The sequence below is a fragment of the Xanthomonas sp. DAR33341 genome (genome assembly GCF_003992815.1).
Classification (GTDB): Bacteria; Pseudomonadota; Gammaproteobacteria; order Xanthomonadales; family Xanthomonadaceae; genus Xanthomonas; species Xanthomonas cissicola.
The window spans coordinates 1-55,578 of sequence record NZ_QEYV01000040.1 but is presented as its reverse complement, the minus strand read 5'-3'; the positions used below and the strand labels follow the sequence as shown (position 1 = coordinate 55,578).

The window sequence follows — 55,578 nt, the reverse complement described above, 5'->3', positions numbered from 1 at the left end:
CCATGCCTTCCGAACCTGCGGTCGGGTAGCGGCAATGCGCGATGCCGACGCGGCCTTCCAGCACCGCCATCTTCTTTTCGTCGAAGACGTCGCGCACCAGGCCGTTGGCCTTCTGCACGCGCAGGCGCGTGCCATCTGCGGTGGCGATGCCTGCGGCGTCCTGCCCACGATGCTGCAGGACGGTCAGGCCGTCATACAGCTGCCCGGCGACGTTCTGGTTGCCGACAATACCGACGATGCCACACATGGTGCGCGTTCTCCGCTTCGGCTTGCGCCGTTACTGTGAAGGTGGCCGTGCCTGGCCTTGGGATTCGACCCGAGCCGGGTCGCTTTCTCCGCCGCGAACCTGCGCCGGATCGATGTTGGCCGGCATCGCCTGCGTCGGATCGCGTCCGTCGCCAGCCGTCTTGCCGGGTTTGCCAAGCGCACGGGTGATGGTGTCGCTCAGCCCGGAACCGCCAAGTGCCTTGCCCAGGTCCGTATTATCGCCTGCCGAGGGCAACTTCCCCAACTCCGTGGGCAAGTTGCCCAGTTCCATTGATGGCATCTCCATCGACGGCATCCGCCAGGCCGGCAGTTGCGCCCGCATCCAGCCGGCGCCCGGCTGCAGCATGGGCAGCAGCACCGACTGGCGCCATGCCGGCTCGCGCGGCAGTGGCGTGAAGCCCATCAACAGCACCAGCACGCTGGCCAGAAACGCGCCGCGCACCACGCCCAGGCCGAACCCAAGCATGCGGTCGGTACCGCCGAGCTTGACCGCATCCACGCCCGCGCGGATCACCATGCCAATCACTGCCACGGTGATCAGCACACCGACGAACACCATGGCGTAGCCGCCGAACGATTCGGTCGCAGACGGGTGTTTGCCATCGGCCAGCCAGCGCGCGGCCGCGCCGCCGAACATGAAGGTTGCCCAGCCGGCCAACAACCACGACAACGTGCCCACCACGATGGCGACAAAGCCACGCAGCAAGCCCAACAGGGCCGACACCAGAATGATCACGCCCAGCACCATATCGATCATTGGCAACCTCTCCGCGTGGCGCGCGCGCCGTGAGTGCAATTGGGCTCGGTCGTCATTGCCCTCCCCTCCATGGGTGCGAGGCGTTCGAAAATCCAGCAGCTGCAGGCGCGCAGTGCAGGCAGTCAACAGCCACGTGGCGGTCCGCCGGCAGTGCAGTGTACGAGCGGCTGCCACGTGCGCGGCGGCCGCGTTTGCTTACGGCCGGCATGGCGGTTACGGATGCGGACGCACCATGCCGGAGATACCGACCTTGGCTGCCACCTGCGCGCGCAACTGTTCGGCATCGGCGCGATTGGCAACCGGGCCAACACGCACACGATTGAGTGCGCCCTTGTCGGTCCGCACCTGCTCGACGAAGGCGCTGAAGCCGGCGGCGCGCACGCGGTCGCGCAAGGCGTCGGCATCTTCGGCACGACCGAACGCGCCCAGCTGCACTGCAAACCCGACCGCGCTGGCCGCAGGCGCCACAGGCGCGGTGACCACAGGCTTGGCGGGTTCAGGCTTGGTGACCTCAGGCTTGGTGGGCGCGGGCTTGGCCACTTCGGCCGGCTTGGGCGCGGCGGCCACCGCTTTGGCGGGTTCCGGCGGCAGGCTCTCGGTCTTGGTCGGTGCGGTGGTGCTGGCGGCGGCGACGCTGCTGCTCGGCTTGGGGGCCGGCGCGGGCGCAGGGGTGCTGGCCACAGGCGATGGTGCGGCGGCGTTGGCGTCCAACGTCACCACCTGGGCGTTGACGTCGCTGCGCACCTTCACTGCCTGCAGGCGGGCCGATTCGGCCTGGGCCTGGTCGGCATACGGCCCCACGCGCACGCGCCAGGCCGGGCGGCCGCTGATCTGGGTCTTTTCGCTGAAGCCGGGCAACTGCGCCTGCTTGAGCCGCGCAATCACCGCATCGGCGTCGGCGCTGGTGGCATACGCACCGAAATTCACCGCGTAGTTGCCGGCAGCCACTTCCGGAGCCGAGGGCGTGCTGGACGGGGCGGCCAGATCGGCGGCGTCGGGGTTGTTCTGCACCGGCGCCGGCGCGCCGGCCATGCCTAACGCGCCACCGGCCGGCGCATTGCCCGGGGTGACCAGCGGCAATTCGCGGGTTTCGAACTCGCCATTGGCGGGCGCTGCGGGCGCCTCGAGCGGCACATCGGCCACACCGCTCGACGGCGCGGGGCCCTTGACCAGCATCGGCAGGAAGATCACGGCAAGCGCCACCAGAACGATGGCGCCAATCAGTCGCTGTTTCAGAGCAGTATCCACGGAAGAGACGAGAGGCGGCGTGGCGGGGTGCCGCGGCGATTATAAGGCCGGCGCCACCCCGACGACCTCAGCGGGCTGAACGAAGTGCGCCAAGCGCGTCGGCCACGGTGTGAAACGAGCCGAAGACCAGCACGCGGTCGCCGGGGCTGGCCGCGTCCAGGACCGCACGCACCGCACTGGCAACATCGCGATGACACAGCGCCTGCGCGGCGGCACTGCCTTGCAGGCGGGCCTGCAACGCCTGCGCCGATTGGCCGCGAGCGCCTTCCAGCCCCGCCAGCGCCCAGCGGTCGATCTGCGCAGCGACTGCCTCCACCACGCCCAACACATCCTTGTCGGCCAATGCAGCGTAGATCGCATAGGTGCTGCCGGCATGCGCCTGCGCATCGAGCGCGGCAGCCAGCGCCCGCGCGGCCTGCGGGTTATGGCCGACATCCAGCAATACCTGCACGCCATCGACCTCAAGCCGCTGCAGTCGTCCGGCCACTTGCGCGTTACCGATGCCTTGCGCCCAGGCCGCGTCGGGCACTTCCACCGGCAATGCCTGCAATGCGGCGATCGCGGCAGCGGCGTTGGCCAGCTGCACCGGCGCGTGCAGTGCCGGCATCGGCAATTCCAGCGTCACCGCCACATCGCGCCAGTGCCAGTGCGGCGCATCGGATTGCGGGCTCTCGGCGTGCTGTGTGTCGATCGGCTCGAAGAAATAATCGCTGCCGGCACGGATGGCATTGGCGCCCAGCTGGTAGGCGCGACGCAGCACGCTGGACGGCGGGTCGATCTCGCCCAGCACCACCGGCTTCCAGGCGCGGATGATGCCGGCCTTCTCGGCGCCGATGGCCTCGCGGTCGTCGCCCAGCCAATCGGTGTGGTCGAGATCGACAGTGGTAATCACCGCCACATCCGAATCGACGATGTTGACCGCATCCAGACGCCCGCCCAGGCCGATTTCCAGCACCGCCAACTCCAGCGCCGACTGCTGAAACAACCACAGCGCCGCCAGCGTACCGAACTCGAAATAGGTCAACGCGGTGTCGCCGCGTGCTGCTTCGACCGCCGCAAACGCGTCGACCAGCTGCGCGTCGCTGGCCTCTTGGCCATCGATGCGCACGCGTTCGTTGTAGCGCAGCAGGTGCGGTGAGGTGTAGGCCCCCACCTTCCAGCCGGCGGCACGCCCGATCGCCTCGATGAAGGCCACCGTCGAGCCCTTTCCATTGGTCCCGCCTACGACGATGACGTGCTTGGCCGGCGCGGCGATCTGCAACCGCACCGCAACCTCGCGCACGCGCTCCAGGCCCATGGCAATAGCGCTGGGATGCTGCTGCTCGATATAGGCGAGCCAGGCGGAGAGGGAGTCGGTTGCGTTCATGGGGAGGGCTGCGCAGAGAGGGGCACATTATCGCCATTTGCGCTTGCGCGTCGCACGCCACGTCGGTGCTCTCGCAATTGCTTGGCCAGACCGAAGCAGCCCGGTTCACCGCGGCCCGCATGGAAACGGTGCAGGAAGGAAATCGGAGAACGCCCCAGGCACCAGCAAATCAACCGCACCTGCAAAAAGCGTGTATGCGACAACGTTTCGCCATTGGAAACTGCAACTGCATGGCGCGCCATTGGGTGATCCAGCGCCTTGCCTCGCCTTAAAGCGCCCGATGCTTTGCCTCACCAAAGAACGGTGTGTGGTGCGCGCAGTCGTTGAGGCGCACCACTTCGAGATGCTCGACGTCATCGCCTTCGAGCAGGTTCAGCGTGGTCGGGGCCTGGCGGAAGCTCCATAGCCTGGACAACGGCAGGCCCAGGATCTTGCACAGGATCACGCGATTGACCGCATCGTGCGCAACCACCAGCAAGGTGTCGTGGGCGCCCAGCCCATCGGCGGCGCGCATCAGGCCGCGCCAGCTGCGATCGAGCACCTGACGCAGCGATTCGCCACCCGGCATCAACACGGTATCGGGCTCTTCGCGCCAGGCGCGCAGACGTGCGGGATCCTTGTCGTTGATCTCGCTGGCCAGCAGGCCCTCCCACTCGCCGTGCGCAATTTCCTGCAGGTCGGCATCGGTCTGCAGCAGCGCTTGACGCGAAGCGCCCAACGCGGCCTTGGCAGTAGCCTGCGCGCGCGACAACGGCGATGCCACCGCGCGGTCGATCTGCAGCGAGTGCAGCCGTTCGCCCAATGCGCGCGCCTGGCCTTCGCCGACCGGCGAGAGCGGAATATCGATCTGGCCCTGGTAACGGCCTTCGGCGTTCCACGGCGTCTCGCCGTGACGAGCAAGCAGGATGCGCATGCGCTGGGGGGTTCCTTGGGGGAGGGGCCCGCTCGCCACCGCGAAACGGGACCGCATGATAACCCCTGGCGCCTGCGCGCCGGCCGCCCCGCGTCAGCGCACGCCGAGTTCCTTCAACCTGTGGCGCCGGAGCGACCTCGGTCATGATCCAACGCAGATAGCGGCCGTCCACGGCGATCATGCGGGTCATTGCCGGGTCGAAGATCAGTTGCTGCTCACCGACTCCCAATTTCCGTCGAACGCCAGGCCGACCAGCTTGCCCTGCGCGTCCATCACCGGCGAACCGGAGTTGCCATCGCGGCCTTTGCCGGCGCCGTGACGTCGGTAATCGCACCGAGCACGTAGATGCGCGCACTGGGACCTGCGCTGAGCTCGTCGGCAGGGCGTACGGCGTTGAACCCGTCCTTGATCAGGTTCTTTTGCGCGGTGGAGTTGAGCTGGATCGCGCCATAAGCACAGTGGTGGTTGGTGACGACCAGACCCTGCGGCGAGACGAAGCTGGCGGTGCAACCACCCAAGGCGACCACGGCGCCCATCGGATCGCCAGTCAGGTCGGCCAGTTACCGAGGCGAAAGCCGCAAGCCTGCTTGCTGGAGCGGCCCGGCGATCTCGGGCAGTTGTTGTGGAACCCACATCCCCTCGCCGGCCTGTGCAGATGAAGCGACGGCCAGCGTGGCCAGCACGGAAACAGCGAACAGGTTCGGACGCATCGACAGCCCCACGGGTTATTTCGTTACAGTGTAACGCCAACACCTACTGGCAAACCCATGACCGATGGCAGAGTCGGCACGCGTCCGCTCCACACGCACTCGCGCACGTTTGCCGCGCAGCAGGCGTTGGCGGATTCGCCTGCTGCGTACCGCGGCCGAGCGCTGGCCTAGACGCGGCCGAATGCGGGATCGCTGCGGCTAGGCCTGCCGGTTTCCAGATGCCCGGCCAGACGGCGGCGGAAGGCGCTGCCCGGTTGTTCCACCACCAGGTCGTACCAGTGATCGCTGGCGGCAAGCGCCAGGCGAATGGTCTCGCGCTGACCTGCGGCCAACGACAAAGTGCGCGCACTTGGGTCTGCGTAGTCCAGCGCACGCAGCTGCACGGTGCAGGCGCGCTGCCCGGCATTGCCGATTTCCAGCACCAAGGCGTCGCCCTCCTGTCGCGCCTCCACCCATGGCGCGGCCGATGGCGCAGAGGCGCGCGGCACCTGCCCGGCGAACTCGCGCAAGAAGCCATTGGGCCCGTGCACGCGCAAGGCGTATGCACCCTCGTGCGTGGCCCCAATCGGCGCATCGTCCAGTTGCGTGCCGGGCAGCACCGTGTAATACCAGGGGCCGCCGCCGGCCGCGCTGTTGTAGACGTTGAACGCCGCAGCCGCCGCGCCGCTGTTGACGAACTGCAACTGCACGGCGGCACCCTCTTGCACGCGTGCATGCACCTGCAAGGCATATGGCAATGCGCGCGCCGGCCGTTGCCCCGGTTCCTGCCGTGGCATCGTTGCCGCAGCAGGCGCAGACGGTAGCGGTTTATCGCGCACGGCAGCGGTACGTGCGCGATAGTCGTCGACCGACGGCAATGCGCTCAACGCCGAATCGTCCGGCTTGCGGAAGTCGAACACGCTGGTGAGATCGCCACTGACCGCACGCCGCCACGGGCTGATGTTGGGCTCGGCCACGCCGAAGCGGCGTTCCAGCAAACGCAGCACCGAGGTGTGATCGAACACCTGCGAGTTGACCCAGCCACCACGCGTCCACGGCGAGATCACCAACATCGGCACGCGAATGCCCAGGCCGATCGGCACGCCATCGTAAACCTCGCCACGCGTGTCGACATTGCTGCGCCCCATGCGTGCGTCCAATGCCGGCAACGGCGCGGGCACGTGATCGAAGAAGCCGTCGTTCTCGTCGTAATTGATGATCAGCGCCGTCTTGGCCCACACCTCGGGATTGGCGGTGAGCGCATCGATCAGACGCGCCACCAGGGACTCGCCATAGGCAGGCGGCGCTTCGGGGTGTTCGCAATACGCAGTGGGCGGAATGACCCACGACACCTGCGGCAGGCGATTGGCCCGCACATCGGCAGCGATCGCGGCGACCAGATGCTCGGCCTGGGTGGTGGCGGCATTGCCCGCGGTGGAACCGGGCACGCATGCACGTGCACGCAGGTAACGTTCGTCGTCGGTGCGTAGATCGCGATAGTGCGAGAAATACGCCAGCGAGTTGCAGCCGAAGTTGTCGTATTCCTGATACACGCGCCAGTCCACGCCGGCAGCCTGCAAACGCTGCGCGTACGTGGTCCACTGCAGCGCTGCGTAGCCGGGCTTGTCGCGCGCCATGTCGGCGGTCCAGTTGCCATCGTCGGCATTGGTGACCGACTGCGCGCCGACGTTGCCCACGCTTGGGCCGCTGGTACCGGTGAACAGATACATGCGGTTGGGATTGGTCGGCCCGTGCAGCGAGCAGTAATAGCCGTCGCAGATGGTGAACGCGTCGGCAAGCGCGTGGTAGTACGGGATGTCGTGACGCTGGAAATATCCCATCGTCAATTCCCCCTTGTACGGCACCCACGCATCGTATTCGGCCCAGCGTGCCGGGTCCTGCCCGTGACTAGCCTTCCAGGAATGATCCAGACTCTTGATCAAGGGCGCGCAGGTATTTTGCGAATCGAACGCGAATGGCAGCACGCGTCGTCCGTCGGGCGTGGGCTGACTCCATACCGCATGGCCGTCGCGCAGTTGCAGCGCGCGCGGATCGCCAAAGCCGCGCACGCCGCGTAGCGCACCGAAATAATGATCGAACGAGCGGTTTTCCTGCATCAGGATCACCACATGTTCGAGATCGCGCAACGTGCCGGTCCGCGCGTTGGCCGGCAGCGCGAGTGCGCGACCGATCGAAGACGGCAAGGCGCCGGCAGCAGTGAGCGCAGCAACGCGCTTGAGGAAATCGCGACGCGAGGAGGAAGACGTCATGGCGGCAGAACCTGCAAAGAAAGTGGTGCCTTTGTCACCGCGCAGCGCGGCTGGACACGACACGTATAGCGGGCGAGCACGACAGTTTTGCGACAGCGACCGTCATCAATGTTTCATGAGCCGTTGACACCCTGCGTCGCGAAACGCCGGCTTTGCACCGTGCGTCCGCCCTCAGCCGTGCCCGAACAGGACTCCCCATGACTTCCGCTCGTCGCTTTCATGTCACCCCGCTGGCGCTTGCCCTGGCAACGCTGCTTCCCGTCATTTCGCAGGCTGCGACACCGGCCGACCCGGCTGCCGTCGCTCCGGCAGAGGCAGCGGTGACCGCCGATGCCGCCGCCAATGCCACGCAACTGGATGCGATCAACGTGGTGTCACAAGGCAGCACGCGCCAGGTGCAACGCATCAGCCAGCAGGACATCGAGCAGCTGACGCCCGGTAGCAGCGCATTCAAGGCCGTGGAAAAACTGCCGGGCGTGCAGTTCCAGTCCGCCGATCCATTCGGCACCTACGAATGGTCCACGCAGGTGACCCTGCACGGCTTTGACCAAAGCCGCCTGGGTTACACGCTCGATGGCATTCCACTGGGCAACATGAGCTATGGCGTGACCAATGGCCTGCACATCACGCGCGCCATCATTTCTGAAAACCTCGGTTCGGTGGAAATTGCGCAAGGGGCAGGCGCGCTCGGCACCGCCTCCAACACCAATCTTGGCGGCACCATGCAGTTCTACTCGGCCGACCCGCAGACCACGCCCGGCGCGCGCCTGGTGCAGACGGTGGGCAGCGATGCAACGCGCCGCACCTTCGTGCGTGCCGACACCGGCGATCGCGATGGGTTGTCGGCGTATCTGTCGTACGCCAACGCCAGCACCGACAAGTGGAAGGGCTATGGCGATCAGACATCCGAACAGGCCAATCTCAAGACGGTGTACCAGTGGGGCGACGGCAACCGTCTGAGCCTGTTCGTGGATACCTCGCGGCGCAAGGAATACGACTACATGGATCTGTCGTTGACCAGCCAGCGCGCGCTCGGCTGGGACTACGATTACCTGCAACCGGATTGGGCCACCGCCGTGCAGATGGCACGCGCCTACCAGAACACCGGGGCCACCAGCGGCGTGGCCAACGGCTACCCACAATCGCTTGCCGGTCTGCCCAGCGACTACAGCTGGCTCGATGCCAGTTATTACGCCGGCGGCGGCTTGCGTCGCGACAACCTGGCAGGCCTGTCGGGCACTTTCGTGTTCGGCGGCGCCACGCTCGATGCCAGTGGCTATTACCACGGCAATCGCGGCGAAGGCCAATGGGTGACACCGTACGTGCGCACCTCCGCGCAGATTCCAGTGTCGATGCGCACCACCGACTACGGCCTGGACCGCTTCGGCGGCACGAGCGCATTGAAATGGTCGTGGGGCAATCACGATCTGGAAGTGGGCGCATGGGCAGAAAACGCGCGCACCACGCAGGGCCGCAATTACTTCGCGCTCGGCAACGAAGGTTACACCTCGCTCTACAACGTCTACGAAGCACAGACCCCGTTCCGTCGCGACTTCCTGCAGCGCTACACCACGCAAACCCGGATGTTGTATGTGCAGGACACCGTGCGCCTGCTCGACGACCGCCTGACGCTGAATTACGGCGCAAAGGCGCTGAGCACCACCACGCGCGCGCAATCGCTGGTGCCGACCACCGCGCTGGCGCAGGGCCGCATCCGCGCCGAAGATAATTTCCTGCCGCAGCTGGGCATCAACTACAAGCTCGACGAACGCCAGGACCTGTACGCGTCGTACAGCAAGAACATCGCGGCGTTTGGCTTCACCCCGTTCGCCACCTCGCAGGCCGCCTTCGACCGCAGCCGCTCCACGCTGGAGCCGGAACAATCGCAGACCGTGCAGGTGGGCTATCGCGTGCAGGATGCGCAGTTCCAGCTCTCGGCCGACGCCTACTTCACCAAGTTCTCCAACCGCCTGCTGACCACCTCGCCGTGCACCGCGGTGCAGACCTGCGCCTCGATCCTGAGCAACGTCGGCGCGGTGCACAGCGCCGGCGCGGATCTGGCGCTGATGTGGCGCCCAACCGAAGGCCTGAGCTGGTTGAACTCGTTGTCGTGGAATCGCTCGCGTTACCAGGACGATTACCTCAACAACGGCGTGGTCGCCACCTCCGGCAAGGACGTGGTCGGCATCCCGGCGTTGATGTTCTCTTCCAGCGCCAGCTACCAGATCGGCAACCTGCGCCTGGATCTGGACGGCAAGTACGTGGACAAGCGCTACATCACCTTCCTCAACGATTCGCAGGTGCCGTCGTACTGGCTATTCAATGCCGGCGCGCGTTACGACTTCGGCCGTGTCGGCGGGGTAGCGGATGTGGCGCTGGCGCTCAACATCAGCAATCTCACCGACAAGCGCTATTTCGCCAGCACCGGCACCAACGGCTATGTCGCCTCCGATCCGGATGGCTATAACCAGACCATGGTTGTCGGCGCACCGCGGCAGTACTTCATGAGCCTGGATGTGAAGTTCTAAGCGCGGCTGACAAACGTGGCGAGCCGCCGGCAGAAGGCCATGGACGGCGCGCTCACAACCGGAATGTACGCGTGGCACACGCCGATTCGGAGTGGGCGCGCCCGCATGGCGGCTGTGCAGTGTTTTTTTGACTGCTCTGGCCCCGCTGCCTGCTCCTTCCGCCTGCAGGGCCCAAAAGACCAGGCTGGCGCCATGCGTGAAAGCCAGCGTCGCCGCATCGCAGATGGGGCCGTAGCGCGGAGCAAGGGCATTGGAGCGATGCTGGCGCAGATGACGCACGCCTGCGATGTTTGGCCAGCGCGCTAGCCCTCGCAGGCAGCGACAGGCCTGGACGGCGGCTCTCATCCTGCGCTGAGGTGCCAACTTCGTCTCAACGGGCATGGGCCGGATCGGCCCTGGCCCACCGTGGATCCAGGGCGGCATCACGTCCATTCCCGCACCGCCGCATGGCATACAGGCCGCGACGCCTATAATCGCCGGCTTACTTTCACACAGCAGGTTCCGCCAGATGGCGCAGACGATGAAGGCGCTGGTCAAGCGCGAAGCGAACAAGGGCATCTGGCTGGAACGGGTGCCAGTGCCGACGCCCGGCCCCAACGAGGTGCTGATCAAGCTGGAAAAGACCGCCATTTGCGGCACCGACCTGCACATCTACCTGTGGGACGAATGGAGCCAGCGCACGATCAAGCCGGGCCTGACCATCGGTCATGAATTCGTCGGCCGGGTGGCTGAGCTCGGTTCGGCAGTGACTGGCTACCAGATCGGCCAACGGGTGTCGGCCGAAGGCCACATCGTGTGCGGCCATTGCCGCAACTGCCGTGGCGGCCGTCCGCACCTGTGCCCCAACACGGTCGGGATCGGTGTCAACGTCAACGGCGCCTTCGCCGAATACATGGTGATGCCGGCCAGCAACCTGTGGCCGATCCCGGACCAGATCCCGTCCGAGCTTGCCGCGTTCTTCGACCCCTACGGCAATGCCGCGCATTGCGCGCTGGAATTCGACGTCATCGGCGAGGATGTGCTGATCACCGGCGCAGGCCCGATCGGCATCATTGCCGCCGGCATCTGCAAGCACATCGGTGCGCGCAATGTGGTGGTCACCGACGTCAACGATTTCCGTCTCAAGCTGGCTGCCGACATGGGAGCCACGCGCGTGGTCAACGTCTCCAAGACCTCGCTCAAGGACGTCATGGCCGACCTGCACATGGAAGGCTTCGACGTGGGCCTGGAAATGAGCGGCAACCCGCGCGCGTTCAACGACATGCTCGATTGCATGTACCACGGCGGCAAGATCGCCATGCTCGGCATCATGCCGCGTGGCGCCGGTTGCGACTGGGACAAGATCATCTTCAAGGGCCTCACCGTGCAGGGCATCTACGGCCGCAAGATGTACGAGACCTGGTACAAGATGACGCAGCTGGTGCTGTCGGGTTTTCCGTTGCACAAGGTGCTGACCCATCAACTGCCGATCGACGATTTCCAGAAGGGCTTCGACCTGATGGAAGAAGGCAAGGCCGGCAAGGTCGTGCTGAGCTGGAATTGATCGGCTGACACTGCAGATGTGCGAAAGGCGCCGCGAGGCGCCTTTCGCGTTTTTAACCTACGCGCGCTGACGAGTGCGAGAGCGATTTTCTGAAGCTGGCGAAGCGTCTCACGCGACGCGGGGTCGGCTAGGGTCTGGATAAAAGCCTAGTGGGTCGAGGGCGCGATGCCCTCGCCGCTCGCGGGACACGCCGCAAGTACGTCCATGTAGGCTCGATGGCGGCATCCATGCCGCCAACGGTCCCGCAATCGGCAAGGACACCGCACCTGACAGTTTGCTGTTGACCTAAAGAACAGAAACACGCACCAGACAGTTTGTCTGGTCGCTTCAGTGAACAACGAAAACACTGCGCTAGGTGATTCGACGAAACGCCTTGCTGGAAACTCTACGCACCGAGCATCTCAACCGGTCCTTGTCCGCCCACCGTCGCGGGACCTTACGCGGCATGGATGCCGCATAAGAGCTTACATTGCAGCGTGTCCCGCGACAGTGGCGGGCAAGGGCCGCGCAGCCACCCCACAGATCAGGCGCTCTACGAGTGATCGATCCGCACGGCCAATCGCGTCAATACACAACACAACCGGGATTTTGCGTCCTGCCGTTGTTCAGGCGTGACAATGAGACGTTCGAGCATCAACTCTTCCTGCCTCACAACGACACAGCCAAGTGTTCAAAACAGCTTCGGAGCAGCGAGCAAACCTAGTGCGCACCTACATTTTCTTGTCGCTTTTATTCAATCGCCATCACGGCCAAGCAACCGTCGCCGTCGCCACCAGATGGTTCTGCGAATTCTGACGACCGAAGCCGAATTCGGCGGCTTTGCTGGTGTCGTAATACCCCACGCTCAAACCCAGCGGGCCGAACGTCTTGCCGACGTTGACGCCGAAATCGTTGTAGTCGTGGTCCACCTGACTCAGCGACGAGGTGTAGACGCTATGCCCTGCGTGCGCGCCGAAGGTAAAGTCGTACGGCAACGTCCAGTTGGCATCGAAGGCGTAGTAATAGCCATCGGTCTTGCTGCCGTAGAGATCGTCGGTGTAGGCGACCGTCACGCTATAGGTCTTCAGGAACGTGGTCTTGGTGATCAGCTCGGCGTAGTTGGATGCGCCCGCTCCCAGATACTGGTAGCGGTTGATCATGACGTCGAAGTTCCAGTGGCTGCCAAGGTCGGTGTTGTAGCCGACGAAACCATCCACTTCCCAATCCGGATCGCCGGCGCCGAAATCGACGTTGGACGTCCAGGTCCCCAGGTACAACCCGAATGGCGTCTTGTAGGTCAAACCGGCCTGAAACGCAGGCTCTTCATTTGTCTGCGAAATACCGCGGAACAGGTAATCGCTGGTCACCGCAAAGGTGCCACTGAACGGCGATGTAGACGCATCTTCGTCCTGCGCCTGCGCAAGCGGCGCAACGCCGAGCAGCAGTAACGACAGACAACAAGCGAGCGGGGACGACTTCATGGGCATCTCCTGGAGCGATGAACGGTGGGATGGCGCGAAGCGAGGCTGCAAAGACTTATTAGTCCAACTGTCATTGCAGCGCAACATGAAAGTCGCGTTCGCTTGATCCAGCGCACACACTCAAGAGCCCATGCGCGAATCAGGTGTTGATGTCATCGACCGCTTGCGCCGAATCTTGATGTTCGGAAGCTGGGATTGGGAATCGGAGATTCGCCACAGCCAAGGCGAAACCCACGCTTCGCACACCCATTCCGGCGAGCCCCGACCCCAGCCGGCGCCCGCTTACGCGGGAAATATCCCGTACTGCCGTGCTGCCAAGCGCACTTGCTGCCCTGGCTGAAAGCTGCCGGCAGAGGCCGGCAGTTCCACCTCCACTTCATTGCCTGACGGTTCCAGCGTTGCGCGCAGCCGCAGGCGTGAGCCACTGCGCTGCGACCACGCCACCGTGGCCGGCCAGCCGGCCTGGTCGGGCACCAAATCTTCCGGCCGCACATACACCTCGACCGGCCCGGCCGCCAATGCCGCATTGGCCAACGGCAGTGCGTGCCCAGCCACCTGGATCTGGCCCTGCGCCAACACCCCGGGAATCCGGTTCACCGCACCCACGAACGAATACACGAATGGCGAGGCCGGCTTGTCGTAGATCATGGCCGGCGTGTCGAGTTGTTCGATGCGGCCGCGATTGAGGATGGCCACGCGGTCGGCCAGTTCCAGTGCTTCTTCCTGGTCATGGGTGACGAATACCGTGGTCAGGCCGGTACGTTCGTGCAACTCGCGCAGCCAACGGCGCAGGTCGCGGCGCACCTGCGCATCCAGGGCACCGAATGGCTCGTCCAGCAACAGCACGCGCGGTTCGATCGCCAGCGCGCGCGCCAGCGCCACGCGCTGCCGCTGGCCGCCGGAGAGCTGGGTGGGATAACGCTGTTCCAGGCCCTGCAGCTGCACCAGCGCCAGCAGTTCCTCCACGCGCGCACGGATGCGCGCTTCGGCCCAACGCGCGTTGCCGCGGCGCACGCGCAAGCCGAATGCGATGTTCTCGAACACGTCCATATGCTTGAACAACGCATAGTGCTGGAACACGAAGCCGACCCGGCGCGATTGCACGCTCATGCGGGTGGCATCCTCGTCGCCGAACAGCACCTGCCCGCCATCGGCATGCTCCAGCCCGGCCATGATCCGCAGCAGCGTGGTCTTGCCCGAGCCGGAGGGCCCAAGCAAGGCCAGCAACTCGCCCTGGCGCACTTCCAGGTCGATGTTGTCCAGCGCGGTAAAAGTCTCGAACTGCTTGCGCAGGCGGTGAATGCGGATGCCCATGGTCACCTCAATGGCGGTGGTTGGCGGCCAGCGAATCGCCGTGTCGCCATTCCAGATACGTCTTCAGCGCCAACGTCAGCAGCGCGGTCAATGCCAGCAGCGACGCGCAGGCAAATGCGGCGCTGTAGGCGTATTCGTTGTAGAGAATTTCCACATGCAGCGGCAGCGTATTGGTGCGTCCACGGATATGCCCGGACACCACCGACACCGCCCCGAATTCGCCCATCGCACGCGCCGCGCACAACAGCACGCCGTACAACAGGCCCCAACGGATATTGGGCAGCGTCACCCGCCAGAACATCTGCCAGCCGTTCGCGCCCAGGCTCAGTGCCGCCAGTTCTTCGTCGCTGCCCTGCTGCTCCATCAACGGCATCAATTCGCGCGCGATGAAGGGGAAGGTTACGAACGTGGTCGCCAATACGATGCCCGGCAACGCGAACACGATCCGCGGCAACTGGATCACAAGGTCGCCCAGCGCCGGCAGCTGCACATGCCAGCCTTCGTCGATCAGTGGCCAGGCCCAGCCATTGCGGCCGAAGATCAGCACGAAGATCAAGCCCGCCACCACCGGCGACACCGAGAATGGCAGGTCGATCAGGCTGACCAGCAGGCGTTTGCCCCGGAACTGATGCTTGCTGATGGCCCACGCCGCGGCCACGCCGAAGACCAGATTCAACGGCAGCACGATCGCCGTCACCAGCAAGGTCAGCTTGATCGCCGACAACGCGTCCGGGTCGACTACCGCGTGCAGGAAAGTTTCCCAACCGCCACGCAACGCCTCGGCGAACACCAGTACCAGCGGCAGCAGCAAGAACGCCAGTAGGAAGAGCACGGCGCCCAGGATCATCAGCCATTGCACCCAACGCGGCTCATTGGTGGCCGAATCGCTGATGCGACGCGCCTGCTTGGTCATGGCATGGGTCGGCAACATGGAAGGCAGCGATGAAACAGCATCGTTCATACGGGCCTGCGTTGATAGCGCAGCAGCCGTGCCTGCAGCGTATTGACCACCAACAAGATCACGAACGACAGCAACAGCATGGCCGCGGCAATGGCAGTCGCCCCGGCGTAGTCGAACTCTTCCAGTCGGATGGTGATCAGCAGCGGCGCGATCTCGGTGGAATTGGGCAGGTTGCCGGCGATGAAGATCACCGAGCCGTATTCCCCCACGCCGCGTGCAAACGCCAGCGCAAACCCGGTCAGGACCGCCGGCCACACCCCCGGCAGCACCACCCGCCAGACCGTCTGCCAGCGCGAGGCGCCCAATGTGGCGGCGGCAGCCTCCATTTCACGATCGCTCTCGGCCAGCACCGGCTGCACCACCCGCACCACGAAGGGCAGGCCCACAAAGACCAATGCCAGCACGATACCCAGTTGCGTGTAGGCCACCTTGATCCCGATCGCCTCCAGCCAGCGTCCCACCCACCCGTTGCCGCCATACAGCGCGGTCAGCGCAATGCCGGCCACCGCGGTAGGCAACGCGAACGGCAAATCGATCACCGCATCGAAAAAGCGCTTGCCCGGAAACCTGTAGCGCACGAAGACCCATGCCACCCAGGTGCCCATCACCGCGTTGAAGGCACCGGCCGCAAACGCGGTGCCGAAACTCACCCGCAGCGCCGACAGCACACGTGGCTCGCTCCATACCCGCCACAGGCCCTCCCAGCCCAGGCCACTGGTCTTGATGAAGATACCCAGCAGCGGGATCAGCACGATCAGGCCAAGCCAGGTCAAGGTGATTCCCAGACTCAGGCCCAGCCCCGGCATCACGCGTCGGCGCGATGACGGCGCTGGGTGGGGTGCAACCGACATCGACATCGCTTACTTGTTGGCCTGGATCTGGTCGAACACGCCACCGTCGGCGAAATGCTCTTGCTGCGCCTTCTCCCAGGAGCCGAACGCCTGCTGGATGGTCACCAGCTTGATCTCCGGAAACCGCGCGATGTCGGCCGGGTCGGCAAATTCCGGATGCCGCGGACGATAGAAATGCTTGGCTGCCAGCTTCTGACCTTCAGGCGCATACAGATAGCGCAGGTAGGCTTCGGCCACCTCGCGGGTGCCATGCTTGTCGACGTTCTTGTCCACCAGCGCCACCGACGGCTCGGCCAGGATCGACAACTTCGGCACCACGATCTCGAACTTGTCCTTGCCCAGTTCCTCGCGCGCCAGCAGCGCCTCGTTTTCCCAGGCCAGCAGCACATCGCCGATACCGCGCTGCACGAACGTCGTGGTGGCGCCGCGTGCGCCGGTATCCAGCACCGGCACGTTGCGGAACAACGCCTGCATATAGCGCAGGATGCGCTCGCGGTCGCCCTTGAAGATGTGGTCGGCGTACGCCCAGGCGGCCAGATAGTTCCAGCGCGCGCCTCCGGAGGTCTTCGGGTTCGGCGTCACCACCGCCACGCCAGACCGCAGCAGGTCCGGCCAGTCGTGGATGTTCTTCGGGTTGCCCTTGCGTACCAGAAACACGATGGTCGAGGTATACGGCGCACTGTTGTCGGGCAGGCGCTTTTCCCAGTCGGTCTCGATCAGCTTGGCCTTCTGCGCGATGGCATCCACGTCGTACGCCAGCGCCAAGGTCACCACGTCGGCCTCGATGCCATCGATCACCGCGCGCGCCTGCTTGCCCGAGCCGCCGTGCGAGGTTTCCACGGTCACCGTGTCCTGCGGGTGCTGCTGTTTCCACTGCGCTGCAAAGGCGGCGTTGTAGTCGCGATAGAACTCGCGGGTCGGGTCGTAGCTCACGTTGAGCAGCCCGATCTCGCGTGCGCCAGCTGGGCCGGCCAGGACCAGCAAGGCGAAAAGAAAGGAGGTAAAACGGAAACGGGAATATGTCACAACGATCTCCTGGCCGGTTGAGCACAGCTGAACAGCAAGCATGCCATGCTGCGCAGCGGCACGCAGGCGGTGAAATGACATCAGCGCCGCCGCTTATGCCGATTTTGCATGACGTAGTGGTATGCCACCGTGATCGTTAAAATCGCGCTTCTTTCTGCCATTGCGACCGCCATGACCACCGCTCCCGCCGCGCTGACCGCCCATTACGCCGCCGAACTGGACGCCATCCAGGCCCAGGGCCTGTTCAAGTCCGAGCGCATCATCACCGGCCCGCAGTCAGCGGAGATCACGCTGGCCGATGGTCGCCGCGTGCTGAATTTCTGCGCCAACAACTATCTGGGCCTGGCCGATCACCCGGACATCATCCAGGCCGCCAAGGACGCGCTGGACAGCCACGGCTTCGGCATGGCCTCGGTACGCTTCATCTGCGGCACCCAGGATCTGCATAAGCAACTGGAACGCACCATCGCCACGTTCTTCGGCACCGAAGACACCATCCTCTACGCAGCCTGCTTCGATGCCAATGGCGGCCTGTTCGAACCGCTGCTCGGCGAGCACGACGCCATCATTTCCGATGCGCTCAACCATGCCTCCATCATCGACGGCGTGCGCCTGTGCAAGGCCAAGCGCTTCCGCTACGCCAACTGCGACATGGCCGACCTGGAAGCGCAGCTGCAGGCCGCCGACGCCGCCGGCTGCAAGACCAAGCTGATCACCAGCGACGGCGTGTTCTCGATGGACGGCTTCATCGCCCCGCTCGACGAAATCACCGCCCTGGCCCGCAAATACCACGCGCTGGTACATATCGACGAATGCCATGCCACCGGCTTCCTCGGCGCCACCGGCCGCGGCTCGGCCGAGGTCAAGGGCGTACTCGACCAGATCGACATCTTCACCGGCACGCTGGGCAAGGCCATGGGCGGCGCATTGGGCGGCTTCACCACGGCAAAGCGCGAAGTGATCGAGCTGCTGCGCCAGCGTTCGCGTCCCTACCTGTTCTCCAATTCATTGCCGCCGCACGTGGTGGCTGCCGGCATCAAAGCCTTCGAAATGCTGGATGCCGCCGGCGAGCTGCGCACGCAGCTGGTCGAAAACACCACGTATTTCCGCGCACGCATGACCGCCGCCGGTTTCGACGTCAAACCGGGCGTGCATCCGATCAGCCCGGTGATGCTGTACGACGCACCGCTGGCGCAAAAATTCGCCGAGCGCTTGCTGGAGGAAGGCATCTACGCCATCGGCTTTTTCTTCCCGGTGGTTCCGAAAGGCCAGGCGCGCATTCGCACCCAGATCAGCGCAGCGCATACGCGCGAGCACCTGGATCAAGCGATCGAAGCGTTCATCAAGATCGGGCGCGAACTCAAGGTCATCGAGGCCTGAGCATGCGCACGGTGCTGCGCCAACGGCTGCTGCTGGCGGCGCAGACCGATGCGCAGGCGCAGCTGCTCGACGGCCATTGGGAGACGCGCTGCCTGCACTGCCGTCGGCATCTGCAGGTGCGCGCCGACGGCGAACCGCTCGGCCACACCACGCTCGAACACGTGGTGCCGCAGGCCTGGTTCGGTCGGCGCGCGGCCGCGTCGCTGTGCGCATTGGTGGGCGACGATGCCAACGATGCGCGCAACCTGGCGCTGGCCTGTGCCGGCTGCAATCACGCCAAGGGTCGCCGCCACGATGCCAACGGCGCCGGCGACGCCCGCGCTTACGACGTGGTCAGCGCCCTGCTCAGCGCGCGTCTGGCGCGCTGGCGTGCGCCGCTGGCACCAACGCACTGACTTCCTCGGCGCTCAGCATCCGCCACGCGCCTTTGCCCAGCTCCCCCATCGCCAGCGGGCCGATCGCCACGCGCACCAGCCGCAGTACGCCGATGTCGACTGCGGCCAACAGCCGGCGGATCTGCCGATTGCGGCCTTCGTCCAGCACGATCTCCAGCCAGGCATTGCGCTCGCCTTCGCGCAGTACGCTGACCTGCTTGGCGCGCAACAGTAGGCCCTGGCCCTGCGGATCGGGATCGACCACACCGGCCTGCAGCTGCACCAGTTGCGCGGCACTGGGACGGCAATCGATCTGCACGTGGTAGGTCTTGTCCGGCCCGGTCGCCGGGTCGGTCACCGTCGCCGCCCACTGTGGGTCGTTGCTGAAAAGCAACAGGCCTTCGCTGGCCTTGTCCAGGCGCCCCACCGGCGCGATCCACGGTAGGCCGGCGTCATCGAAGCAGCGGTAGACCGTGTCCCTGCCCTGCTCGTCGCGCACGGTGGTGACCACGCCGCGCGGTTTGTTGAGCATCAGGTAGCAGCGTGCCAGTCCCGCAAGCGGTTGCCCATCGACAGCGATGGACGATTGCTGATCGCCGCGGATCGGAAACTCGGGGTCGCGCACCACACGTGCCGACACGCTGACGCGGCCAGCGGCAATCCAGCGCGCCGCTTCGGTGCGCGAACACACGCCAAGCTTGGACAGCACGCGCGCCAGCCCATGGCGTGGCGCGGCATTGGCGGATGCGGCAGCGGGTGGGCGCACCGCGCCGCCCGCCCCCGGACCACGCTGACGCTGCCGGGACGTTGCCGGCGCAGGTCGCCGGGGCATGCCGTCCCGACCGCAGGGCTTACTTGTTTTCGACCGACTTGGCGTCGGCCGCAGGTGTTGCGGGCGCTGCCGCTGCAGGTGCCGCACCAGCGGCCGGGCGAGCCTTGACCACGCGCACACCGCGGGCCTTCATCCAGGCATCGAATTCTTCTGCCGTCATGCGCTTGCCGTTCTGGCTCATGTCAAAGCGCCACGGGGTGTTGTCGAACGCGGTAGTGGCCTTGTAGGCCGCCGGGTCGTTCGGGTTGACGGTGCCGCCGGGCGGAATGACCTTGGCCAGATCCTGGCAACCTTCCACGCGCAGGCGCAGCAGCACACGATCCACCGACTGGTCGCTGCTATAGGGCTGTGCCAGCACGCCGGTGGGCATGCCCAGCTGCACGCTACGGGTATAGAACTCGGCAGCCGCGGGTGCAACGACAGTAGCGGGCAACGGCAGTGGCTGGGACACCATGCTGCCGGCGCAGTTTGGAGCGGCGTAGGCAGCGGGGATCAGAGCGAGACAGAGCAGTCCTGCCGTAGCGGTACGCAGCATCGGGTTCTTCCAAGTATGAGTGTGTGGTGTTGACGCGGCGAGTGTAGGCAGCGATGAACGCTGTTTCAACAGGAACCGTGCCTGGATGGCAACACAGACAGGATCGGCAGCGCTTGAGCGCGCTTTTCCCGAACCTGCATAGACAAAACCCGGCACAAGGCCGGGTTTTGTCTGCAATAAAGCTAGCGGTCCGATTAGTTCTGGACGTTCAGCTCGGTACGACGGTTCTTCGCACGACCTTCCGGATTGTCGGAACCATCCGGGTTGGTGTTCGGAGCAATCGGACGGCTCTCGCCGTAGCCGATCGGGCCGACCAGGCGCGATGCATCGACGCCGTTCTTGGTCAAGTAGTCGTACACGGTGGTCGCACGACGCTCGGACAGCTTCTGGTTGTACGCGTCGGTACCCTTCGAGTCGGTGTGACCGGCAACCTCGACCTTCAGGTCGGGGTAGCGCTTCAGGATCTCGGTCGCTTCGCTCAGGATCGAAACGGCATCCGGACGCAGGGTCGACTTGTTGAAGTCGAAGTTCACGCCCTTCAGGTCGATCGAGACAGGAACCGGGCAACCGTCCGGACCGATGGTCTGGCCAGGCTGCGAGTTCGGGCACTTGTCGTCGCAGTTGTTGACGCCGTCACCGTCGTCATCCAGATCGGCGCAGCTCGGAGCAACCGGAGCCGGAGCCGGCGGCGGAGCGGTCGACGGAGCCGGTCCCAACGGGATCACGACGCCGACCGAAGCCAGCACGTCGCCGAACCAGTCTTCCTGCGGAGCAGCAACGCTCTGGTCGTTGAAGTCAGCGCGGTAGGCCAACTCGGCACGCACGGCGACGCGCTTGTCGAAGGTGGTCTGCAGACCGACACCGGCCTTGGCGGCAAAGTTGCCGTCCTTCTGCTGGCCCGGCGAAACCGGGTTCGGGGTCGCGTCGAATTCTTCTTCCGAACGCTGGTAGCCCAGACCGAACAGCAGGTAGGGGTTCCAGCCGCGGCCTTCCTGGATGAAGTGGCGACGCAGGTCGAACGAGATGCCGTACTGGCTCCAGTTCAGATCCTGGTTGGCATCGAAGTTCGGGTTCTGATAGTTCAACTCACCGTCGATCGACCAGTTCGGGCTGACGAACTTGCCCAGACCCAGGGTGACGAACGGGGCATCATTGGTCAGGCGATCGCTGTCCTGGAAGTTGAAGCCAGCGCTACCGGTCAGGTACCAACGGTCGTCGAACTCCTGCGCGGAAGCAGCCTGGGCAACTGCCAGACCGCCGAGCAACGCGGCAGTGAGAATTTTCTTGTTCATTTATACAGCTCCTTCTTTGGGAGATAAAACCGATAGAGGCGTTGTGCTTGGTAAAGATGCTCGTCACATCCAGAGCCATCGGGGCGCAGATTAAGCCGGCCTCGGTGAAGATCGCGTTAACGGTCATATAACATGTGAAAGCAATCACCAGGTCCCGCAACGCCAAGCAATCCTACGTATACAGCTTCATGAAGGAAAGGACCGGGCACCCATTTCGCACAACGCGTCTGCATGAACGGCAGCCCAATTAAGTCACTTGAATACGGTTCCGTGCCGCCTGGTTTTCAGCGTTCCAGGTTGCCTGGAAAACTACATTGGTGAACGCCAAGCCCCGTCCGAGCTGAATTGTGGGGCGGATGGTTGCGGACGACTTGCCCCACAACGCACCCTGAACCTCCCGCTCAGGAGCGCTCCAATGAAAGCTGTCGCCCTCACTCGCCATCTTCCGATCGACGATCCCGAATCGCTACTTGACGTGGAACTTCCGGCACCTGCGGCGCCGTCGGGGTATGACTTATTGGTGCGGGTGGAGGCGATCTCGGTGAACCCGGTCGATACAAAGGTGCGCGCGCCCAAGCCGCAGCCCCTGCAGGCGCCGAAGGTCCTGGGTTACGACGCAGCCGGAGTGATCGAGGCGGTCGGCCCGGAGGTCACCGCCTTCGCGGTCGGCGACGAGGTCTACTATGCCGGCGATATCGGGCGGCCGGGCAGCAATGCGCAGTATCAGTTGGTGGACGCGCGGATTGCCGGATGCAAACCGACCTCGCTCAGCTTCGCGCAGGCGGCCGCGCTACCGCTGACCACCCTGACGGCGTGGGAACTGCTGTTCCAGCGCATGCCCTATTCATTCGACGGTGCACGCAATCGCGGCAGGCATCTGCTCATCATCGGCGGCGCTGGCGGCGTGGGCTCCATCGCGATCCAGCTGGCGCGGCATGCCGGATTCACGGTGATTGCCACCGCATCGCGCCCGGAGAGCATCGAATGGGTTCGCCAAATGGGCGCGCACCACGTGATCGATCATCATCAACCGCTGCAGCCGCAACTGCAGGCGCTGGGATTGGAAACGGTGGACGCGGCGCTCAATCTGGCCGACACCGACCGCTACTGGCAGCCACTGGGCGAAGTGCTGGCGCCGCAGGGCCATGTGGGCCTGATCGTGGAGCCGCGCGGGCCGTTGTCGATCGGCGACCCATACAAATCCAAGTGCATCGGCATCCATTGGGAGCTAATGTTCACGCGCGCGCGCTACGCGACCGAAGACATGGTCGAGCAGCACCGCATCCTCAACCGGGCGGCCAGCCTGATCGATGCCGGCGAGCTGCGCACCACGCATACCGAGACGCTGTCGCCGATCAATGCGCAGCAGCTGCGCGAGGCGCACCGTCGGCTGGAAAGCGGCAGCACGATCGGCAAGCTGGTGCTGGCCGGCTGGTAAAGCGGCGGTCTGGCTCACGTCGCTGCGGCGATGCATGGATGCGCGCGGCGCCTGCGTATCGGCGCACGTCGTGCGGGCGGCAGCGAAGGCGTGTTGCCTACCAGGCGTCTCCGGGGCATCGGTAGGGCCGCTGCATGCGTCGGGACTTGCCGCCAGGCCGGTTTGCCGGCATCGTGCGCAATCCGTACGCCAGCGTATCCACATCATGTCGCCCGCCACCGGCCCTTCCGCCTTGTCTTTCCCGCACCTGTTCACCCCGCTCGATCTGGGCTTCACGCAACTGCGTAATCGCGTCCTGATGGGCTCGATGCACACGGGCCTGGAAGACCGTGCGCGCGACTTCCCCAAGCTGGCGGCGTATTTCGCAGAGCGCGCCGCCGGTGGCGTGGGCCTGATCGTGACCGGTGGGTTTTCGCCGAATGTGGTGGGCTGGCTCAAGCCATTCGGCGGCAAGTTATCGTGGCCGTGGGAAGTACGCCCGCATCGCCAGGTCACCCGCGCAGTCCACGAACACGGCGCCAAGATCTGCCTGCAGCTGCTGCACGCCGGGCGCTATGCGTACCACCCGCTGTCGGTTGCGCCATCCAGGCTCAAGGCACCGATCAACCCGTTCACTCCGCGCGCGTTGTCGGCCGGCGCGGTGGACCGACAGATCGCAGCCTATGCGCGCGCCGCGCGGCTAGCGCGCGAGGCGGGCTACGACGGCGTCGAGGTCATGGGCTCGGAAGGCTATCTGATCAACGAATTCACCGCCGCGCGCACCAATCGGCGCAGCGACGCCTGGGGCGGCGATGCGAGCAAGCGCATGCGCTTTGCGGTAGAGATCGTGCGGCGCATCCGCGAGGCCTGCGGGCCGGACTTCATCATTATCTACCGGCTGTCGCTGGTGGATCTGGTCGAAGACGGCAACCAGTGGCAGGAAATCCTGGCCCAGGCGCAGGCGATCGAAGCGGCCGGCGCGACCATCATCAATTCCGGTATCGGCTGGCACGAAGCGCGCATTCCCACCATCGCCACCTCGGTGCCGCGCGCCGCGTTTGCCGGGGTCACTGCCAAACTCAAGCCGCATCTGCGCATTCCGGTGGTGGCAACCAACCGCATCAACATGCCGGAGGTGGCCGAGCGCATCCTGGCCGACGGTGCCGCAGACATGGTGTCGCTGGCGCGGCCGCTGCTGGCCGACCCGCAGTGGACCAACAAGGCGCGCGCCGGGCAGTCGCACACCATCAATACGTGCATTGCCTGTAACCAGGCCTGCCTGGATCACGTGTTCGACAACAAGCTGGCCAGCTGCCTGGTCAACCCGCGTGCCGCACACGAGACCGAACTCAACTACACCCCGACTGCCACGCCCAAGCGCATTGCCGTGGTCGGTGCCGGCCCGGCCGGTCTGGCCTGCGCGACGGTGGCGGCAGAACGCGGGCATCGGGTGACCTTGTTCGATGCAAGCGATGCGATCGGCGGGCAATTCAATGTCGCCAGGCGCATTCCAGGCAAGGAAGAGTTCAACGAGACCTTGCGTTACTTCGGCCATCGCATCGAAGCGACCGGCGTGCAGCTGCGTTTGAACACCCCGGTGCAGGCTGCCGATCTGAAAGACTTCGACGAAGTCGTGCTGGCCACCGGCATCGAGCCGCGCAAGGTGGATTTCCCCGGTGCCGATCATCCGATGGTGGTGAGCTACCTCGACGTGGTGCTGGGCCGCCACGTCGCCGCCGACAAGGTGGCCATCATCGGTGCCGGCGGAATTGGCTTTGATGTCGGCGAGTTTCTGGTGCACACGGGCCAATCGCCATCGCTGGATCCGCAGCGCTGGATGGCCGAATGGGGCGTAGATCCGAGCTTCGAAGCGCGCGGTGCGTTGAACAAACCGCAACCCGAGCGTGCCGCCCGTCAGGTCTGGCTGTTGCAGCGCAGCCCCGGCAAGCCCGGTGGACGCCTGGGCAAGACCACTGGCTGGATCCACCGCGCGACGCTCAAGGCCAAGGGCGTCAAGATGCTCGGCGGCGTGGAATATCTGGGCGTGGACGACGCCGGCCTGCGCATTCGCGTGGAAGGCAGCGAACAGCTGCTGGATGTCGGTACGGTGGTGGTGTGCGCCGGGCAGGAGCCGCGTCGCGAATTGCTGGCCGCGCTGCAGGCCAATGGCAAGCAGCCGCATCTGATCGGCGGCGCGGACGTGGCGGCCGAACTGGATGCCAAGCGCGCGATCAACCAGGCAAGTCGGCTGGCCGCGACCCTGTAACGGATTTTCGAGGACGGCGTCACGACGACGCCGTCGTTGCGTTCGGGGCTTGCCGCACGACTGCCGTGCATGCAGCGTTACCGACGTCGACATGCATGCGGATGTGGTGGCCTGCCACGCCGATTCTTTTTCTTGCCGTGCGGATCGGCGATAAGTGCCGCATGCATCGTTACCGCACGCATTACCGCCTGTCGCATTGCGCGCCTACGCGGCAGCGCATCTCGACACGGGCCTGTGTGGTAGACGCGCGGGCACTTCGCGCATCTAAAACGCGCTCAGGTACCGCTTGCTGCCTGCATTGTCGATTCGCAATCGCCGCTACAGCATCAGCGTGCGCTCGTGGGATGCGATGACACCGCGTGTCTTATCGCTTCGACAGAGATTTTCGCAACGTGCATGCACGTTTCTGACGACAGTGCATGCTGCACTGAGTGCAGTACCTGGCGTATCAGCGCCTACTTCGTTTTGGCACCCATTGGTCTTAAAACTTTCGTATCTGACACTTCTGCACTTGAGCATCTTCGCGCTCTTGCGCTCTTGAACATGCGACCTCGCAAACAGATCGCAACGCAATAAGACACACCACTGGCGCATCGAATGCTCGACGAGCTTTCGAAACATCGCTACGTGCCCTCCGAACATCATGCGACAACGGCCATCACGTCGTGATGGCAGATAGCTTTCGCTGCAACAGCTAGCATCTGTACTGCTTCTGATGGCGTGATCAGCGAGATGCGTCAAGACTGCGTATCCATACGCAGAGGAGATGACGCATAACGCGCCAGTGATGCAGCACACACACCGCTGCATCTCAGACGCTAGCACTTTCGCCATCCAGGGCGTCTCCGCGACGCCCGTCTTTCTCGCGCACCCTTGATCGATGTACGAAACCGAATTGCACAACTGCACTCGACAGCACAACCACGCGTGACGAGTGCGTGTATGAAATTTGCGCTTATCAGGAAGGCGGTTTTTTGCCACCAGGCGATCATCCGAACCGATACGCAATGCCGCAGCGCGCGATGTGGCAAACAATTCATGCAAACACAACAGTCGCTTTAACAATGCGACGCAGATTCGATGTTGCGATGCACGCTAGGCTGTTTCACAGCGCGATGCATCGCGGGCAGTCGGAATCGTCAACCCCGCTCATTCAGCCGCGATTGTGTGATCGACGCCTACCTTGCGCCAACTTTTTGACCCACCGCATTTGGTGGGCGCCTTCGGCAGATGGTCTTTCGCCGAAGCATTTGGCGACCGGTGGCAGGTCGCCTCCCCATGACGCCAAGCCCTCTGCACTGGTGCATCCACATTGGATGCTCTGCGGACCGGCCCATACGGAGCAAGGAGTTCTATGAAACTTGTTTGGATACTCTGGCTGTCGCATGTGTTGCCGCAGCCAGCTGCAGATTCGCTGTGTTTGAGTACGACCGTCTATCTGGAAGCGCGCGACCAGACCTTGCGTGGCCAGCAGGCCGTTGCAGAAGTTGCATTGCGTCGCCTGGATAGCGGTTTGTGGGGCGACTCGATGTGCCAGGTGGTCACTGCACGCAAGCAATTCGCGCCGACGATCGTGGCGCCAGGCACGCAGCTGAAGAACGACGATGCCTGGAACAAGGCTTTGGGCGTGGCACTGGCGGCGCAGCGCAACTGGGCATTGCCGGTTGGCCAACGCAAGGAGATCGTGCCGGGCGCCAGCCACTTTGCCGCCAGCGCAATCGCGAGCCCTAGCTGGCGTAATGCCTATCAGGTGGCCACCATCGGCGACCACACGTTCTATCGCGTGCAATCGCTGCGCCCGCGCAACGCGTCCTGAGCGCGGACTGTCGCGGTATCTCTGAGCGTCATACGTCGCTGAGGTCGTTGATTATCGAGATGCAGTGCCGATGCGTCTGACGCGTCTTGATGCGCCCATCTCGAGACACCCATGCGTCGCAGTACAACGGACACACCGCACGCGTGGCGATCGACCGGCGTGGCAGAAAGCGGTATCAGGCACCGACCCGCCTCCCGCACCCGGATAGGTTGCAAAGAAGACCCTGACCAAGCTGTAGCCGCTGTCGCCATTTGCCGCGCTGGCTAGCATGATGGTGCCCTTCGTATCGGCATAACACCAACTTCAGCGACCAACGGGCCAATGGGCGACACCCTGCTCAAGCCTCCAATACCCGCTGCGCGCTCCACACGGCATCGTCTGCCCGCTAAGCTTGGGTCTTCATTTCCGCGTGGATCGTCCATGAAGCTGTATACCAAGCCCGGCGCTTGTTCGCTGGCAGATCACATCGTGTTGCGTTGGTCTGGGCTGCCGTTCGACCTGAGTGTGGTCGATGCGGCGACGATGAAATCTCCCGAGTATCTGCGTCTGAATCCAGCAGGCGCCGTGCCATTGCTGCTGGTCGACGATTGGGCACTGACCCAGAATGCAGCCATCCTCAATTACATCGCCGACATCGCGCCGCTCACCGGCCTATCCGGCGATGGCACCGCGCGCAGCCGTGCCGAAATCAATCGTTGGATCGCCTTCGTCAATGCCGACGTGCACCCCACCTTCAAGCCGATCTTCGGCAGCACCGCGTATCTGCAAGACCCGGCGCTGATTGCGCGCAGCCAGGACGATGCGCGCGTCAAATTGCGCACGCTGTACGCGCGCGTCGATGCGCATCTGCAAGGTCGTACCTGGCTTGCCAGCGACAGCCACACCGGTGCCGATGCGTATTTGTTCGTCACCTTGCTGTGGGCGCAGAAAGCCGCTGTGAATCTGGATGGCTTGAACGCGCTGCAAGCGTTCGTGCAACGCATGCTGGCCGATGCCGATGTGCAGGCTGCACTCAAGGCCGAGGGTCTGGCCTGACAGCGCAGCCGTTTGCCACACGACGCGTAATAACAAAAACGCCGGGCAATGCCCGGCGTTTTCATGACTGCCGTGATCGACCAACTCAGCCCAGCAGGTGCGCCACGCCGCTGCGCTCTTCTTCCAGCTCGGCCAGGGTCTTGTCGATGTACTTCTGGCTGAAGTCGTCGATCGGCAGATCCTTGACGATGGTGTACTTGCCATTTTGGGTGGTGACCGGGAAGCCGAACATCACGCCTTCCGGAATGCCGTAGGAGCCGTCCGACGGCACGCCCATCGTCACCCACTTACCGCTGGTGCCCAGCACCCAGTCGCGGATGTGGTCGATGGCGGCATTGGCCGCGGAGGCAGCCGAGGACAGGCCACGCGCTTCGATGATCGCCGCGCCGCGCTTGCCCACGGTCGGGATGAACGTGGAAGCGTTCCACTCCTGGTCGTTGATCGCATCGCCGATGGAGGCGCCATCGGCGGTGGCGAAACGATAATCCGGGTACATGGTCGGGCTGTGGTTACCCCACACCGCCAGCTTCTCGATGCCGGCCACCGGCTTGCCGAGCTTGGCCGAGAGCTGGCTCAGCGCACGGTTGTGGTCCAGGCGCAGCATGGCGGTGAAATTCTTCGGGTCCAGGTCCGGCGCCGACTTCATGGCGATGTAGGCGTTGGTGTTGGCCGGATTGCCGACCACCAGCACCTTCACGTCGCGCTTGGCGACCTTGTTCAGGGCCGCGCCCTGTGCGGTGAAGATCTCCGCATTGGCCAGCAGCAGGTCCTTGCGCTCCATGCCCGGGCCGCGCGGACGCGAACCGACCAGCAGGGCGACATCGACGTCCTTGAAGGCCACTTCGGCGTCGTCGGTACCGACCATGCCGGCCAGCAACGGGAACGCGCAGTCTTCCAGTTCCATCATCACGCCCTTGAGGGCGGCCTGGGCCTTCTCAATCGGCAGTTCAAGCAACTGCAGAATGACCGGTTGGTCCTTGCCCAGCATTTCGCCGGAAGCGATGCGGAACAGCAGGGCATAGCCGATCTGGCCGGCAGCGCCGGTCACAGCAACACGAACAGGTGCTTTCATGGGGTGTTTCCTCTGCTAAAAAACGTTGGTGGGGGTCGCACGCTGGCGGGGCGCAAGGCCTGGCGGCGCGCATTGACAAGCGAACGGCCGCACATGGCGGCCGTTCGACGGGATGCGATCAGGCGGCGAGGATCTTGTTCCACTCCGCAACGCGGTCGGCCTTGGCGGCCAGCACGGCGTCGGTGTCGCCTTCGATGGTGAGGGTATTGATGGTGTCGCCCTGGGCAACGCTATCGACCACGTCCAGGCCCTGGGTGACCTTGCCGAACACGGTGTGCTTGCCGTCCAGCCACGGGGTGGCGGTGTGGGTGATGAAGAACTGGCTGCCGTTGGTGTTCGGGCCGGCATTGGCCATGGACAGCACGCCGCGCTCGTGGCCGACGCCATTGTTGGTCTCGTCTTCGAAACGGTAGCCCGGGCCGCCGCGGCCGGAACCTTCCGGGCAACCGCCCTGGATCATGAAGTCGGCGATGACGCGGTGGAAGCTCAGGCCGTTGTAGAAGCCGCGCTTGGCCAGGTTGACGAAGTTGGCAACCGTCAGCGGGGCCTTGTCCGGGTACAGCTCGACGACGATCGGGCCGCGGGAGGTGTCGAAAGTGGCGATCAGGGACATAGAAATCCTTGCAGGTTCTGGGGTGATCAATAGCCCGCTAGGATACACCCGGGTGCGTGGCCGGCCGCATGGGTACGACCATCGTCCAACGCTCCCGCCTGCCACGTACCCGGCCCGTCACGCCAGCTGAATGGGCGATCTGAATCGACTCAGGGCAATCGGCAACGGCAGCGCAACGAAACCGCTATAATGTCGGGCTTACCTCATCTCAAGACTGGCGCCAGACAGGGGCCCTTTCCGCATGTCTATCGAAAAACTCCGCAATATCGCCATCGTCGCGCACGTCGACCATGGCAAGACCACCCTCGTCGACTGCCTGCTGAAGCAGTCCGGCACCCTGTCCGAACGCACCGTGTTGGCTGAGCGCGTGATGGACAGCAACGACCAGGAAAAGGAACGTGGCATCACGATCCTGGCCAAGAACACCGCCATCACCTGGCAGGGCAACCGCATCAATATCGTCGACACCCCCGGACACGCCGACTTCGGTGGCGAAGTCGAGCGCGTGCTGTCGATGGTGGACTCGGTGCTGATCCTGGTCGACGCGATGGATGGCCCGATGCCGCAGACTCGCTTCGTGACCCAGAAGGCCTTTGCGATGGGCTTCAAGCCGATCGTGGTGGTCAACAAGATCGACCGTCCCGGTGCACGCCCTGACTGGGTGATCGACCAGGTGTTCGACCTGTTCGACAAGCTCGGCGCCACCGACGAGCAGCTGGATTTCCCGATCGTCTACACCTCCGCACTGAACGGCTACGCAAGCCTGGATTCGGACGTGCGCGAAGGCGACATGACCCCGCTGTACGAAGCGATCATGCAGCACGTGTCGGCCCCGGACGTGGACCCGGACGGCCCGTTCCAGATGCGCATCAGCCAGCTGGACTACAACAACTTCGTGGGCGTGATCGGCATCGGCCGCATCCAGCGCGGCACCCTGAAGAAGAACATGCCGGTCAGCGTGATCGACCGCGAGGGCAAGAAGCGCCAGGGCAAGGTGCTGCAGGTGCTGGGCTTCCTGGGCCTGGAGCGTATCGAGCAGGACACCGCCGAGGCCGGCGACATCGTGGCCATCTCCGGCATCCAGGAACTGACCATCTCCGACACCGTGTGCGCGCTCGATCATCCCGAAGCGCTGCCGGCGCTGACCGTGGACGAGCCCACCATCTCGATGACCTTCCAGGTCAACAACTCGCCGTTCGCCGGTAACAAGGACCTGTCCGGCGGCAAGTTCCTGACCAGCCGCCAGCTGCGCGACCGTCTGGACCGCGAGAAGGTGCACAACGTGGCGCTGAAGGTGGAGGAAGGCTCGGACGCCGACAAGTTCCTGGTCTCCGGCCGTGGTGAGCTGCACCTGTCGGTGCTGATCGAAAACATGCGTCGTGAAGGCTACGAGCTGGCCGTGTCGCGTCCGGAAGTGATCATCAAGGAAATCGACGGCAAGCTGATGGAGCCGATCGAACAGCTGGTGGTGGACATCGAAGAACAGCACCAGGGCGGCGTGATGGAAAAGCTGGGCACCCGCAAGGGCCAGCTGAAGAACATGGAACCCGACGGCAAGGGCCGCGTGCGTCTGGATTACATGATCCCGGCGCGTGGCCTGATCGGCTTCCAGAACGAATTCCGCACCCTGACCCAGGGCTCGGGTCTGCTGTTCCACGTGTTCGACCACTACGGTCCGAAGGAACAGGGCGCGATCGCCAAGCGCCAGAACGGCGTGATGATCGCCAATGCACCGGGCGCGACGCCGGCTTATGCGCTGGGACCGCTGGAAGAGCGTGGCCGCCTGTTCGCCGCCGAAGGCGACAACGTGTACGAAGGCCAGCTGGTCGGTATCCATTCCAAGGACAACGACCTGACCGTCAACGCGATCAAGACCAAGCCGCTGACCAACATGCGCGCCTCGGGCAAGGACGATGCGATCAAGCTGACCCCGGCGATCAAGTACACGCTGGAACAGGCGCTGGACTTCATCGAGGACGACGAGCTGGTGGAAGTCACGCCGAAGGAAATCCGCCTGCGCAAGAAGTTCCTCACCGAAAGCGACCGCAAGCGTGCTGGCCGTTCGGGCTGAGTTGTTGAGCTGACGCGTGAGTGACAAACCCTATAGCCCGGATCCGCGCGCGCATCCGGGACTGCATGTGATCGCCTTGCTTGAGGCGGTCAAGGGGACGCTTGCGCTGTTGGCGGCGACGGGCCTGGAAATTCTGGGCCCGCTCCCGCTGCAAAACGCGGTCATCACCCTGATCCGCCGCTTCAATCTGGACCCCGACCACGGCGCACTGCCGTCGTTGCTCAAGACCATCAGCCCCGATGCAGTGCATCTGGCCGCTGCCGCCATGCTGGCCTATGGCCTGCTGCATGTGGTGGAAGCCTGGGGTCTGTGGCGTGCCAAGGCGTGGGCCTCGGTGCTGGGCTGCCTGTCGGCGGCCATCTATCTGCCTTTCGATATCTACGCCATCGTGCGTCATCCCGGCTGGACCGCCTGGGGCGTGTTGGCGATCAACCTGCTGGTGGTCGGCGTGCTCGCACGCGACCTGGTGCGACGCCGCCGTCGCTGAGCCTGCCTGCCCGTTTGCGGGCACGCCCTCCGTTGTCACCCCGACGCAGCGCCGTTAGCCTGCGACTTCTCCCCGGGGATGACCATCCATGCGATTCACTCTTTTGTCCTTCGCGCTGCTTGCCGCGCTGTGCGGCTGTGCGCATGCCGATGATCCATCGCGTTCTGCGACCGGCACTGCCGACGCGTCCACCGCCCACCCTATCGATCTGAGCGAGGCCGACGTGGCCGGCCTGCAGGCGCGCATGGCCAGCGGCCAGAGCAGCAGCCTGCAACTGACGCGCGCGTATCTGCAGCGTATTGCCAGCATCGATCGCGCCGGCCCCAGGCTCAACGCGGTGATCGAACTCAATCCGCAGGCCGAAGCCGACGCCCGCGCCCTGGACGCCGAACGCAAAGCCGGCCACGTGCGTGGGCCGCTGCACGGGATCCCGGTGCTGCTCAAGGACAATATCGACGCGCTGCCGATGGTCAACAGCGCCGGCTCGCTGGCGCTGGCCGAGTTCCGTCCCGACCGCGACGCGTTTGTGGTGCAGCGCCTGCGCGCTGCCGGTGCGGTGGTCCTGGGCAAGACCAACCTCAGCGAATGGGCCAATTTCCGCTCCACCCAATCCAGCTCCGGCTGGAGCGGACGCGGGGGGCTCACGCGCAATCCGTATGCGCTGGATCGTAATCCCTGCGGCTCCAGTGCCGGCACCGGTGCGGCCATCGCGGCCAGCCTGGCTACCGTCGGCATCGGTACTGAAACCGATGGCAGCATTACCTGTCCGGCATCGGTCAACGGCCTGGTCGGGCTCAAGCCGACCGTTGGCCTGGTCAGTCGCGACGGCATCATCCCGATTTCCACCAGCCAGGACACCGCCGGCCCGATGACCCGCAGCGTCGCCGATGCGGCTGCAGTGCTGCAGGCCATCGCCGCACCCGACCCGCAGGACCCGGCCACCGCCAGGGCACCGGCGACCAGCGTCGATTATCTCGCCCACCTGAAACCCGACAGCCTGCGTGGCGCGCGCCTGGGCCTGTTGCGCAACCCGCTCCGCGAGGACCCGGCGATCGCCACGGCGCTCGACCGCGCCGTGCAGACACTGCGTGCAGCAGGCGCTACTGTGGTCGAGACCGCCCTGGTCACCGATGGCAAGTGGGACGCAGCCGAGCAGATGGTCTTATTGGTCGAATTCAAGGCCGGCTTGAATGCGTATCTGCAAAACCACCACACGCCCGTGGCGACCCTGCAGCAGTTGATTGGGTTCAATCGCAACCATGCGCAGCGCGAGATGCCGTACTTCGGGCAGGAGCTGTTCGAACAGGCGCAGGCAGCGCCCGGTCTCGATGATGCGGGGTATCTGAGCGCGCGCGCCAACGCCAAGCGGTTGGCCGGGCCGGAAGGCATCGACGCAGCCTTGAAGGCAGATCGCCTGGATGCCTTGATCGTGCCCACCACCGGCGCGGCGTGGGTCACCACGCTCGGCAAGGGCGATACCTTCCCCGGCGCCGGCTATGGTGCCGCTGCAGTGGCCGGCTATCCAAGCCTGAGCGTGCCGATGGGACAGACCCAGGGCTTGCCACTTGGCCTGTTGTTCATGGGCACGGCCTGGAGCGAGCCGCGCCTGATCGAGCTGGCGTATGCGTACGAACAACGCAGCCATGCGCGCTTTACGCCTGGCTATGCGCCCAGTGCGCCGGCTGCGCCAGGTCCGGCAACGTCAGGCACGACACCCGTCGCGCCGGCGCAGGGGTCGCGCCAGCATGATTGACCGCTGTGACGCCTTGCGTCCCAGAGGAAGAACCGGCCCGGTGGGTACTTGTGCAAATACCTGCCGAACACATGTGATGCCGGCAGTCGGCGCAATACCACCCGACAAAAGCAGCTACATATCGTAGCGAGCGTCGTCAGGTGGCGTGGCCGGCATGCACGGAACCGCATGTACGAGTAGTCAATGCCAATTCCGAGCACGGCCGCACCCGCTTGGCGGCCATGCAGTTGTTTTCTTGGCCGCGCTAGATGCTGGCCGCAGGCTCGCCGTCTTCGGCGCCCGGCGAGCGCACGCTCTCCTGCGCAATCGGCTCGGCAGGGCGTGATGGCGGCCTTTCCTGCGTCGCGATTTCGGCGCGCAGCCTCGGCAATGCATACGTATGCTCGCGCGTCAGGAAATCGATCATGCGTTCGCGCACCAGGCAGCGCAAATCGAAGGCATCGCCGGAATTGCGTGCGCTTACCAGCAGTCGCACCTGGATGGTGTTGTCGCTGGTGTCGGTAATCTGGGTCACGCACACGCGGCCATCCCATAGCGGTTCGCTGTGGCAGATACGCTCCAGTTCCGCACGTACCGCTGCAATCGGCGTACGGTAATCCAGCCACAGGAACGCGGTGCCGAGCAGGTCGGCACTGCTGCGCGTCCAGTTCTGAAACGGGTTTTCGATCCACCAGGTCAGCGGCACCACCATGCGGCGCTCGTCCCAAATCCGCACCACCACGTACGAGCTGCCGATCTCTTCGATGCGGCCCCACTCGCCTTCCACGATCACCACATCGTCCAGGCGAATCGGCTGGGTCAGTGCGATCTGCAAGCCGGCGATCAGGTTGCCGAACACCGGCTTGGCCGCGATACCGGCCACCAGCCCGATGATGCCGGCCGACGCCAGCAAGGTCTTGCCGATCTGGCGCACCTGCGGGAAGGTCAGCAGCACCACCGAAATGCCGAGCAGGATCACCGTGCCCATCAGCACGCGGCTCAGCACCCGCGTCTGGGTCTGGATACGCCGTGCGGTGAGGTTGTCCGACACCTCGATCGGGTTGCTGCGCAAGATCGCCGCCTCGCCGGCGGCTACCGCGCGTACCAGCAACCAGGTGACGCAGCCGACGATTCCCAGATGCAGCAGATGCTGCACCGCTGCCAGCGCCTTGCCGGCCAACGGGGTCGCTTCGGTGGCGATCCCCAGAAACAACAGCGGTAGGATAAACGCCGCCGGCAGCGTGATCACGCGAATGATGCGCGCACGGCGGTAGTCGCGGCCCTGCATGCGGCGAAACAGCCACAGCATCAACGACCAGGTGACGATGCCCGCCAGCAGCGAGGCACCGAGCGGAATTGCGTATTCGCGGATGACGTTCCAATCGGCAGTCAAACCGTTCCTCCTGTGGGGGGAAAGAGGGATGGCTGCCAGAGCATGCCGCACGCGGCATGAGCATCACGTCATGCGCACACGCCGCTCATGCGCCCAGCGGCTGCGAGGCCGCCTGTTGTTGCTTGCGCACGATCGCCATCGCAATTTCCAGCGACTGTTCGTAGTTCAGACGCGGATCCACGCTGGAGCGATACGCCCGCTCCAGATCCCGCTCGGTGAGCTCGCGCGCACCGCCGGTGCATTCGGTGACATCTTCGCCGGTGAGTTCCAGATGCACGCCACCCAGCCGCGTGCCGGCGGCCGCGTGCAGATCGAACGAGGTCTCCACTTCGTTGCGGATATTGTCGAAACGCCGGGTTTTATAGCCATTTCCGGTGCTTTCGGTATTGCCATGCATCGCATCGCAGACCCACAGCACCCGCCGCCCGTCGCGCTTGACCGCATCCAGCAACGGCGGCAGCTTGTCGGCGATCTGCGCCGCACCCATGCGATGGATGAAGCTCAAACGCCCAGGTTCGTCCTCAGGATTGAGCACATCGATCAGGCGCAGCAGCTGGTCCGGCTGCACCGACGGCCCCACCTTGATCGCGATCGGGTTGCGCACGCCACGCAGGTATTCCACGTGCGCGCCATCCAGCGCGGCCGTCCGCATCCCGATCCACGGGTAGTGCGTGCTGAGATTGAACCAGCCCCACTGCCGCGGCACCTGACGGGTCAGGCCTTCCTCGTACGGCAGCAACAAGGCCTCGTGCGAGGTGTAGAAATCGATGCGATTGAGGTTGTAAACCTCCGCCCCGGACAGCGTTTCCATGAAGCGCACGGCGTCGCCGATCGAGGCAACCATCTTTTGGTAGTCCGCCGCCAGCGGCGAATAGCCCACCCAATCCAGATTCCAGTATTCGGGGTGATGCAGGTCGGCGAAGCCACCGTCGATCAACGCGCGCACGAAGTTCATCGTCATTGCCGAGCGCGAATGCGCGGTGATCATGCGGCGCGGATCGGGCACGCGCGCGGCCTCGGTGAAGGCCGGCGCATTGATCACATCGCCGCGATAGCTCGGCAAGGTCACGCCATCGCGCGTTTCGGTATCGGCCGAGCGCGGCTTGGCGTATTGCCCGGCGAAGCGACCCACCCGCACCACCGGCAAATGCAGGCCGTGCACCAGCACCAGGCTCATTTGCAGCAGCACCTTCAACCGGTTGGAGATGGTGCCCGATTCGCAATCGCTGAAATTCTCAGCGCAATCGCCACCCTGCAGCAGGAAGCGCTTGCCTTCCTGCGCTTCCGCCAGCTGGCGCTTGAGCGCAAAGATTTCCCACGAGGTCACCAGCGGCGGCAGCCCCCCCAACTCGTGCATGGCCGCCTGCAGCGCGTTTTCATCCGGGTACACCGGCAGTTGCAATGCAGGTTTGCCGCGCCAGCTGTCCGGCGCCCACGCTGCGGCGGCGGAATCGGTAACGGAAGTGGCAGCGGAAAGATTCATGAGAGGACTCCTAGGCAGCCTGCGATGTTGGCAGAGCCGGAACGCTACGCAAAGCGCCGGGAGGCCAGTGGCTCCGAATTGCCGCCGCGTCGGTCCGACGTGGCAGTCGCGCGCCGGCCCCTTCGACCTGAACAGCAAACAACATCTCCCGTCGGGCCATGACTTTCGACCTACGCTAGCGCTCGCCAAAGCGCTCAACGTTACAAAATAACAACATCCTCCCTCACCCACCGCGCGAAACCGCCATGACTCCTCGCCTTCTGTCTGCCGCCATCACCGTCGCCTTGCTGGCCGCCCCCATCGGTGCGGCGTTTGCCGCCGATGCCGACTCCGAGCGCACGACCGACCTGGATACGGTCAATGTGATCGCCAAGCTCGAGGCGGCACGCAATGCCCTGTCGCCGGACATCGGCAGCAGCCAATTTGCCATCACCGCTGACGATATCGATCGCCTGCCGCTCGGCGCGGCGACGCCACTCAATCAGGTCCTGCTGCAGGCGCCGGGCGTGGTACAGGATTCCTACGGCGGCATCCACGTGCGCGGCGACCACGCCAACCTGCAGTACCGCATCAACGGCGTGATCATTCCCGAATCCATCTCTGGCTTCGGCCAGAGCCTGGAGCCGCGCATCATCAAGAACCTCAAGCTGCTCGATGGCGCATTGCCGGCACAGTTCGGCGACCGCACCGCTGCGGTGGTCGACATCACCACCAAGAATGGGGCCGAGCTCGGCAATGGCGGCAGCGTCGGCATCACCGCCGGCTCCTACGGCACCATCAACCCCAACGCCTCGCTGTGGGGCAGCAGCGGGCGTTTGAGCTGGTTCGTCAGCGGCGATTACGACCAGAACAAGAATGGCCTGGAAAACCCGGTCGACAGCCTCAACCCCCTCCATGACAAAACCCATCAGGGCAAGGGCTTCGCCGATCTGACCTACCTGGTCAACGAGGACACCCGTCTCAGCCTGCTGGTCGGCTACGCGAACAACCGCTTCCAGATCCCCAACAATCCGGGGCAGACGCCGGCCTTCGATTACCTGGGCACCACCGATTTCGACTCCTCGCGCCTGGACGAGAACCAGCGCGAAAACACCCGTTTCGGCACCCTGGCCCTGCAAGGCACGCTCGGCGACACCAACTATCAGCTCTCCGCCGGCCAGCGTTACAGCAGCGTCGCCTTCTCCCCCGACGTTGCCGGCGACCTGATCTTCAACGGCATCGCCTCGCAAGTGGACCGCAGCAACCGCGCCAATACCGTGCAGGCGGACTTCGCAACGCCCTGGGGCGGATCGCACAGGCTGCGCTACGGCGTGTACGGCAATTTCGAACACGCCATCGCCAGCAACAATTCGTATGTCTTCCCTGCCAACGACGACGGCAGCCAGAGCAGCAACGTGCCGCTGTTCATTCTCGACGGCAGCCGCTTCCATGCCAGCACCTACGCGCTCTACCTGCAGGACGAGTGGAAGATCGGCGAGGACTGGACCGTCAATTACGGCCTGCGCGGCGACAAGTACAAGGCCTTCGGCACGACCGAAGGTCAGCTCAGCCCGCGCCTGGGCGTCATCTGGCGCGCCAGCGACAGCACCACCCTGCATGCCGGATACGCGCGTTACTTCACCCCACCGGCCAGCGAGCTGATCTCCACCAGCGACATCGCGCTCTACGACGGCACCACCAATCAGCAGTCGGCCGGTGACGGCCCGACCACGCCACTGAGCGAGCGTAGCGACTACTACGACCTGGGTATCTCGCAGGTGGTCACCGATCATCTGACGCTTGGCCTGGACACCTATTATCGCAAGGCCGACCGGCTCCAGGACGAAGGCCAGTTCGGTGCCGCCTATGTCTATTCCACTTTCAATTACCGCTATGGCCGCATCCGCGGCGCCGAATTCAGCGCCGACTACACCAACGGGCCCGTGACGGCATATTTCAACCTCGCCTACAGCAAGGCCATGGGCAAGCGGGTCATGACCAGCCTGTACAACTTCGATCCGGATGCGCTGGCCTATACCTACGACAACTGGATCCATCTGGATCACGATCAGAAGCTGACCTCGTCCGGCGGCGTCAACTACGCCTTCAGCGAAGGCAGCAAGGTCGGCCTCAACTATCTGTTCGGCAGCGGCTTGCGCACCGATACCGACACGGTACCCAACGGCGCTTCGCTTCCGTCGTACTTCCAGTTGAATGCCAGCGTCGGTCACGACTTCGACGTCAACACGCATCCGCTGCATGTGCAACTGGCCGCGGTCAATGTCCTCAACCGCAGCTACCAGTTGCGCGATGGTGGCGGCATCGGCGTGTTCGCGCCGCAATGGGCGCCGCGCCGCGGCGTCTATGTGAGCCTGCAGCAGGACTTCTGATTGCGGTGCGAGGCAGCGAATGGACCGGAATAGAACCAGCCCATTCGTTGCCGAAAGGCTGCAGCACGGCTGGCCACGCTGCGTACCGCCTGCATGGCGGGTGCGCATCGTTCGACGGACGTGTACATATCGGCTTATTGATTCGAGCGGTGCCACGATCCAACTGCGATCCACCAGCGCTAGCCAGCGGAAAGAGCCAGTACTCAGTCACGCCTCCGATGTCGCTATTCTCGCTCACGGTCGACACGCCGCAGACGCATGCAAGCGACAGCAACGGCTTCGAGTATGAAGGCCAGGAAGCAGACGCGTCGAGCGAGCGCAGCGCAAGCCACCTTGCGACGAATCAAGGCGCCTGACCTGCAGCGGAAGGCGCGCCTTTTACCCGTCAATTACGCATCAGCGTCGTCTAGGTAACGCACAGCGGCCGTTCCCGTCGCGATGCCCCAGCACGCCTACGAGGCTGCCGCAGGGCATTGCAAAGCGCCGGACCTGTTAGTGATGAACCGAACTACGCCGTACCTTGAAGCCCGCGTATAGGGCCCACAGCGCCAACCCTACGAACCACACCATGCTCCACATCGGCATGCTCAACCCGAGGAAGCGCCAATCGATATTGCCGCAGTCGCCGGTGCCGGTCAGCACGGTGCGGAACACCTCGAAGGGCCCCATCGTCTCGCTCAGAAAGCTCAACGGCGGCCCGCACGAAGACATCATGTCCTTGGGCCGGATCTGCACCCACACATGCCGCGCAGCGATGCCCATACCCACGCCTGCGGCGATGAAACTCAAGACCCCATAGACCTTGCGCCCGGCGGCGGCACGCGGCCCATGCAGCGCGCCAAGCAGGAAAAACACTGCCAGCGCTGCGAAGGCGATCCGTTGGAAGATGCACAGCGGGCAAGGCTCCAGACCCAGATGCAACTGCACATAGATCGCGTAAGCCAGCAATCCTGCGCATGCAAGAAAGCCCAGCAGAAACTGCGCCCGGAAACTCCAACGAAATGGATTCATCGTCACTGCTTGCCTTGGGTCAGGCTGTCGATTATCAGCCATCGCCACGGCCGTGACCACGCATGTCCGAACGGGCGGGCCATCGGGCCAGGCACTGGTGGGATCTTCCGCATGGCCGCGACGAAGACCTGCACGCATTACCCCCATGATCAAGGACACCGGACCAAATACCCAATCTCAGCGACGCGCGGTGCCCTCCGGCACCGGCCCGCATCGACAAGCCGCAGGCGCTTCCACTTGAGGCCTGCTTAGCGGCATCGCCTCATCGTGTGCAGCACGCGTCGGCCGACCGATAGAGCCGACAGCGTTCAGCGCCCCCCCCTTCGACCAGCAATAAAAAAGCCCGGCGTGTGCCGGGCTTTTCAAGAATCTTTATAGAGGCGATCCGATTACTCGGCCACTTCTTCGGCAACGACCGGACGGTCGACCAGCTCGACATACGCCATCGGCGCATTGTCGCCGGCACGGAAGCCAGCCTTCAGGATGCGCAGGTAGCCGCCGGGACGGGTCGCGTAACGCGGGCCCAGTTCGACGAACAGCTTGCCCACGGCTTCCTTGTCGCGCAGGCGAGCAAATGCCAGACGACGATTGGCAACGCCATCGACCTTGCCGATGGTGATCAGCGGCTCGGCGACGCGACGCAGTTCCTTGGCCTTCGGCAAGGTGGTCTTGATCAGCTCGTGCTTGAACAGCGAGGCGGCCATATTGCGGAACATGGCTTCGCGGTGTGCGCTGGTACGGTTGAACTTCCGGCCGGATTTCTGGTGACGCATGAGTATGGTTTCCTAAGGAATATTGAGACTGCTTCAGTGACGTTGTCGCCATCCTGGCGCTGTTGAATGGACTGCGGTTGGTCCGAGCCGGCCGTCCTTTGACCGGATGTCATCGCGGGCTTCGGCCCGTCGATGTAGAAAAACAGCATGGGCGCCCGAAGACGCCCATGCGGTGACGCATTAACCAAGCATGCCGTGCTGGGCGACACCGGCCGGCGGCCAGTTCTCCAGCTTCATGCCCAGAGCAAGGCCGCGCTGCGCCAGCACTTCCTTGATTTCGGTCAGCGACTTCTTGCCCAGATTCGGGGTCTTGAGCAGCTCGACTTCGGTCTTCTGGATCAGATCGCCGATGTAGTAGATGCTCTCGGCCTTCAGGCAGTTGGCCGAACGCACGGTCAGCTCAAGGTCGTCGATCGGACGCAGCAGCACCGGATCCACGCCGCTGGCAGCCGGCTTGGCCGCACCGCGATCGCGGTGGGTGAAATCGCCGAACACCGACAGCTGATCGCTAAGGATGTCGGCGGCGGTGCGCACGGCTTCCTCTGCATCGATCGTGCCGTTGGTTTCGATATCGATCACCAGCTTGTCGAGGTCGGTGCGCTGTTCAACACGCGCAGCTTCCACGGCGTAGGCAACGCGACGCACGGGCGAGAACGACGCATCCAGCATCAGACGACCGATGGTGCGGGTCTCTTCGTCCGGACGACGACGCGCAGCAGCCGGCTGATAGCCGAAACCGCGCTCGATCTTCAGGCGCATGTTCAGCGCCGTGTCCTTGGTCAGATGGCAGATCACGTGGTCGCCGTTGATGATCTCGACGTTGTGATCGGTCCTGATGTCTGCCGCAGTGACCGTACCCGGACCCTGCTTGGACAACGACAGCGTGGCGCTATCGCCACTGTGCATACGAATCGCCACGTCTTTCAGGTTCAGCAGGACGTCGAGCACGTCTTCCTGCAGACCTTCGACCGTGGTGTACTCGTGGAGCACACCGTCGATCTCGACCTCGGTGATCGCAAAACCGGGGATCGACGACAACAACACACGACGCAGGGCATTGCCCAACGTGTGCCCGTAACCGCGCTCCAAGGGTTCGATCACGACCTTGGCACGGTTGTCGGTAAGACGTTCGATCTGCGGACCACGGGGGCGCAGAACCTGGTTGGCGGTAACCGTCATGTTGCGGGGTCTCCTGCGAACCTCCGGCAGTACCGGAGGTTCTCCAATGTGAATTACTTCGAATACAACTCGACGATCAGCGCTTCGTTGATATCCGAAGGCAGGTCAGCGCGATCCGGAACGGCCTTGAACACGCCGCTGAACTTCTTCGAATCGACTTCAACCCACGACGGCGTCATGTCGTGCTGCTCAGCCACGGTCAGGGCTTCCTGCACGCGGAGCTGCTTCTGCGCCTTTTCCGACAGCATGATCGCATCGCCAGCCTTGATCTGGTACGAGGCCAGATTCACCGACTTGCCGTTAACCAGCACGCCACGGTGCGACACCAGCTGGCGCGCGGCCGGACGGGTGACGGCAAAACCCATGCGATAGCAGACGTTGTCCAGACGGGTTTCCAACAACTGCAGCAGGTTCTCGCCCGTGTTGCCCTTCTTGGTCGAGGCCTTCTTGTAGTAGTTGCGGAACTGACGTTCCAGCAGACCGTAGATACGCTTGACCTTCTGCTTTTCGCGCAGCTGGGTGGCGTAGTCGGAAAGCTTGCCCTTGCGAGCCGCGCCGTGCTGGCCGGGCTTCTGCTCAAGCTTGCACTTGGAGTCCAGCGCACGCGCCGGGCTCTTGAGGGAAAGGTCGGCGCCTTCGCGACGCGCGAGCTTACAGGTAGGACCGATATAACGAGCCATTTCTTATCGCTCCTTTTAGACGCGACGCTTCTTCGGCGGACGGCACCCGTTGTGCGGGATTGGCGTCACGTCGATGATGTTGGTGATCTTGTAGCCCACGTTGTTCAACGAACGCACGGCCGACTCACGGCCCGGACCCGGACCCTTGATACGCACTTCCAGCGACTTCACGCCGTAATCGAGCGCAGCGCGGCCAGCCTTCTCGGCGGCAACCTGAGCAGCGAACGGGGTCGACTTGCGCGAACCACGGAAACCGGCGCCGCCGGACGTAGCCCACGACAGCGCGTTGCCCTGGCGATCGGTGATGGTGACGATGGTGTTGTTGAACGAAGCGTGGACGTGAGCGACGCCGTCGGTGATGACGCGCTTGATCTTCTTCTTCGTTTTCTTTTCTGCTGGCTTGGCCATGATCTATCCCTTACTTCCTGATCGCCTTGCGCGGACCCTTACGGGTGCGGGCGTTGGTACGGGTGCGCTGACCACGCAGCGGAAGACCACGGCGATGACGCAGACCGCGATAGCAGCCCAGGTCCATCAGTCGCTTGATCGCGATACCGATTTCGCGGCGCAGGTCGCCTTCGACGACATACTTGCCGACTTCGGCGCGCAGGCGCTCGATTTCGGGTTCGGACAGATCACGAATCTTCGTGGTCGAGGTAACGCCTGCGGATTCGCAGAGCTTCTTCGAACGGGTACGGCCGATGCCGTAGATGCTTTGCAACCCGACCCAGACGTGCTTCTGGGCTGGCAGGTTGACGCCTGCAATACGCGCCATGACGCGATTCTCCAACTGAGTGATGGCCTGACAGCGCCCAGGCGCCATCCGGCAGGATGGATCAAAAGTGAACTCGGAATTATAGCAAGGCCTCGGATTGCTTTGAAGCCCGTGGAACCAGTGGTTCCATGGACCCGGCGTGGGGAGTGTGCCCTCGCTCCGGCGCCGGACGGTGCTGATCCAGAAAACCACTCCGAATCGCCTGTGCTACTCCCGCACAGAACCACCCCGTCACACCCGCGCGCGAGACGTCGCGCGAGCCGCCCTTCTGATCGGAAGATCGTGGCCCGGGAACCAGGCCGTCTTCACGTAATGAAGATCTAGTGTACCACTTAACCGCGCGCAAGACCGCCGCGCGAGCCGCCCTTGAGGTTGGCCTTCTTCAGCAAGCTCTCATACTGGTGCGACATCAGGTGCGCCTGGATCTGCGCAATGAAGTCCATCACCACCACCACTGCAATCAACAGCGAGGTGCCGCCGAAATGGAACGAAGTGCCGAGCTGCGTGCGCATGATTTCCGGCAGCAGGCAGACGATTACCAGGTACAACGAACCGGCAGCGGTCAGGCGCGTCAGCACGCCATCGACGTAATCTGCGGTGGCCTTGCCTGGACGGATGCCCGGAATCAGCGCGCCCGACTTCTTGAGGTTGTCGGCGGTTTCCTGCGAGTTGAACACCAGCGCGGTGTAGAAGAACGCAAAACCGATGATCAGCGCAGCGAAGACCAGCATGTGCACCGGCTCACCGGGGCCAAGCGCGTTGGCAATCTTCTGCAGCCACGAGCCGATACCACCCGATGCAGCCTGACCCGACCACATCGACAACGTTGCCGGGAATGCCAGGATGCTGGACGCAAAGATCGGCGGAATCACACCGGCCATGTTCAGCTTGAGCGGCAAGAACGAGGTCTGGTTCATGTACGCATTGCGACCGCCCTGACGGCGCGCGTAGTTGACCGTGATCCGGCGCTGCCCACGCTCGACAAACACGACGAACAGCGTGAACGCCAGGATGGTGATGACGATCAACAGCAGCGAAATGAAGCTCAAGTTGCCTTCACGGAAGGCTTCGACCGTCTGGATGGCCGCCGACGGCAGGCCAGCCACGATGCCGGCAAAAATGATCAGCGACACGCCGTTACCGATGCCGCGCTCGGTGACCTGCTCGCCTACCCACATCAGGAAGATGGTACCAGCGGTCAATGCGATCACCGCGGTGAGCACGAAGCCCATGCCCGGCGCATACACCACCGGAGCGCCACCAGGGGCGGTCTGGTTCTGCAGTGCCAACGCGATACTGCCGCCCTGCACCACCGCCAGCAACACCGCACCGATGCGCGAATATTGGGTGATCTTGCGTCGGCCCGATTCGCCTTCTTTCTGCATCGCCTTGAGGGCGGGAAAGATGTGCGTGGCCAACTGGATCACGATCGATGCCGAAATGTACGGCATCACATTCAACGCAAAAATACTGAAACGGTGCAGGGCGCCGCCCGAGAACATGTTGAACATGTCCACGATGCCGCCGCCCTGCGCCTGCATCAACGAAAGCATGGCATCGGGATTCACGCCAGGCACCGGCACATAGCAGCCGATGCGATAAACGATCAATGCCCCGAGGACGAACAGCAACCGCTGGCGAAGTTCCGTGAACTTGCCGAGCCCGCCGCCGAGGTTACCAATGCCAGCCTGCGCCATCTGCCGATTACTCCTCTACGCTGCCGCCGGCAGCTTCGATTGCCGCCTTGGCGCCTGCGGTTGCCGCAACGCCCTTCAGCACGAACTTCTTGCTCAGCTCGCCCTTCAGCACGATCTTCGCCTTCTTGGCGCGGCTCGGGACCAGATTGGCCGCACGCAGCGCTGCAAAGTCGACATCGCCAGCATCCAGCTTGTCCAACTGGTAGGACAACACTTCTGCGGTATCGCGCGCCATCTTGGAGCGGAAACCGATCTTCGGCAGACGACGCTGCATCGGGGTCTGGCCGCCTTCGAAGCCGGCCTTGATCTTGCCGCCACCCTTACGAGCGAACGAACCCTTGTGACCGCGACCAGCGGTCTTGCCGAGGCCCGAACCGATACCACGACCGACGCGGGTGCGCTCGGTACGGGCGCCGTCGGCCGGCTTGAGGTCATTAAGACGCAGAGTCATGGGATTACTCCTCAACCTTGACGAGGTAGTGAACCGTATTGATCAGGCCACGCACCTGCGGGCTGTCCTTCAGTTCACGCACATCGTTGAGCTTATTCAGGCCCAACGCACGCACCGACAGACGGTGACGCGACTGGGTTCCACGCAGGCCACGCACCAGGCGCACCTTGACGGTCTTGTTGGTGTCCTTAGCCATGGTTGAGCTCCTCCACCTTCTTGCCGCGCTTGGCCGCAACGCGTGCCGGCGACTGCACTTCCGACAGACCCTTGAGAGTCGCACGGACCAGGTTGATCGGGTTACGCGAACCAACGGCCTTGGCCAACACGTTCTTGACGCCAACCGCTTCCAGCACAGCGCGCATGGCGCCGCCTGCGATGACGCCCGTACCTTCCGACGCCGGCTGCATGTAGACGCGTGCTGCGCCATGGCCAGACTTGACGGCATGCCACAGGGTGCCGTTGTTCAGATCGACAGTAGCCAGGTTCTTGCGTGCCTGTTCCATCGACTTTTGGATGGCGACCGGCACTTCGCGCGCCTTGCCATAACCGAAACCGACCTTGCCCAGACCATCGCCGACCACGGTCAGCGCGGTGAAGGTGAACTGGCGACCGCCCTTGACCGTCTTGCTGACGCGATTGACCGCGACCAGCTTTTCGATCATGCCATCGTCGACTTTCTCTTCGCGGTTACGGTCGCGATCACGACCCCGCGGTGCACGTTCTTCTGCCATCTTGATTCCTTGATTGATTAAGTATGTACGGCTCGAAGCCGCTTATGGTTGTGAAGTGAAGCGGTGTTCCCGGCACCGTTGCAAAAGAACGGGGCGGTCCGGCATTTCCCTGCCGGCGGTATTGCGGAGGCGGTCGATGACCGCCTCCGCAGCAGTGCTTAGAACTGCAGGCCGCCTTCGCGCGCTGCGTCGGCGAGCGCCTTGATGCGGCCATGGTAGCGGTAGCCCGAGCGGTCGAATGCAACCTTCTCGATGCCAGCAGCCTTGGCGCGCTCGGCGATCAGCTTGCCGACCTTGGCAGCCGCATCGCTGTTCTTGCCATTCTTCAGGCCATCCTTGACGTCGGCCTGCAGGGTGTTCGCAGCAGCGATCACCTTGGAGCCATCGGCAGTGAAGACCTGCGCGTACAGGTGCTGACCGGTGCGCAGCACCGACAGACGGGCAACGCCCAGCTCACGGATGTGCGCACGGGTGGACTTGGCGCGGCGCAGACGGGCGATGTTCTTGTTGATGCTCATGATATTTATCCTACGAAAGCTGAAGGGAAAGCGTGCTCCTATCAAAAGTCAGCACAGGGATGTGCGGGCTCTTGCGAGGGACTCGCCATTAAGCCTTCTTGGCTTCCTTGCGAATGATGACTTCACCGGCGTACTTCACACCCTTGCCCTTGTAGGGCTCCGGCGGACGGAAACCGCGAATCTTGGCGGCAACTTCGCCGACGCGCTGCTTGTCGGCGCCCTGGACCACGATTTCGGTCTGAGTGGGAGTCGACAGCGTGATGCCTTCCGGCGCCACGAACACCAGCGGGTGCGAGAAACCGAGCGCCAGGCTCAGGTCCTTGCCCTGCATGGCAGCGCGGTAACCGACGCCGACCAGCTCGAGCTTGCGCTCGAAGCCTTCGGAGACACCCTTGACCATGTTGGCCAGGATGGCGCGGACGGTGCCGGTGAGGGCGATCTGCGACGGATCGTTGGCCGACAGCGTGGCAACGCCGCCATCGATGGCGATTTCGACACCAGCCGGCTTCGGCAGGGTCAACGTGCCCTTCGGGCCCTTGACGCTGACCAGCCCAGGCTGGACGTTGAGTTCAACACCCTTCGGGAGGGAGACAGGCTTCTTGGCTACACGGGACATGTTAGATTCCTTCCCTTAGGCCACGAAGCACAGAACTTCACCACCAACGCCGGCTTCGCGAGCCTGCGCATCGGTCATGATGCCCTTCGACGTGGAGATGATGGCGATACCCAAGCCACCCAGGACCTTGGGCAGCTCGGTCTTGCCGCGGTACTGGCGCAGACCCGAGCGCGAAAAACGCTTCAGGGTCTCGATGACCGGGCGGCCTTCGAAATACTTCAGCACGATTTCCAGTTCCGCCTTGTTGTTTTCGGCCTGGGTCACGCGCAGGTCGGTGATGTAACCCTCGTCCTTCAGGACTTGGGCGATCGCAACCTTAATCTTGGACGACGGCAATTTCACCGTCTGCTTACCAACCGCGGCCGCATTCTTGATGCGAACCAGCAGGTCGGCGATGGGATCAGTCATGCTCATGTGAGTACCTTTGAGTGCACCGATATCCGCTTTCGCGAAAATCTTGTGTTTTCCTGGGGACGGGCCAGGACCCTTGACGCCATGCCAGACCCGCACGGGCAAGACAGAAGCGGAAGTATACGACAAAAGAGCCCGACTTGCGTCGGACTCCCTTGTTGAACAGAACGATCCTGTTCAAATCCGGCCGCGAACGGCCGGAATGCGTTACCAGCTTGCCTTGCGCAGGCCCGGAACGTCGCCGTTCATCGTGGCCTTGCGCAGCATGTTGCGACCCAGGCCGAACTTGCGGTAGACACCGCGCGGGCGACCGGAGAGCTCGCAACGGTTGCGGTGGCGGCTCGGCGACGAATCGCGCGGCAGCTTCTGCAACTTGGTCGACGCATCGATCTTCTCTTCGTAGGACGCATCCTGACTGGAGAGGATCTTCTTCAACGCATCACGCTTGCCGGCGAATTTCTTCGCCAGCTTCGCACGCTTGATGTCGCGGTGGATCATGGAGGTCTTTGCCATTTCGGATGTCCTCGACGGTCAGTTACGGAACGGGAACTTGAACGCTGCCAGCAGCGCCTTCGCTTCCGCATCCGTCTTGGCGGTGGTGGTGATGGCGATATCCATACCGCGGATAGCGTCGACGGCGTCGAAGTCGATTTCCGGGAAGATGATCTGTTCCTTCACACCCATGTTGAAGTTGCCACGACCGTCGAAGGAGCGACCGGACACACCACGGAAGTCGCGCACGCGCGGCAACGAGATGTTGATCAGACGATCCAGGAACTCGTACATCTTGGCGCGACGCAAGGTGGTCTTGCAGCCGATCGGCCAACCGTCACGGATCTTGAAGGATGCGACCGAAACGCGCGACTTGGTGACCACCGGCTTTTGACCGGAGATCTTCGCCATGTCGGCAACCGCATTTTCCAGGATCTTCTTGTTGGTAGCGGCTTCGCCTACGCCCATATTGAGCGTGACCTTGACCAGCTTCGGCACTTCCATCGGATTGGTGTAGCCGAACTCCTTCATCAGGGCCGGCACCACGTTGTCCTTGTAAAACTTTTCGAGACGAGTGTTCATGATCTCATTCCTCAGGCGTCGAGCGCCTCACCGCTGGAGCGGAACACACGCAGTTTGCGTCCATCCTCCAGCACCTTGAAGCCAACGCGCTCGCCCTTGCCCGTTGCCGGGTTGACGATATTGACGTTGGAGATATGGATCGACGCTTCACGCTCGACCACGCCGCCGGCAACGCCTGCCTGCGGGTTCGGCTTGGTGTGGCGCTTGATGACGTTGGCGTTGGAGACGATCACGCGATCGCCGTCCACACGCACCACTTCACCCTGCTTACCCTTGTCCTTGCCGGTGTTGATGACGACCTGGTCGCCCTTCTTGATACGGTTAGCCATGTGTATGTCCTCCGCTCACAGCACTTCGGGAGCGAGCGAGACGATCTTCATGAACTTCTCGGAACGCAGCTCGCGCGTCACCGGCCCGAAGATGCGGGTCCCGATCGGCTCCTGCTTATTGTTCAACAGCACAGCGGCGTTGCCATCGAAGCGGATCAGCGAACCGTCGGGACGGCGCACACCCTTGCGGGTACGCACCACGACGGCGTCGTAGACTTCGCCCTTCTTGACCTTGCCACGCGGAATGGCGTCCTTGACGGTCACCTTGATGATGTCACCAATATGTGCGTAACGGCGCTTGGAGCCGCCCAGCACCTTGATGCACATCACTTCCTTGGCACCCGAATTGTCGGCGACATCGAGGTAGCTCTGCATCTGGATCATGATTCAGATCTCCCTTATTCGGCCGAACGGGTGACGATTTCCACCACCCGCCAGTTCTTGGTCTTGGACATCGGAGCAATCTCGGTCACACGCACGACGTCGCCTTCGTTGCAGGCATTGTCGGCGTCGTGTGCGTGCAGCTTGGTCGAGCGCTTGATGTACTTGCCGTACAGAGCATGCTTGACCTGGCGCTCCACCAACACGGTGACCGTCTTGTCCATCTTGTTGCTGACGACACGGCCTTCGACCGTGCGCAGCGTTTGCTTTTCGTTATTGTCGCTCATCGCGGCCGTCCTTACTTGGTGCTGCCGAGCAGGTGCTTGACGCGAGCAATCTCGCGGCGCACCCGGCGGGTTTCGTGGGTCTTCGGCAGCTGGCCGGTGACCTGCTGCATACGGAGCGAGAACTGCTCCTTACGCAGATCGGTCAGATGGGCCTTCAATTCGTCAGCCGACTTCTCGCGGAGTTGTTTGATATCCATCAGCGCACCGTCCGGGTCACGAAAGTGGTGGTCACCGAGAGCTTGGCAGCGGCAAGGCGGAACGCCTCACGTGCGGTCTCTTCGGGGATTCCCTCGATTTCATAGATCATGCGGCCCGGCTGAATCTGCGCGACCCAGTACTCCACGTTGCCCTTACCGGAGCCCATGCGGACTTCGATCGGCTTCTTGGTGATCGGCTTGTCGGGGAACACACGGATCCACATCTTGCCGCCCTTCTTGACGTGGCGGCTGATCGTGCGGCGTGCTGCTTCAATCTGGCGTGCGGTCAGCTGACCGTGCGCCGTGGCCTTGAGACCGTACTCGCCGAAGCTGACGGCGTTTCCGCTCCATGCCAGGCCGTCGTTACGGCCCTTGTGCATCTTGCGATATTTGGTTCGCTTGGGTTGCAACATTGCCGTTACCTCGCTTCACGAGCCGGGCGCGACGGGCGGTCACCACGGTCGCCGCGATCGTTACGATCGTTGCGCGGGCTGTCGTCCTGCTTTTCCTGGCCAACCTGAGAGAAGTCGAAGACTTCGCCCTTATAGATCCAGACCTTGATACCGATGATGCCGTACGTCGTGGACGCCTCGGCAAAACCGTAATCAATGTCGGCACGTAGCGTGTGCAGCGGCACGCGGCCTTCGCGGTACCACTCCGAACGGGCGATTTCTGCACCGTTGAGGCGGCCAGCCACATTGACCTTGATGCCCAGGGCACCCAGGCGCATCGCGTTACCGACCGAGCGCTTCATTGCACGGCGGAACATGATGCGACGCTCAAGCTGCTGCGCGATCGACTCGGCGACCAGCTGCGCGTCCAGCTCCGGCTTGCGCACTTCGGTGACGTTGATGTGCGCCGGAACGCCCATCAGCTCGCTCACTTCCTTGCGCAGCTTTTCGATGTCCTCGCCACGCTTGCCGATCACCACACCCGGACGGGCGGTGTGAATGGTCACGCGGGCGGTTTTGGCAGGGCGCTCGATCAAGATCTTGCTGACACCTGCCTGCGCGAGCTTCTTGCGCAGCATTTCACGCACTTTCAGGTCGGCTGCCAAATAGGAGGCGAACTCGGCCTTGTTTGCGTACCACTTGGAATTCCAGTCCTTGGCGATGCCGAGGCGGATTCCAGTCGGATGAACTTTATGACCCATGGTCTTTTCCTTTCCGCTTACTTGGCGGCGCCCACAACCACAGTGATGTGGCTGGTGCGCTTGAGGATGCGGGTACCGCGGCCTTTCGCCCGCGCCATGAAACGCTTCAGGGAGGGACCTTCATCAACCATGATGGTCTTGACCTTCAGCTCGTCGACATCCGCGCCCTGATTGTTCTCGGCATTGGCGATCGCCGACTCCACCACCTTTTTGATCAGGTGTGCAGCCTTCTTGTCCGAGAACTTCAGCAGATTGACCGCACGCTCGGCGGACAAACCACGCACCTGGTCAGCGACCAGGCGGGCCTTCTGCGGGGAGATGCGCGCGGTGCGCAGGATTGCTTTCGCTTCCATCGTCATCTCTCCTTACCTGCCCGACTTCTTGTCGCCACCGTGACCCTTGAAGGTCCGGGTGACGGCAAATTCGCCGAGCTTGTGGCCGACCATATTCTCGTTGACGAGCACCGGAATGTGGTTCTTGCCGTTATGCACGGCGATGGTGATGCCTACCATTTCAGGCAGAATCATCGAACGGCGCGACCAGGTCTTGATCGGCTTCTTGCTACCCGCAGCGGACTCCACCTTCTTTGCAAGGTGATGATCGACAAACGGGCCCTTCTTAAGTGAACGTGCCATGGTCGATTAGCCCCTACGATCGCGGACGATGAACTGCTGGGTGCGCTTGTTCTTGCGCGTCTTGTAACCCTTGGTCGGAACACCCCACGGGGTGACCGGATGCGGATTACCCTGACCAGCCTTCGCTTCACCACCACCGTGCGGGTGATCGACCGGGTTCATGGCCGCACCGCGAACGGTCGGGCGAACACCGCGCCAACGCTTGGCACCGGCCTTGCCCAACTTCTCGAGGTTATGCTCGTCGTTGCCGACTTCGCCGATGGTGGCGCGGCACTCGACCGGCACCTTGCGCATTTCGCCCGAGCGCAGACGCAGCGTGGCATAGATGCCTTCGCGAGCGACCAGCTGGACGGCTGCACCGGCAGCACGTGCGATCTGAGCGCCCTTACCCGGCTTCAGCTCGATACCGTGAACCGTCGTACCGACCGGGATGTTGCGCAGCGGCAACGTGTTGCCGGTCTTGATCGGTGCGTTGGCACCGGCAATGACCTGGTCGCCAGCCTTCAGGCCCTTGGGGGCGATGATGTAGCGGCGCTCGCCGTCGACATAGCACAGCAGGGCGATATGAGCGGTACGGTTCGGATCGTATTCGATCCGCTCCACACGCGCCGGAATGCCTTCCTTGTTGCGCTTGAAGTCGATGATGCGGTAGTGCTGCTTGTGGCCACCACCGACGTGACGCACGGTGATGCGGCCGTGGTGGTTACGACCACCGGACTTGCTCTGCGAATCGAGCAGCGCCGCGTGCGGTGCGCCCTTGTGCAGATCGGGAGTAACCACGCGCACGGCGGAACGACGGCCGGGAGAGGTGGGTTTGAACTTCATCAATGGCATGGGATGGACCTCAGGCCTTGGCCGTTACGTCGATGGACTGACCATCGACCAGGCGGACGTACGCCTTGCGCCAATTGCCACGGTTGCCAGCACGGTTACGGAAGGACTTGCTCTTGCCCTTGACGTTGACCACGTTGACTGCCTTGACCTTGACGTCGAACAGCTGCTCAACCGCGGCCTTTACATCGGCCTTGGTGGCTTCGTTCGAAACTTCGAAGACATACTGGTTGGAGATTTCCTGCAGGCGCGCGGTCTTTTCGGAGACTCGCGGAGCGCGCAGCACGCTGAAGATTTTTTCGTTGCTGCTCATGCCAGCCACTCCTCGACCTTCTTGACCGCGTCAGCGGTGATCACGACCGTATCGGCCCCGACCAGAGCGACCGGATCCAGGCCCTGCACGTCACGCACCTGCACATACGGCAGGTTGCGAGCGGACAGATACAGGTGCTCGGAAGCCTCTTCGGTGACGATCAGCGGGCGCTTGCCCACTTCCAGCCCCTTGAGCTTTTCGATCAAGCCCTTGGTCTTGGTCGCTTCGAGGTCGAACGCGTCGACGATCATCAGACGACCCTGACGGTTCAGCTCGGAAAAAATCGCGCAAATGGCCGCACGGTACATCTTGCGGTTGACCTTCTGCTCGAAGCTGCGCGGCTTGGCCGCGAAGGTCACGCCGCCACCGACGAAGATCGGAGCCGTCAGCGCGCCATGACGCGCACCGCCGCCCTTCTGCTTCTTCGACTTCTTGGTCGTGCCCGCAACTTCCGAACGCGTCTTCTGTGCCTTGGTACCGGCGCGACCGGCGTTGCGATAAGCGACGACGACCTGGTGAACCAGATCTTCGCTGAATTCGCGACCGAACACGGCATCGGAGACCGAGACCTTGTTGTTGCTACCCGTGATAACGAGTTCCATCGTCATCTCTCCTTATGCCTTGCTCGCCGGACGGACGATCACGTCGCCACCAGCTGCGCCAGGCACGGCGCCGCGGATAGCAATCAGACCACGCTCGACGTCGACCTTGACCACTTCCAGGTTCTGCGTGCTTTGCTGCACGGCGCCCATGTGGCCCGACATCTTCTTGCCCGGGAAAACGCGACCCGGGGTCTGGCGCTGACCCAGCGAACCCGGCGCGCGATGCGACAGCGAGTTACCGTGGGTTGCATCGCCCATACGGAAGTTGTAGCGCTTGATGGTGCCCTGGAAACCCTTACCCTTGGTGACGCCCTGGACGTCAACCTTCTGGCCGACCTCGAAAATGTCCGCCTTGATTTCGCCACCGACGGCGAAATCGCCGAGCTGGGCATCTTCAACACGGAATTCCCACAGGCCACGACCCGCTTCCACCTTCGCCTTCGCGAAGTGGCCAGCAGCCGGCTTGTTGACCAGCGCGGCACGACGGGCGCCAACGGTGACCTGCACGGCGCTGTAGCCGTCAACCTCGACGGTCTTGATCTGCGCGATGCGGTTCGGAGTTGCTTCGATCAGCGTGACCGGTACCGAGCGACCGTCTTCAGTGAAGACGCGGCTCATACCAGCCTTGCGGCCCACGAAGCCCAACGAATATTTCTTCGTCATGGTCGTAGTCCTCAGGTCAGCTTGATCTGGACGTCGACGCCAGCCGCGAGTTCGAGCTTCATCAGCGCGTCCACGGTCTTGTCGTTCGGGTCGACGATATCGAGCACACGCTTGTGCGTGCGGGTTTCGTATTGGTCACGCGCATCTTTGTCAGCGTGCGGGGATACGAGGATGGTGTAACGTTCAATCTTGGTCGGCAACGGGATCGGGCCACGCACTTGCGCGCCGGTCCGCTTAGCCGTTTCGACGATCTCGCTGGCCGAACGGTCGATCAAACGATGATCGAACGCCTTCAACCGAATCCGGATCTTTTGTTCCGACATGACGGAAGCTTCCTTCGTTAAAAGAGCGACGGGCAAGGCCTCTGGGATACCTGCCCCGATATTCCTGACGTTGATGAAATCGCCGCGCGTCCTGCTGGCGAGGGCATTTCCTCCGCCCAAAAACTGAGGCAGCCCGGTAACCTGGCCTGCCCAGACGGAAAAGTATAATGCGCAACAAGAGCACGGTCAACAACGTATGAGTTGTTGAGTGCTCCATGCAACGCGACCTTCCCGGTCTGGCGAACACGAGCGGCATCCTGCCGTTCTTTTCGCTGTAACTCAGCGCCCTACCCAGGGACACCGAGCCGCGCATTGTAGCGAACATGATTTGGGCGCGCAAGACGATGCTTGGGTAGACCCGCAGGCCATCCTTACCACCACTGCCTGACAGCAACGAAAAAGGGCCGGCTTGCGCCGACCCCTTTTCCACTGCACCAACGGCCTAGACCGTCGACCTGCAGCGCTCTTTTACTTGATGATCTTGGCAACCACGCCGGCGCCGACGGTACGACCGCCTTCACGGATGGCGAAGCGCAGACCCTCGTCCATCGCGACCGGGTTGATCAGGGTCACGACCATCTTCACGTT

The 55,578-nt window shown here is 63.5% G+C and carries 58 protein-coding genes, 1 other RNA gene and 3 pseudogenes (1 of these 62 only partly in view); 13 read left to right on the top strand and 49 right to left on the bottom strand.

Going from position 1 to position 55,578, the window contains the following annotated elements:
* The 7 genes and pseudogenes from purF to EO156_RS21160 all read right to left on the bottom strand — a co-directional run.
* Positions 1 to 247, bottom strand: partial view of an amidophosphoribosyltransferase gene (gene purF / locus EO156_RS21195; RefSeq protein ID WP_003483730.1) — the 5' end (the start) only. It extends 1,220 nt beyond the left edge of the window; only the first 247 of its 1,467 coding nucleotides appear in the window; its start codon is at positions 245 to 247; its stop codon lies beyond the left edge, outside the window.
* A gap of 30 nt (positions 248 to 277) precedes the next feature.
* A complete protein-coding gene (locus tag EO156_RS21190) occupies positions 278 to 1,024 on the bottom strand; it encodes a CvpA family protein (protein WP_016850314.1) in 747 nt (248 codons plus the stop codon).
* 213 nt (positions 1,025 to 1,237) lie between these two features.
* Complete coding sequence (locus EO156_RS21185) at positions 1,238 to 2,272, bottom strand: SPOR domain-containing protein (RefSeq protein ID WP_029828204.1); 1,035 nt, start codon at positions 2,270 to 2,272, stop codon at positions 1,238 to 1,240.
* A gap of 67 nt (positions 2,273 to 2,339) precedes the next feature.
* Positions 2,340 to 3,638 carry a bifunctional tetrahydrofolate synthase/dihydrofolate synthase gene (folC, locus tag EO156_RS21180; protein WP_016849001.1) on the bottom strand — a complete coding sequence of 433 codons (1,299 nt, stop codon included), beginning with the start codon at positions 3,636 to 3,638 and terminating at the stop codon, positions 2,340 to 2,342.
* A gap of 268 nt (positions 3,639 to 3,906) precedes the next feature.
* Complete coding sequence (locus EO156_RS21175) at positions 3,907 to 4,551, bottom strand: histidine phosphatase family protein (protein WP_011050660.1); 645 nt, start codon at positions 4,549 to 4,551, stop codon at positions 3,907 to 3,909.
* A 290-nt stretch (positions 4,552 to 4,841) separates the two neighbouring features.
* Positions 4,842 to 5,186, bottom strand: a pseudogene (locus EO156_RS21165) (S46 family peptidase); the annotation flags it as partial.
* A 242-nt stretch (positions 5,187 to 5,428) separates the two neighbouring features.
* Positions 5,429 to 7,510 (bottom strand): phospholipase C, phosphocholine-specific, encoded by a 2,082-nt coding sequence (locus EO156_RS21160; RefSeq protein ID WP_003490845.1) that lies wholly within the window; start codon positions 7,508 to 7,510, stop codon positions 5,429 to 5,431.
* Positions 7,511 to 7,707: 197 nt separating this feature from the next.
* On the opposite strand from EO156_RS21160, the gene EO156_RS21155 reads away from it, so the two are divergent.
* A complete protein-coding gene (locus tag EO156_RS21155; protein ID WP_003490843.1) occupies positions 7,708 to 10,038 on the top strand; it encodes a TonB-dependent receptor in 2,331 nt (776 codons plus the stop codon).
* Positions 10,039 to 10,042: 4 nt separating this feature from the next.
* Here the strand turns inward: EO156_RS21155 and EO156_RS21150 are convergent.
* Positions 10,043 to 10,118, bottom strand: a non-coding RNA gene (locus tag EO156_RS21150) — sX9 sRNA.
* Positions 10,119 to 10,546: 428 nt separating this feature from the next.
* Between EO156_RS21150 and tdh the strand changes: the two genes are divergently transcribed.
* Entirely contained in the window at positions 10,547 to 11,581 is a 1,035-nt protein-coding gene (gene tdh / locus EO156_RS21145; RefSeq protein ID WP_016849005.1) for an L-threonine 3-dehydrogenase, read from the top strand.
* A gap of 743 nt (positions 11,582 to 12,324) precedes the next feature.
* Here the strand turns inward: tdh and EO156_RS21140 are convergent.
* The 5 genes from EO156_RS21140 to EO156_RS21120 form a co-directional block, all read right to left on the bottom strand.
* Complete coding sequence (locus EO156_RS21140) at positions 12,325 to 13,041, bottom strand: TorF family putative porin (RefSeq protein WP_003490453.1); 717 nt, start codon at positions 13,039 to 13,041, stop codon at positions 12,325 to 12,327.
* Between the two features lie 282 nt (positions 13,042 to 13,323).
* On the bottom strand, positions 13,324 to 14,355 hold the full coding sequence (locus EO156_RS21135) for a sulfate/molybdate ABC transporter ATP-binding protein (protein ID WP_003490451.1): 1,032 nt from the start codon (positions 14,353 to 14,355) through the stop codon (positions 13,324 to 13,326).
* Between the two features lie 7 nt (positions 14,356 to 14,362).
* Positions 14,363 to 15,316, bottom strand: a complete 954-nt coding sequence (cysW, locus tag EO156_RS21130) for a sulfate ABC transporter permease subunit CysW (RefSeq protein ID WP_005922269.1) — start codon at positions 15,314 to 15,316, stop codon at positions 14,363 to 14,365.
* Positions 15,313 to 16,173: a sulfate ABC transporter permease subunit CysT gene (gene cysT / locus EO156_RS21125; RefSeq protein WP_011050653.1), complete on the bottom strand. Its 861-nt coding sequence runs from the start codon at positions 16,171 to 16,173 to the stop codon at positions 15,313 to 15,315. Before cysT ends, cysW begins: the two co-directional genes overlap by 4 nt.
* Positions 16,174 to 16,176: 3 nt before the next feature.
* Positions 16,177 to 17,274, bottom strand: coding sequence for a sulfate ABC transporter substrate-binding protein (locus EO156_RS21120; protein WP_005922271.1), 1,098 nt, complete (start codon positions 17,272 to 17,274; stop codon positions 16,177 to 16,179).
* Positions 17,275 to 17,364: 90 nt separating this feature from the next.
* On the opposite strand from EO156_RS21120, the gene kbl reads away from it, so the two are divergent.
* The gene (gene kbl, locus EO156_RS21115) at positions 17,365 to 18,573 is read left to right on the top strand and encodes a glycine C-acetyltransferase (RefSeq protein WP_005915864.1); all 1,209 of its coding nucleotides are present in this window, start codon (positions 17,365 to 17,367) and stop codon (positions 18,571 to 18,573) included.
* Between the two features lie 2 nt (positions 18,574 to 18,575).
* A complete protein-coding gene (locus EO156_RS21110) occupies positions 18,576 to 18,968 on the top strand; it encodes an HNH endonuclease (RefSeq protein WP_016849006.1) in 393 nt (130 codons plus the stop codon).
* On the opposite strand, the gene EO156_RS21105 is transcribed toward EO156_RS21110, so the two are convergent.
* The 3 genes from EO156_RS21105 to EO156_RS21095 form a co-directional block, all read right to left on the bottom strand.
* Positions 18,919 to 19,779 (bottom strand): pseudouridine synthase, encoded by an 861-nt coding sequence (locus tag EO156_RS21105; protein WP_029828196.1) that lies wholly within the window; start codon positions 19,777 to 19,779, stop codon positions 18,919 to 18,921. The two genes, EO156_RS21110 and EO156_RS21105, sit on opposite strands and share 50 nt — an antisense overlap.
* Positions 19,780 to 19,798: 19 nt before the next feature.
* Positions 19,799 to 20,314, bottom strand: a complete 516-nt coding sequence (locus EO156_RS21100) for a hypothetical protein (protein WP_011050648.1) — start codon at positions 20,312 to 20,314, stop codon at positions 19,799 to 19,801.
* 194 nt (positions 20,315 to 20,508) lie between these two features.
* Positions 20,509 to 21,606, bottom strand: coding sequence for an OmpA family protein (locus EO156_RS21095; RefSeq protein WP_005915855.1), 1,098 nt, complete (start codon positions 21,604 to 21,606; stop codon positions 20,509 to 20,511).
* A gap of 415 nt (positions 21,607 to 22,021) precedes the next feature.
* Here EO156_RS21095 and EO156_RS21085 point away from each other — a divergent pair, with 415 nt between their 5' ends.
* The 4 genes from EO156_RS21085 (at position 22,022) to EO156_RS21060 (ending at position 28,140) form a co-directional block, all read left to right on the top strand.
* Complete coding sequence (locus tag EO156_RS21085; protein ID WP_026007001.1) at positions 22,022 to 23,044, top strand: zinc-binding alcohol dehydrogenase family protein; 1,023 nt, start codon at positions 22,022 to 22,024, stop codon at positions 23,042 to 23,044.
* A 205-nt stretch (positions 23,045 to 23,249) separates the two neighbouring features.
* Positions 23,250 to 25,289: an NADPH-dependent 2,4-dienoyl-CoA reductase gene (locus EO156_RS21080; protein WP_026007002.1), complete on the top strand. Its 2,040-nt coding sequence runs from the start codon at positions 23,250 to 23,252 to the stop codon at positions 25,287 to 25,289.
* Between the two features lie 1,354 nt (positions 25,290 to 26,643).
* A complete protein-coding gene (locus tag EO156_RS21065) occupies positions 26,644 to 27,105 on the top strand; it encodes a cell wall hydrolase (RefSeq protein ID WP_005915848.1) in 462 nt (153 codons plus the stop codon).
* Positions 27,106 to 27,525: 420 nt separating this feature from the next.
* The gene (locus EO156_RS21060; RefSeq protein WP_003486641.1) at positions 27,526 to 28,140 is read left to right on the top strand and encodes a glutathione binding-like protein; all 615 of its coding nucleotides are present in this window, start codon (positions 27,526 to 27,528) and stop codon (positions 28,138 to 28,140) included.
* A gap of 85 nt (positions 28,141 to 28,225) precedes the next feature.
* On the opposite strand, the gene EO156_RS21055 is transcribed toward EO156_RS21060, so the two are convergent.
* Both EO156_RS21055 and EO156_RS21050 read right to left on the bottom strand, forming a co-directional pair.
* Entirely contained in the window at positions 28,226 to 29,212 is a 987-nt protein-coding gene (locus tag EO156_RS21055) for a malate dehydrogenase (protein WP_016849983.1), read from the bottom strand.
* Positions 29,213 to 29,330: 118 nt separating this feature from the next.
* Complete coding sequence (locus EO156_RS21050; protein WP_003486644.1) at positions 29,331 to 29,825, bottom strand: peptidylprolyl isomerase; 495 nt, start codon at positions 29,823 to 29,825, stop codon at positions 29,331 to 29,333.
* Between the two features lie 241 nt (positions 29,826 to 30,066).
* Between EO156_RS21050 and typA the strand changes: the two genes are divergently transcribed.
* The 3 genes from typA (at position 30,067) to EO156_RS21035 (ending at position 34,136) form a co-directional block, all read left to right on the top strand.
* A complete protein-coding gene (gene typA, locus EO156_RS21045; RefSeq protein ID WP_003486646.1) occupies positions 30,067 to 31,896 on the top strand; it encodes a translational GTPase TypA in 1,830 nt (609 codons plus the stop codon).
* Between the two features lie 67 nt (positions 31,897 to 31,963).
* Complete coding sequence (locus EO156_RS21040) at positions 31,964 to 32,383, top strand: DUF2127 domain-containing protein (protein ID WP_008571656.1); 420 nt, start codon at positions 31,964 to 31,966, stop codon at positions 32,381 to 32,383.
* A gap of 103 nt (positions 32,384 to 32,486) precedes the next feature.
* A complete protein-coding gene (locus tag EO156_RS21035; RefSeq protein WP_016849984.1) occupies positions 32,487 to 34,136 on the top strand; it encodes an amidase in 1,650 nt (549 codons plus the stop codon).
* A 244-nt stretch (positions 34,137 to 34,380) separates the two neighbouring features.
* On the opposite strand, the gene EO156_RS21030 is transcribed toward EO156_RS21035, so the two are convergent.
* Together EO156_RS21030 and EO156_RS21025 are read right to left on the bottom strand one after the other, a co-directional pair.
* Positions 34,381 to 35,508 carry a mechanosensitive ion channel domain-containing protein gene (locus EO156_RS21030; protein ID WP_003486654.1) on the bottom strand — a complete coding sequence of 376 codons (1,128 nt, stop codon included), beginning with the start codon at positions 35,506 to 35,508 and terminating at the stop codon, positions 34,381 to 34,383.
* A gap of 85 nt (positions 35,509 to 35,593) precedes the next feature.
* Entirely contained in the window at positions 35,594 to 36,991 is a 1,398-nt protein-coding gene (locus tag EO156_RS21025; RefSeq protein WP_016849985.1) for a 3-deoxy-7-phosphoheptulonate synthase class II, read from the bottom strand.
* 245 nt (positions 36,992 to 37,236) lie between these two features.
* Between EO156_RS21025 and EO156_RS21015 the strand changes: the two genes are divergently transcribed.
* A complete protein-coding gene (locus EO156_RS21015; RefSeq protein WP_016849986.1) occupies positions 37,237 to 39,360 on the top strand; it encodes a TonB-dependent receptor in 2,124 nt (707 codons plus the stop codon).
* Between the two features lie 93 nt (positions 39,361 to 39,453).
* Positions 39,454 to 39,716: pseudogene (locus EO156_RS21010) on the top strand (hypothetical protein).
* A gap of 136 nt (positions 39,717 to 39,852) precedes the next feature.
* Here the strand turns inward: EO156_RS21010 and EO156_RS21005 are convergent.
* From EO156_RS21005 to EO156_RS20865, 29 genes and pseudogenes are all read right to left on the bottom strand, one after another.
* Positions 39,853 to 40,371, bottom strand: a complete 519-nt coding sequence (locus EO156_RS21005) for a disulfide bond formation protein B (protein ID WP_003486663.1) — start codon at positions 40,369 to 40,371, stop codon at positions 39,853 to 39,855.
* Between the two features lie 389 nt (positions 40,372 to 40,760).
* Positions 40,761 to 41,144 carry a 50S ribosomal protein L17 gene (rplQ, locus tag EO156_RS21000; protein WP_003486665.1) on the bottom strand — a complete coding sequence of 128 codons (384 nt, stop codon included), beginning with the start codon at positions 41,142 to 41,144 and terminating at the stop codon, positions 40,761 to 40,763.
* A gap of 180 nt (positions 41,145 to 41,324) precedes the next feature.
* Positions 41,325 to 42,323: a DNA-directed RNA polymerase subunit alpha gene (gene rpoA, locus EO156_RS20995; RefSeq protein WP_002811635.1), complete on the bottom strand. Its 999-nt coding sequence runs from the start codon at positions 42,321 to 42,323 to the stop codon at positions 41,325 to 41,327.
* Between the two features lie 53 nt (positions 42,324 to 42,376).
* A complete protein-coding gene (gene rpsD, locus EO156_RS20990) occupies positions 42,377 to 43,003 on the bottom strand; it encodes a 30S ribosomal protein S4 (RefSeq protein ID WP_016849988.1) in 627 nt (208 codons plus the stop codon).
* A gap of 15 nt (positions 43,004 to 43,018) precedes the next feature.
* Positions 43,019 to 43,411: a 30S ribosomal protein S11 gene (gene rpsK / locus EO156_RS20985; protein WP_003486671.1), complete on the bottom strand. Its 393-nt coding sequence runs from the start codon at positions 43,409 to 43,411 to the stop codon at positions 43,019 to 43,021.
* 10 nt (positions 43,412 to 43,421) lie between these two features.
* Positions 43,422 to 43,778, bottom strand: a complete 357-nt coding sequence (gene rpsM, locus EO156_RS20980) for a 30S ribosomal protein S13 (protein WP_003486672.1) — start codon at positions 43,776 to 43,778, stop codon at positions 43,422 to 43,424.
* A 332-nt stretch (positions 43,779 to 44,110) separates the two neighbouring features.
* A complete protein-coding gene (gene secY, locus EO156_RS20975) occupies positions 44,111 to 45,475 on the bottom strand; it encodes a preprotein translocase subunit SecY (protein ID WP_003486674.1) in 1,365 nt (454 codons plus the stop codon).
* A gap of 7 nt (positions 45,476 to 45,482) precedes the next feature.
* The gene (rplO, locus tag EO156_RS20970) at positions 45,483 to 45,926 is read right to left on the bottom strand and encodes a 50S ribosomal protein L15 (RefSeq protein WP_003486676.1); all 444 of its coding nucleotides are present in this window, start codon (positions 45,924 to 45,926) and stop codon (positions 45,483 to 45,485) included.
* A gap of 4 nt (positions 45,927 to 45,930) precedes the next feature.
* Positions 45,931 to 46,122: a 50S ribosomal protein L30 gene (rpmD, locus tag EO156_RS20965; protein ID WP_003486678.1), complete on the bottom strand. Its 192-nt coding sequence runs from the start codon at positions 46,120 to 46,122 to the stop codon at positions 45,931 to 45,933.
* Entirely contained in the window at positions 46,115 to 46,657 is a 543-nt protein-coding gene (gene rpsE, locus EO156_RS20960; protein WP_003486682.1) for a 30S ribosomal protein S5, read from the bottom strand. The genes rpmD and rpsE overlap by 8 nt, the downstream gene beginning before the upstream one ends.
* Positions 46,658 to 46,815: 158 nt before the next feature.
* Positions 46,816 to 47,175: a 50S ribosomal protein L18 gene (rplR, locus tag EO156_RS20955; RefSeq protein ID WP_003486684.1), complete on the bottom strand. Its 360-nt coding sequence runs from the start codon at positions 47,173 to 47,175 to the stop codon at positions 46,816 to 46,818.
* An 88-nt stretch (positions 47,176 to 47,263) separates the two neighbouring features.
* Entirely contained in the window at positions 47,264 to 47,791 is a 528-nt protein-coding gene (gene rplF / locus EO156_RS20950; RefSeq protein ID WP_011050640.1) for a 50S ribosomal protein L6, read from the bottom strand.
* Positions 47,792 to 47,806: 15 nt separating this feature from the next.
* The gene (gene rpsH, locus EO156_RS20945; RefSeq protein ID WP_005932726.1) at positions 47,807 to 48,205 is read right to left on the bottom strand and encodes a 30S ribosomal protein S8; all 399 of its coding nucleotides are present in this window, start codon (positions 48,203 to 48,205) and stop codon (positions 47,807 to 47,809) included.
* 204 nt (positions 48,206 to 48,409) lie between these two features.
* Positions 48,410 to 48,715 carry a 30S ribosomal protein S14 gene (rpsN, locus tag EO156_RS20940; RefSeq protein ID WP_005917137.1) on the bottom strand — a complete coding sequence of 102 codons (306 nt, stop codon included), beginning with the start codon at positions 48,713 to 48,715 and terminating at the stop codon, positions 48,410 to 48,412.
* An 18-nt stretch (positions 48,716 to 48,733) separates the two neighbouring features.
* Complete coding sequence (gene rplE / locus EO156_RS20935) at positions 48,734 to 49,276, bottom strand: 50S ribosomal protein L5 (protein WP_003486694.1); 543 nt, start codon at positions 49,274 to 49,276, stop codon at positions 48,734 to 48,736.
* A gap of 11 nt (positions 49,277 to 49,287) precedes the next feature.
* Positions 49,288 to 49,605, bottom strand: a complete 318-nt coding sequence (rplX, locus tag EO156_RS20930) for a 50S ribosomal protein L24 (protein WP_003486696.1) — start codon at positions 49,603 to 49,605, stop codon at positions 49,288 to 49,290.
* 15 nt (positions 49,606 to 49,620) lie between these two features.
* The gene (gene rplN / locus EO156_RS20925; protein ID WP_003486699.1) at positions 49,621 to 49,989 is read right to left on the bottom strand and encodes a 50S ribosomal protein L14; all 369 of its coding nucleotides are present in this window, start codon (positions 49,987 to 49,989) and stop codon (positions 49,621 to 49,623) included.
* A gap of 14 nt (positions 49,990 to 50,003) precedes the next feature.
* Positions 50,004 to 50,273 (bottom strand): 30S ribosomal protein S17, encoded by a 270-nt coding sequence (rpsQ, locus tag EO156_RS20920; protein ID WP_003486701.1) that lies wholly within the window; start codon positions 50,271 to 50,273, stop codon positions 50,004 to 50,006.
* A gap of 11 nt (positions 50,274 to 50,284) precedes the next feature.
* On the bottom strand, positions 50,285 to 50,470 hold the full coding sequence (rpmC, locus tag EO156_RS20915; RefSeq protein WP_003486703.1) for a 50S ribosomal protein L29: 186 nt from the start codon (positions 50,468 to 50,470) through the stop codon (positions 50,285 to 50,287).
* Positions 50,470 to 50,883 carry a 50S ribosomal protein L16 gene (gene rplP / locus EO156_RS20910; RefSeq protein ID WP_003486706.1) on the bottom strand — a complete coding sequence of 138 codons (414 nt, stop codon included), beginning with the start codon at positions 50,881 to 50,883 and terminating at the stop codon, positions 50,470 to 50,472. The genes rpmC and rplP overlap by 1 nt, the downstream gene beginning before the upstream one ends.
* Before the next feature lie 5 nt (positions 50,884 to 50,888).
* Positions 50,889 to 51,623: a 30S ribosomal protein S3 gene (rpsC, locus tag EO156_RS20905; RefSeq protein ID WP_003486708.1), complete on the bottom strand. Its 735-nt coding sequence runs from the start codon at positions 51,621 to 51,623 to the stop codon at positions 50,889 to 50,891.
* A gap of 17 nt (positions 51,624 to 51,640) precedes the next feature.
* The gene (rplV, locus tag EO156_RS20900; RefSeq protein ID WP_003486710.1) at positions 51,641 to 51,976 is read right to left on the bottom strand and encodes a 50S ribosomal protein L22; all 336 of its coding nucleotides are present in this window, start codon (positions 51,974 to 51,976) and stop codon (positions 51,641 to 51,643) included.
* 12 nt (positions 51,977 to 51,988) lie between these two features.
* Positions 51,989 to 52,258, bottom strand: coding sequence for a 30S ribosomal protein S19 (rpsS, locus tag EO156_RS20895; protein WP_005917128.1), 270 nt, complete (start codon positions 52,256 to 52,258; stop codon positions 51,989 to 51,991).
* 6 nt (positions 52,259 to 52,264) lie between these two features.
* On the bottom strand, positions 52,265 to 53,092 hold the full coding sequence (gene rplB, locus EO156_RS20890) for a 50S ribosomal protein L2 (RefSeq protein WP_003486715.1): 828 nt from the start codon (positions 53,090 to 53,092) through the stop codon (positions 52,265 to 52,267).
* Positions 53,093 to 53,102: 10 nt separating this feature from the next.
* Complete coding sequence (gene rplW / locus EO156_RS20885; RefSeq protein WP_003486717.1) at positions 53,103 to 53,402, bottom strand: 50S ribosomal protein L23; 300 nt, start codon at positions 53,400 to 53,402, stop codon at positions 53,103 to 53,105.
* Entirely contained in the window at positions 53,399 to 54,004 is a 606-nt protein-coding gene (rplD, locus tag EO156_RS20880) for a 50S ribosomal protein L4 (RefSeq protein ID WP_005917124.1), read from the bottom strand. The genes rplW and rplD overlap by 4 nt, the downstream gene beginning before the upstream one ends.
* Before the next feature lie 12 nt (positions 54,005 to 54,016).
* Positions 54,017 to 54,667, bottom strand: a complete 651-nt coding sequence (gene rplC, locus EO156_RS20875) for a 50S ribosomal protein L3 (RefSeq protein WP_005917121.1) — start codon at positions 54,665 to 54,667, stop codon at positions 54,017 to 54,019.
* 11 nt (positions 54,668 to 54,678) lie between these two features.
* Positions 54,679 to 54,990 (bottom strand): 30S ribosomal protein S10, encoded by a 312-nt coding sequence (rpsJ, locus tag EO156_RS20870; protein WP_003486723.1) that lies wholly within the window; start codon positions 54,988 to 54,990, stop codon positions 54,679 to 54,681.
* A 468-nt stretch (positions 54,991 to 55,458) separates the two neighbouring features.
* Positions 55,459 to 55,578: pseudogene (locus tag EO156_RS20865) on the bottom strand (elongation factor Tu); the annotation flags it as partial.

Excerpts from the sequence above, each read along its gene's own strand:
- EO156_RS21050 (WP_003486644.1), bottom strand. The coding sequence starts at position 29,825 with ATGTCCCTGATCGCCACTTTCGACACCTCCCGCGGCCCGATCGTCGTC.
- typA (WP_003486646.1), top strand. The coding sequence starts at position 30,067 with ATGTCTATCGAAAAACTCCGCAATATCGCCATCGTCGCGCACGTCGAC.
- kbl (WP_005915864.1), top strand. The coding sequence starts at position 17,365 with ATGACCACCGCTCCCGCCGCGCTGACCGCCCATTACGCCGCCGAACTG.
- rpsC (WP_003486708.1), bottom strand. The coding sequence starts at position 51,623 with ATGGGTCATAAAGTTCATCCGACTGGAATCCGCCTCGGCATCGCCAAG.
- rpoA (WP_002811635.1), bottom strand. The coding sequence starts at position 42,323 with ATGACGGTTACCGCCAACCAGGTTCTGCGCCCCCGTGGTCCGCAGATC.
- rpsJ (WP_003486723.1), bottom strand. The coding sequence starts at position 54,990 with ATGTCGGAACAAAAGATCCGGATTCGGTTGAAGGCGTTCGATCATCGT.
- rplF (WP_011050640.1), bottom strand. The coding sequence starts at position 47,791 with ATGTCCCGTGTAGCCAAGAAGCCTGTCTCCCTCCCGAAGGGTGTTGAA.
- EO156_RS21085 (WP_026007001.1), top strand. The coding sequence starts at position 22,022 with ATGAAAGCTGTCGCCCTCACTCGCCATCTTCCGATCGACGATCCCGAA.
- EO156_RS21135 (WP_003490451.1), bottom strand. The coding sequence starts at position 14,355 with ATGGGCATCCGCATTCACCGCCTGCGCAAGCAGTTCGAGACTTTTACC.
- tdh (WP_016849005.1), top strand. The coding sequence starts at position 10,547 with ATGGCGCAGACGATGAAGGCGCTGGTCAAGCGCGAAGCGAACAAGGGC.
- rpsD (WP_016849988.1), bottom strand. The coding sequence starts at position 43,003 with ATGGCTCGTTATATCGGTCCTACCTGTAAGCTCGCGCGTCGCGAAGGC.
- rplO (WP_003486676.1), bottom strand. The coding sequence starts at position 45,926 with ATGACTCTGCGTCTTAATGACCTCAAGCCGGCCGACGGCGCCCGTACC.
- EO156_RS21065 (WP_005915848.1), top strand. The coding sequence starts at position 26,644 with ATGAAACTTGTTTGGATACTCTGGCTGTCGCATGTGTTGCCGCAGCCA.
- rpsQ (WP_003486701.1), bottom strand. The coding sequence starts at position 50,273 with ATGAGCGACAATAACGAAAAGCAAACGCTGCGCACGGTCGAAGGCCGT.
- rplE (WP_003486694.1), bottom strand. The coding sequence starts at position 49,276 with ATGAACACTCGTCTCGAAAAGTTTTACAAGGACAACGTGGTGCCGGCC.
- EO156_RS21110 (WP_016849006.1), top strand. The coding sequence starts at position 18,576 with ATGCGCACGGTGCTGCGCCAACGGCTGCTGCTGGCGGCGCAGACCGAT.
- rplQ (WP_003486665.1), bottom strand. The coding sequence starts at position 41,144 with ATGCGTCACCAGAAATCCGGCCGGAAGTTCAACCGTACCAGCGCACAC.
- EO156_RS21155 (WP_003490843.1), top strand. The coding sequence starts at position 7,708 with ATGACTTCCGCTCGTCGCTTTCATGTCACCCCGCTGGCGCTTGCCCTG.
- EO156_RS21025 (WP_016849985.1), bottom strand. The coding sequence starts at position 36,991 with ATGAATCTTTCCGCTGCCACTTCCGTTACCGATTCCGCCGCCGCAGCG.
- rplP (WP_003486706.1), bottom strand. The coding sequence starts at position 50,883 with ATGTTGCAACCCAAGCGAACCAAATATCGCAAGATGCACAAGGGCCGT.
- EO156_RS21120 (WP_005922271.1), bottom strand. The coding sequence starts at position 17,274 with ATGTCATTTCACCGCCTGCGTGCCGCTGCGCAGCATGGCATGCTTGCT.
- secY (WP_003486674.1), bottom strand. The coding sequence starts at position 45,475 with ATGGCGCAGGCTGGCATTGGTAACCTCGGCGGCGGGCTCGGCAAGTTC.
- EO156_RS21160 (WP_003490845.1), bottom strand. The coding sequence starts at position 7,510 with ATGACGTCTTCCTCCTCGCGTCGCGATTTCCTCAAGCGCGTTGCTGCG.
- EO156_RS21175 (WP_011050660.1), bottom strand. The coding sequence starts at position 4,551 with ATGCGCATCCTGCTTGCTCGTCACGGCGAGACGCCGTGGAACGCCGAA.
- cysW (WP_005922269.1), bottom strand. The coding sequence starts at position 15,316 with ATGAACGATGCTGTTTCATCGCTGCCTTCCATGTTGCCGACCCATGCC.
- rpsM (WP_003486672.1), bottom strand. The coding sequence starts at position 43,778 with ATGGCGCGTATTGCAGGCGTCAACCTGCCAGCCCAGAAGCACGTCTGG.
- EO156_RS21015 (WP_016849986.1), top strand. The coding sequence starts at position 37,237 with ATGACTCCTCGCCTTCTGTCTGCCGCCATCACCGTCGCCTTGCTGGCC.
- rplN (WP_003486699.1), bottom strand. The coding sequence starts at position 49,989 with ATGATCCAGATGCAGAGCTACCTCGATGTCGCCGACAATTCGGGTGCC.
- rplC (WP_005917121.1), bottom strand. The coding sequence starts at position 54,667 with ATGACGAAGAAATATTCGTTGGGCTTCGTGGGCCGCAAGGCTGGTATG.
- EO156_RS21140 (WP_003490453.1), bottom strand. The coding sequence starts at position 13,041 with ATGAAGTCGTCCCCGCTCGCTTGTTGTCTGTCGTTACTGCTGCTCGGC.
- EO156_RS21060 (WP_003486641.1), top strand. The coding sequence starts at position 27,526 with ATGAAGCTGTATACCAAGCCCGGCGCTTGTTCGCTGGCAGATCACATC.
- rpmC (WP_003486703.1), bottom strand. The coding sequence starts at position 50,470 with ATGGATATCAAACAACTCCGCGAGAAGTCGGCTGACGAATTGAAGGCC.
- EO156_RS21055 (WP_016849983.1), bottom strand. The coding sequence starts at position 29,212 with ATGAAAGCACCTGTTCGTGTTGCTGTGACCGGCGCTGCCGGCCAGATC.
- rpsN (WP_005917137.1), bottom strand. The coding sequence starts at position 48,715 with ATGGCAAAGACCTCCATGATCCACCGCGACATCAAGCGTGCGAAGCTG.
- rpsE (WP_003486682.1), bottom strand. The coding sequence starts at position 46,657 with ATGGCAGAAGAACGTGCACCGCGGGGTCGTGATCGCGACCGTAACCGC.
- EO156_RS21080 (WP_026007002.1), top strand. The coding sequence starts at position 23,250 with ATGTCGCCCGCCACCGGCCCTTCCGCCTTGTCTTTCCCGCACCTGTTC.
- rpsH (WP_005932726.1), bottom strand. The coding sequence starts at position 48,205 with ATGAGCATGACTGATCCCATCGCCGACCTGCTGGTTCGCATCAAGAAT.
- rpmD (WP_003486678.1), bottom strand. The coding sequence starts at position 46,122 with ATGGCTAAGGACACCAACAAGACCGTCAAGGTGCGCCTGGTGCGTGGC.
- cysT (WP_011050653.1), bottom strand. The coding sequence starts at position 16,173 with ATGTCGATGTCGGTTGCACCCCACCCAGCGCCGTCATCGCGCCGACGC.
- EO156_RS21105 (WP_029828196.1), bottom strand. The coding sequence starts at position 19,779 with ATGCCCCGGCGACCTGCGCCGGCAACGTCCCGGCAGCGTCAGCGTGGT.
- EO156_RS21005 (WP_003486663.1), bottom strand. The coding sequence starts at position 40,371 with ATGAATCCATTTCGTTGGAGTTTCCGGGCGCAGTTTCTGCTGGGCTTT.
- rplW (WP_003486717.1), bottom strand. The coding sequence starts at position 53,402 with ATGAGCAGCAACGAAAAAATCTTCAGCGTGCTGCGCGCTCCGCGAGTC.
- rpsS (WP_005917128.1), bottom strand. The coding sequence starts at position 52,258 with ATGGCACGTTCACTTAAGAAGGGCCCGTTTGTCGATCATCACCTTGCA.
- rplB (WP_003486715.1), bottom strand. The coding sequence starts at position 53,092 with ATGCCATTGATGAAGTTCAAACCCACCTCTCCCGGCCGTCGTTCCGCC.
- rplR (WP_003486684.1), bottom strand. The coding sequence starts at position 47,175 with ATGAGCATCAACAAGAACATCGCCCGTCTGCGCCGCGCCAAGTCCACC.
- folC (WP_016849001.1), bottom strand. The coding sequence starts at position 3,638 with ATGAACGCAACCGACTCCCTCTCCGCCTGGCTCGCCTATATCGAGCAG.
- EO156_RS21095 (WP_005915855.1), bottom strand. The coding sequence starts at position 21,606 with ATGAACAAGAAAATTCTCACTGCCGCGTTGCTCGGCGGTCTGGCAGTT.
- EO156_RS21190 (WP_016850314.1), bottom strand. The coding sequence starts at position 1,024 with ATGATCGATATGGTGCTGGGCGTGATCATTCTGGTGTCGGCCCTGTTG.
- rplX (WP_003486696.1), bottom strand. The coding sequence starts at position 49,605 with ATGGCTAACCGTATCAAGAAGGGCGACCAGGTCGTCATCAACACCGGC.
- rplV (WP_003486710.1), bottom strand. The coding sequence starts at position 51,976 with ATGGAAGCGAAAGCAATCCTGCGCACCGCGCGCATCTCCCCGCAGAAG.
- rplD (WP_005917124.1), bottom strand. The coding sequence starts at position 54,004 with ATGGAACTCGTTATCACGGGTAGCAACAACAAGGTCTCGGTCTCCGAT.
- EO156_RS21100 (WP_011050648.1), bottom strand. The coding sequence starts at position 20,314 with ATGCTGCGTACCGCTACGGCAGGACTGCTCTGTCTCGCTCTGATCCCC.
- rpsK (WP_003486671.1), bottom strand. The coding sequence starts at position 43,411 with ATGGCCAAGCCAGCAGAAAAGAAAACGAAGAAGAAGATCAAGCGCGTC.